We start from the raw sequence: 57,671 nt of genomic DNA, 5'->3' as shown, positions 1-57,671 counted from the left end.
ATGAGGAGTGATTGCATCCAGGAAATTGGTTTCAAAAATTGTGTTGTATGGTTTATTGATTATTGGTGTCCTGCTATCGATTGGTCCGTTCTATTGGATGATTGTTGGTTCGACCTTGCCTTCAGGAGAGTTGTTTCATCTTCCGCCAAAACTGCTCCCTGGTGATCATCTGGCGGAAAACTTCCAGAGTTTAAACGAATCTCTAAACATTGGCAGAATTTTTTGGAATTCTTTGTTCGTTGCCCTTGTGTATACAGGGTTCGGTACACTCATCAGTGCAATGGCGGGATATGCCTTTGCGAAATTTAAGTTTAAAGGGAAGCAGTTGTTTTTCTTCATTATCTTATGTACATTAATGATTCCTTCCCAGGTAACATTAATTCCGTTATTTGAAATGATGGTTTCCTTTAACTGGCTTAATACGTATCAGGCGATTATACTGCCAACGTTGGCATCACCTTTTGCGATTTATTTGATGAGGCAAAATATGAAGGCTGTCCCAGACTCGATTATTGAGGCATCACGGGTGGATGGTGCAGGTGAGTTTAAGATTTTCTTTTCTGTTATTTTTCCTGTAACGAGACCGGCACTCGCGGCAGTTGCCATTTTCCTGTTTATGTCCCAATGGAATAGTTTGCTCTGGCCGCTAATAACGATGAATTCCAGCGAAATGTTCACGTTGCCGGTCGCTTTATCTAGTTTAATTGGTATGGCGCGGATTGATTATGGGCAGCTAATGCTTGGTACGACATTATCCACGATACCGATTATGATCTTCTTCTTATTGTTGCAAAAACATTTTATTTCCGGGATTTTAGGTGGGGCGGTAAAAGAATAATTTTAAAGTTTGGAAGTTGTAAACATTAATAAATGGAGTATTTTTTACGCTTAAAAAGGATATTGCCATCTACGTGGGGCTCGGTCACTTGTAAAATCGTGGCTGAGTTCTTTTGTGTGAATGAGTTTTTATTAACCATGGGGGTTGTTTTGGTTAAAGGCAAGGGTGTCCGGTGTGACATGGAAGCTTGTAAAAATCGCAGGCATACCGAACGTTACATACGGTGAATGAGAGGACGAGAATTATTTTTCACTTTCTTGAGTTTCCTACTAAATAAAAAACCCTACTCAAGTTGCGAGTAGGGAGATGGTTCCGGTAAAGGAAATGGTTTTTGCTAAAAGGCTCATTCAGTATACCACACTGAGTTTGAAAATGTGTAGCTTTAAGTGAGCTTTGTTTAAATGTCCTTTTTAACTAACTCATCTTCGAAGTAAAAAGTAGAAGGATTTTCTTTGATGGTATAAGAATACTTCTTCATGTTTTTTACAAACATAAGTTTACTGATTGTTACTGTTTCATCAGTTGCTTTTATTGTTACTTTATCTCCAATTTGATACTTGTTTTTTCCAGACAATAGTTAACACCTCTTTTGCAGTTGGTAACGCGTTTCTCCTTGTTACAAGTCGTGATCGGCCTTATCCAGGATTTTTATTCCGATTAATAATTGGGTCGTGTGGTGGGGAAGAAAATGAATTTCACTTAACTTGGGGTCTACATAAGAAATCTCCACGGTGCTCTCCGGATTAAGTCTTTGGTGGTTTTCCGTGATTTGCTCGATCTTTCGATCCAATTCCTTTTGGTTATTCGCAAAAGTGAGTGTAGTCATTGTAGTCATCATCATTCTCCTTTTCGCCATAGTAGACAAAAGTGACTTCCTTCCTCCAATTCACTTTCAGAATTTTGTCCAAGGTATTAATCCTTACCTTCTATCTTACCATTATTCCCGAAAAGTTGTTTCATTAGTGCTCTTTAATTCTAATACATCAGGTGTTTCTCTGTTCATTTTGGTTAAAAGGACCCATACATGATTGCCTTATATATGTGGATAGGGAAGAATATCTCACCAGATTGACTTATTCAGGGCAGCCAAATTGTATGCGATGGCTTTCTTTCCCCAACCCAAAATCGGAGTCACTTTCAACTTATTGTGGATTATTAATTCAAAGTTCAATTGCTTGCATAAATGAGAACGAATGATACGATAATAATATAGTCAGCAATAATTTAATCCGCAAATTAAGAGAATTCCGAAACGAAAACAATGGGCGGTTCTATGCTGAGTTAAAGCAAAGAACCGCCCGTTTTATTGGGAAAAATATTTGCGTTATTAAAAAATATTGCTTATTTATCATTATTCTTGACAAACAATAATTATTTTATAATAATGAGTTTGTGAACAGTAATACAATCACCATAGATTTTAAGGAGGAACTATACATGTCTCTTATTGGAAAACAAGTACAGCCATTTTTTGCAAAAGCTTACCAAAAAGGTGAGTTCATCGATGTAACTGATCAAAACTTCACAGGTAAATGGAGTGTTGTTTGCTTCTACCCAGCTGACTTCACATTCGTTTGCCCAACTGAACTAGAAGACCTTCAAAACCAATATGCAACACTAAAAGACCTTGGAGTTGAAGTTTACTCCGTTTCTACTGATACACATTTCACTCACAAAGCATGGCATGACAATTCTGATACAATCGGCAAAATTGAGTACATCATGATCGGCGATCCTTCCCAAAAGATCTCCCGTGGCTTTGATGTTCTTGATGAAGAAGAAGGACTTGCACAACGCGGTACATTCATCATCGATCCAGATGGCATTGTCCAGGCTGTTGAAATCAATGCAGACGGTATCGGCCGTGACGCTAGCTCACTTGTAAACAAAATCAAAGCGGCACAATACGTACGCAACAATCCAGGCGAAGTTTGCCCGGCTAAATGGCAGGAAGGCGGAGAAACACTTAAGCCAAGCCTTGACCTTGTAGGCAAAATTTAAGGAGCACGATAAACATGTTGTTAGATGCAGATATTAAAGCACAATTGGAACAATACCTCCAGATGATGGAGGGGGATGTACTGTTAAAAGTAAGTGCAGGGTCTGATGATGTATCTCGCGATATGCTGGCTCTCGTTGATGAACTTGCAACAATGTCACCGAGAATTAAAGTAGAGAAAGCAGAATTGGAGAGGACTCCAAGCTTTAGTGTCAACCGTATTGGTGAAGACACTGGAATCGTTTTTGCCGGGATTCCGCTTGGACACGAATTCACTTCCCTTGTTCTCGCTCTCCTGCAGGTTAGCGGAAGGGCTCCGAAAGTGGACCAGAAGCTGCTTGACCAGGCGAAAAGTATTAAGGGTGAATATCATTTTGAATCCTATATCAGCCTGACTTGCCATAACTGTCCTGACGTTGTCCAGGCATTGAATGTAATGAGCCTTGTTAACCCTGGGATTACTCATACGATGATCGATGGCGGAGCATTTAAGGAAGAAGTGGAAAGCAAAGGCATTATGGCAGTCCCGACTGTATTCCTTAATGGCGAATCGTTCGGGGGCGGCCGCATGTCCTTGGAAGAAATTCTTTCCAAGATTGGCAGTGCTCCGGATGCATCCGAATTTGCTGATAAAGAGCCATTTGATGTGCTTGTTGTCGGTGGCGGTCCAGCTGGTGCAAGTGCAGCTGTTTATGCGGCGCGTAAAGGCATTCGCACCGGTATTGTCGCTGAGCGTTTTGGCGGCCAGGTAATGGATACACTCGGCATTGAGAACTTCATTGGCACGAAATATACAGAAGGCCCTAAGCTTGCTGCCACCCTTGAAGAGCATGTGAAAGAGTACAATGTCGATATCATGAACCTTCAGCGTGCTGTTGGCCTTGAAAAGAAAGACCTTATCGAACTCGAGCTCGAAAATGGCGCAGTGCTGAAGAGCAAGACCATTATTCTTTCAACTGGTGCACGCTGGCGAAATGTCGGCGTTCCAGGCGAAGCTGAGTTCAAAAACAAAGGTGTGGCCTACTGTGCGCATTGCGACGGCCCATTATTTGAAGGAAAGCACGTTGCTGTAATCGGCGGCGGCAACTCAGGAATTGAAGCGGCAATTGACCTGGCAGGCATTGTAAAGCACGTAACAGTGCTTGAATACATGTCAGAGCTAAAAGCCGATACAGTTCTTCAGGACCGCTTATATAGCCTTCCGAACGTGACTGTCATCAAGAACGCTCAAACAAAAGAAATTACCGGAACAGACAAAGTCAACGGAATTTCCTATATTGACCGTGAAACAGAGGAAGAGCATCATGTTGAGCTCGAAGGCGTGTTCGTACAGATCGGCCTTGTTCCAAACACTGACTGGCTTGGAGACTCACTTGAGCGCACACGATTCGGTGAAATCGTAGTAGACAAGCACGGTGCTACCAGCATCCCAGGCGTGTTTGCTGCAGGAGATTGTACCGACAGTGCGTACAAGCAAATCATCATTTCGATGGGATCAGGTGCTACCGCAGCGTTGGGTGCATTCGATTATCTCATCAGGAATTAAATAATAAGAGGACACAATTGAGGTGACCTCTATGCAGAAAGCCGCTTGCTTACCCGCAAGCGGCTTTTTGTAATGTTTTTTATGTTTGATATGGAGTAGAGAAAAAGTAAAAAATTACATTTGTATTTATAGAGGACGGATAGTAAAATTTTTCTGTTAACCATCATGGATATACAGAAAAAGGGGAAGTCAAATGAGAAAGATTATAGTTAGGGCTGTACTGGTAGTTGTTATCTTGCTGGCTGGTTTTATTGGCGTTTTTACATACCAGCACAATAAAGAAAGAGAAGATTTTTATGCATTTAGAGAGTACTTGGACGAGGAATATTTCCCTGTCCTTCATAAGTTTAACGACCATGTTAATAGTGCGGTGGAAAACACAACTTATCTCGAATATTCGAGCTGGCAGGTTGAAAAAGGGTTTGAAGAAAATCTCGACATACAGAGTGAGCTAAAAGCGGCAAGAGAAAAAATCGTAAATCGGGATGTCAAGGAAGAGGACACCCAGGATTTAAAGAAAAGCGTTTTGAATACAATTACCGACCTGGAAGAAACCCTTGATTATATGTACAATGGATTAAATTATTCACAGGACTTTGAGTCGTTTGATTACATGTTCAGCGAAGAGATGAAAGACGTAAATGACCGTATTGACGAGATGAACGAAATACTAGGGATATATTACGAATAAAAAACAGAGACAGTTTTAGCAAGCCAAAGCAGTAGGCGAGCGAGGACGGGTTTCTATTATCTTATTAGTGACGGATAAAGAAAGAAGCTGAGCGATTTACTCGTTCAGCTTTTTTCTTTTAATACTAAAGCTTCAAGAACAAGGATTACAAATTATGCAGCTTATCCAAGTTATTTTTCGAATTTTTTATTATCCAACTTGTGTTCATGATTTAATTCAGGAGATCTTTGAATTATTTCTTTTTGTTTTTCATCTACTCTCGTTTCCCAAATACTATATTTCACGCTGTTTTGATTGTTGTTTTTACTAGGCATTTCAGTCACCTCCGCTTTTTTATCTTTGCTATTTGAATCAAAACTATACAATGGAAAGGGACCGAGGTTATATTTCTCTCATCGATATTTCCGGGAATGTAGTTAGCGAGTTTTACGTTAAATGAACAACCCTTCTTCATGTGCAAATAAAGATAACCACTGTGTGTTCCAATAAAAGCCTAAACACAGTACAAAAGAACGAGACGAGCCTTATATCCTCATAGGACTATATTCCTTTATTAATTACGGGCTATTTTTCGACATATAAGTCTAGGTGCAGGTTTGTTATTTTTAGAATATTAGGAAAAGATGGGAGGTGAACCTGGTACATAATCTTTCTGAAAAAATTAAATAAAAAGGAGCGAAACAAAATGAAGGCGTTTTCAAAACAGTTCGCAATTCTTTTAACTACATTTGTGTTAATTGTTTCTTCTTTCTTTATGGGTAATCCCGCCCATGCAGAGTCAGGAAAGAGATATTCAGAACCAAGGAATCTAGGTTCACTTATTCAAAGTGTAGCAGTCTATGACTCTACATATGGGGTTGAAGATGGACGGGATATCATGTACACAACTTCAAGCGGCAGCCCGGCTATCTTTCAGGTTGTAGACCTTAAAAGCCAGGAAGTTTTAAGAACTTATCCTTTAGAAGGAACGGGGGCCGTTTGGACACATATCACGGTACCAAATGGCAATGTCTACATTGGAGGCAATGGATATCTTTATGAATATTCTCCTGTAACGAAGGAAGTAAAGAACCTAGGGGGAATCGGTGAGAGTGTTGTATACGGCTTGTCCTATGATGAAGAAGGACGTGTCTATTTTGGCTCATTTCCAAATGCAAAAGCTGGCCGCTATGACCCAAAAACAGGTGAAATGAAGGATTATGGCAGTATTGCCCCCGGCCAAAGCTATTCCAGATCCACAGCCTACCATAATGGGTACTTGTATTTAGGCATTGGCGTTGAGAATGCAATCGTGAAATTGGATGTAGAAACGGGCGAATATGAAAAAATTAAGGTTCCTGACCATGTTGTTCCTGGCAGCAGTGTTTGGCAAATGGATGCGGCAGGCAAATATATCGTCGCAGGAGTTGGCGGCGGAAGTAACACCCTCCTGTTTTATGATACAGAAACTGGCCAATGGAGTGACAAGTACTACACAAACAGTAAAGGAATCCGATTAATACATGGCTTGCCTGGAAGTAACAAAGTATACTTCCTGCAAGGCAGTAAATTAATGGAAGTGGATTTTAATACGCTAAGCGCGACCGATACTAAAGTCGTGTTCGGAACTTTCTTGCGGAACACAGCTTGGGTTGAAGTAGAGAACGATCCAGACTTGCCGGGCAAATCTTTGGTTACTGTCCAATTTGGCGGCCAAGTCACGTATATGAACTTGCAAACTAAAAAAGTAAAAACAACTCAATTACCGATTGTAGGAAATCCAATTCCAATTCAAACGTTGGAAAAAGGGCCTGAAGGCAATTTATATTTAAGTGGCTACCCTGGTGGTAAAGGTGCCGTTTATAATCCGGAAACAAATGTAAACCGCAATTTCACGTTAGGGCAGGCAGAAGGTATGGTAGCTCTTGGTGATAAGATGTATTTTGGTGTTTATACTGGTGCTACCATTTTTGAAATGGATGCTACGAATCCAGCTTCAACGCCTAAACAGATTTACGATATCCCTCATCAGGACCGCCCATTTATTATGACTGCCGCTCAAAATAAATTATTCATTGGTACAATTCCCGACTACGGGTATCTTGGCGGCTCTTTAACTGTCCTGGATCCTGCCAATGTAAAAGACACAGCTGTATATCCAAATGTTGTCCATAATCAAGCCATCGCCGGGCTGGCAGAAGTGAATGGCAAGCTATATGGCTCTACAACCGTTGCCGGCGGATTGGGAATTGACCCAACTGAGCCTGCTGCAAAGATATTCGTTTGGGATATAGAAAAGGGTGAAAAAATTACTGAGTTTGTACCGGAGATACCAGGTGTCACAGTCCAGCCAAAAATGATTAGCGGGATGAGCCTTGGTCCTGACGGTTTGCTTTGGTCAGCAGCAGCAGGAGCAATTTTTGCAATGGATCCGGATACACTGGAAATTGTGAAAAGCAAAAACATCTTTCCTGAAGTAAAAGATTACGGAAGATGGAGACCAATCCATATTCGCTGGAGTGAGGATGGTCTTATGTACACAAATCTTGCTGGCAACTTAACGGAAATTGACCCTGTTACGTTGGAACATGAGGTGTTAACCAACACTGTGACTGAGCTAATGACAATCGGCAACGATGGAAATATCTATTACGTTAATAAAGTGGATTTAATGAAAATTGAAGTATCCGACACGCTAGAGTCAGCTTTGAAGTTTGTGGAACGGGAAACGGTTTATGGCAATATCACAAATTCAGTCAGTCAGCAGCTAATTAATTCACTGAAAACAGCCATCCATCATCGTGATATGGGAAGGCAGGAGGAAGCAAGCAAACATTTACAGGATGCTTTGAAACATTTGGATAATGCCAAAGAAACGGATATAGAACTAGACATGCGTGAACAATTACGGCATATTCTCACCTCTATTTAATAATTTATCGAAGAGGCCAGGCTAGACTTTAGTCTGGTCTTTTCCTGATAGTTTGCGAACAATATATCTGAGATAAAAATTCCTTTCCGAGTTCAAGTTGCTTACAGACCTTAGTTTGCAAAGGTTCCAAGTAAGCGTACTTTACTTGTTTTAAATATTTATGACCTTTTGGGCATGGTTAAGGGAAATGAGTAAACATTCCTATTTGCTGTTACAGTAGAAATATAATAGAGCAAATCAATCTTGCATTAGAATTTACGTTAGTTTTAAACATTTGTATAATATAATTTGCCGACTATTTAAAATATTCAGCAACTATCTACACTAAAAAGTTGAAAGGAGATGCTTCATTGCGAAATGAAACGATAAATCTGCTCCAAAGTCATCGATCCATCCGAAGATATAAACCTGATCCGATTCCTGAAGATGTTCTTACGGAAATTCTTGCTTGTGCCCAATGGGCTCCGTCATCCCATAATGTACAGGCATACAGTATTATTGTTGTAGATGATCAGGATAAAAAGGAAAAACTGTCCGAAATAGCGGGGAACCAAAAGTACGTAGCGGCCTGTCCTGTTTTTTTAGTGTTTTGCGCGGACTTTTATCGTCTCAGCCTAACGTGTGAAATGTGGGATACAAAATTTGAAATAAATGAGGTTGAAAACGTATTGGTCGCAGCGGTTGACACTGCGCTTGCTGCCGAAAATGCCTTTATTGCTGCAAAGGCTTACGGTCTGGGTGGTGTGATGATAGGGGGAATCCGCAATAATCCTGATAAGGTAAAAGATCTGTTAGGACTTCCGCCATATACTATTCCCATGATGGGGATGTGTCTTGGTTACCCTGACCAGGAACCGTGGCAAAAACCAAGGACTCCCATAGGAGCGGTTGTTCATTATAACCACTATAAACCGAAGGAGGCTATTCTTGAAGGGTTGGCAAATTATGAGGAAATTTCGTCTGATTACTACACAAGAAGAACAAATGGTGTACGCACTGAAGGGTGGACGAAACAAATGGCTGAATACTTAAGTAAACCACGTCGTGTACATTTAAAGGATTTTATTAAAAAACAGGGCTTTAATTTTGATTAATTGTAAATTGAACTTGCCTAAAATAATTTGAAAATTTATAATAATCATAATACTAAAGGGAATATGATTAAAAAGGAGGGATGAGCAACCAAAATTACACGGTAAAAGATTTTGCAACACACCCTGCACCAATGCGAACATTACCCAAGTATTGCTGTAAAATGGAATGCTGTTCCGTTCAACGGAACAAACAAAATTTCACTTTCCTATCTGGAAGGGATGAATCAAGGGGGTAAATCATGGAGACAGCTGTTCAAAAGAATATTGAAACAGAACCTGGTAAGATTACTGGCTATCAGTGGAAAACGCTCTGGGCTTCGACGATTGGTTATGCAATGGATGGTCTGGATATGATGATACTTGCATTCACGATGCCGCTTATTATTGCTTATTTTGGAATCAATGCTGCACAGGCGGGCAGTGTTTCTACGATCACACTGCTTGGTTCTGTGCTTGGCGGAATTGTCTTTGGTATCTTAGCAGATAAATATGGACGCGTTCGCGTGTTTACCTGGACTATTTTAATTTTTTCAGTGTTCACCGGCTTATGTGCTCTGTCCCCAAATCTTGAAACATTGGCTGTTTTCAGGTTCCTTGCCGGACTTGGACTCGGCGGTGAGTTCGGGATCGGAATGACGCTTGTCAGTGAAGCGTGGCACAAGAAGTATCGAGCCAGGGCTACGGCAGTTGTTGCAACCGGGTTCCAGTTTGGTATCGTCCTTGCAACATTGGCTGTCCTTTTCATTTCCCCTAAATTCGGCTGGCAGGGAGTATTTGTGGCAGGAGTGCTCCCTGCAATCCTGGCATTCTGGTCCCGCCGGAACCTCGAAGAACCGGAAGTTTGGACAAAAATGAAAAATGAAAACAAAAATAATGTCTCCGTCGGACATTTGTTTTCATCAGCCAAAACAACAAAAATTACTCTCGGCTTAATCGTTGCTACCAGTGTCCAAAACTTCGGTTTTTATGGAATTATGACCTGGATGCCTACCATGCTCGCAACTGAAATGGGTGTAACGTTCAACAAAACCACATGGTGGACGGTTATTACGATTACCGGAATGATCATTGGAATAATGGTATTCGGCTACTTGGCTGACAGAATTGGCCGCAGGCCTTCGTATCTGATATTCCTGGTGGCTTCGGCAATCATTGTCTGGATTTATTTCCAGCAATCGTCAATGGCTGTCCTCTTGGCACTTGGCGGAATCCTTGGATTTTTCGTAAATGGAATGATGGGCGGTTTTGGTGCCTTGCTTGCTGAACATTACCCGACCGAAGCCAGATCGTCAGCTGAGAATATCATCTTCAATATCGGCAGAGCTGTGGCGGGCTTTGCACCATTCATTATCGGATATATCTCTTTGAATCATTCATTAAGCTATGCCCTTAGTCTAATTTCAGGAATCTATGTTTTATCTGCACTCGCATTTCTATTTTTGATTCCGGAAACAAAAGGAAAGGAACTTACTTAATAACGGCCTTCCCTGTCTGAAATCTGGACAGGGAAAATTATTCTTTTAAAAATGGAACGTTGTCCCGTACAACAGAACGATACTACAGAACAAAGGAAGACGAATAATGGAGTGGTTAAACCGTTTTACAGAGGTCATGGATTGCATAAGTGAACACCCAATTGATGGAATAGGCATCAGCGATCTGTCAAGGGAAACCAATCTAAGCAAAAGTACAATCCACCGTATGCTTTCCAGCATGGTCCATCACCAACTCGTGACGCAAAATTTTCAAACGAAAAACTATATGATGGGTCCTAAGGCGATGTTTTGGGGTAGCCGTTTCCTGCGTTCACAGGACCCTATTGGTTTGATGGGGCAGTATTGCGAGGAAGTTTCAAGAGCAACTGGCCTATATTCGTACTTAAGCAGATTCCAGGGTGATCAGGTCTATTGTATCCATACCCACCAGCCTTCCGATTTGCGGAATAAGTTCTTCGTGCATGTTGGCCAGCGGATGCCCTTTTATTGCACTGCAGCTTCAAAAGCGATTTTGGCCTATAAAGAACAACACATCATTGATTCCTGCCTTGGGAAGGAATCGATTAGGCCAATCACGCCTCATACATTGACAGATATCGCAGCATTGAAACATGAGCTAAGCAGGGTCCTTCATCAAGGGGTGGCTTTCTGTCTGCAGGAGTTGGAAGTTGGCGTTTCAGCGATTTCTGTCCCTATTTTCCATGAAGACAGGGAAACATCGTTGAGCATTAGCGTTGTGGGAGAGAACACCTACATAGAACAGGAAGAGGATGCCATCATCCGGGAATTAAAAGCTGTATCGCAAAAAGCAAGTGAGCATTTAAAATCCATGCATTTGCTTACCTCCATCAAACTGTAAAAAGGAGTAAGAAAATGAGTGAACCAATAAAAGTAGCTGTAACGGGAGATTCTTTCATTACCCAGAGGCTGCCGAGAGACGAAGTAAATTTAAACAAGATAAAGGAATTTCTTTTGGACTGTGACGTCAGGTTTACGAATTTTGAAGTCGTCCTGCACAATTTTGACCAGGCGCCATCAGCAACAAGCGGAGGTACGTGGGCAGCAGCCAGGCCGAACGTTTTAAAAGACCTCAAATGGTTGGGGTTCAATTTGCTGGCCTGTGCTAACAATCATAGCCTTGATTGGCTGCACGGTGGGTTGCTTTCAACAATTCATGCGCTTGAAAAAGATGATTGGGTATTCGCAGGAATTGGAAGGAATTTGGCTGAAGCAGGGCAGCCAAAATACCTCGAAACCAAAAACGGAAGGGTTGCCCTGATTTCAGTAACATCTTCTTTTGACCAATGGCACAAGGCAGGGGAGCAGAGGCCAGATGTACCTGGAAGGCCGGGTGTGAATTCGCTCGGACATAAACAAGTACACAGAATCAGCAGCGAAACCATGCAGAATCTAAAACAAATCGATGCAAGCACTGATGTAAATGCTGCAAGGAATTTGAATGTTAGTGAAGGATTCTGGAAAGACCACAGCGGATCCTATCAATTTGGGAATCTTCTTTTTGAAGAAGGTGAGCCGGGGACCGAAACCTATATGGACCAGGAAGACGCGAAAAGGATTGCTAAGGCAATCAAGGAGGCAGCCAGGCAAGCGGATACCGTGTTTGTCAGTCTTCATGCCCATGAAATGAAAGGGACCAATAAGGATAAACCGGCTGGTTTTTTAAAGGAATTCAGCAGGTTTTGCATAGACGAAGGAGCGCACGCCGTCATCGGGCACGGCCCTCATATTCTACGTGGAATACAGATTTATAGGAACAGGCCGATTTTTTACAGCTTGGGAGATTTAATTTTTCAAAATGATACCGTAGAAAAGCAGCCTGCTGAATTTTATCAGCTGTACGATCTTGATTCCCGCCATACGACGGCTGACGGGATGGATGCCCGCAGCAAGAAAGGAACGAGGGGCCTTGCTGCCAATCGAAAGGTGTTTGAATCAGTTATTGCTTCTTTTTCAATAGAAGAGGATTTAATTACAGGGATAGAACTCTTGCCCATCACTCTTGGTTTTGAAAAAAGCAGAGCTGGAAAAGGGAGGCCGTCATTTGCAAACGAAGTGGATGGCGAACGGATTCTGAATGAACTTGCTGAGCTTTCTTCGGAGTTTGGTACAACGATACAGATTGAAAGTGGCAAAGGATATATTGCGATAGCCTCTGGCTAATAAGGGAGGGCACTCCTATGGATAAACGGAAACGATATGAAACACTGCTCGCGAAAATTAACCAGTATAATTCAGGGCAAAAGGGTATCACCAGGATTGCCTATTCAAATGAAGAACAGGCTTGTACACATGCTTTGATGAGAATGTGCAAGGACGCGGGGATGTCTGTCAAATTGGACAATGCCGGCAATCTGATTGCGCGTAGGGATGGGAAAAATAATACACTGCCGCCTGTCGTTATTGGTTCCCATATCGACTCGGTTTACGAAGGAGGCAAGTATGATGGTGTTGTAGGAGTCGCGGCGGGACTAGAGATCATCAACCGGCTAAATGACCGGGGAATCACAACTGAACATCCGATTGAATTAATTTCGTTCGCCTGTGAGGAGTCAGCGAGATTTGGTGTTGCGACTCTCGGAAGCAAAGCAATGGCTGGCCGCATAGACAAAGGCAAGCACCGGACTCTTAAAGACCGTGACGGGATTACAATTGAAAAAGCATTTTCCCTTTGCGCCCTTGACTTTGACAGCATTAATGAAGCACACAGGGAAAAGGAGACTTTTAAAGCATTCTTTGAAATGCATATAGAACAGGGGCCTGTCCTTGAAACCGAACAAAAGAAAATTGGGATTGTAACAGGTATTGCTGCTCCAGCCAGATTTATTGTGACTATTTCGGGAAAAGCTTCTCACTCGGGCACGACTCCAATGGATATGAGGCAAGATGCACTTCTAGGTGCTGCTGAAATTGCACTTGAGCTGGAAAAGGCCGCAAAAAAGGAAGCAGACTTTGGGACTGTTGCAACAGTCGGGGTGTTGGCTGTCCATCCAGGAGCGATGAATGTTATCCCGGGAGAAGTCGAAATGAAAATTGATATCCGATCTTCCTCTTTAGAATCCAGGCATCGGGTGCTGGATTGTTTACACGAAACCCTGGCCACGGTACAAAAGGAAAGGCAGCTTGGTATAGATTGCAAAGAAATTAGTCTTGAGGAACCTGTCCTTTTGTCTGAAGAAATATGCGGGGAACTTGCAAAGATATGTGAAGAAAAACAGCTTCCTTATCGGTTGATGCAAAGCGGAGCGGGGCATGATGCCATGAACATGACTGGTTTCGGGCCGGTTGGCCTTGTTTTTATTCCATCAGTTGATGGTCTTAGCCACCATCCGAATGAGCATACAGACTTTGATGACATCATGCTTGGGGTCGATGTTCTTGAGGAAGCGGTGCTCTGTTACGCAAAAGTATCATCCTCTTCACTTGAAGTTGGAGGCCAGCTATGAAGCTTACTAAGGCAGAAATACTATCGAATGATTATATTAGCCGCCGTTATTGCCATATGAAAATCAGAATTCCTGACTGGACAGTAGCTGATGTTAAACCAGGACAATTTTTTCATATAAGGACAACGGATGATTATTCTCCGCTGCTGAGGAGGCCATTTAGCATCTACCGAATTAATAACAGGGATAACATATTGGAATTTCTTTATTTGGTTAAAGGTGCGGGGACGAAAAAATTGGCTGAGAGGAAACCTGGCGAGCTCCTGGACATTCTTGGGCCGCTCGGAAATACGTTTACACTCGGAGATGGGGGCAAAGGCCTGCTGCTGATTGCAAGAGGTGTCGGGATAGCGACTCTTTCAGCACTTGCCTATAAGGCAGGTGAAACGGGGATTCCATGCTATTCAATTCTAAGTGCCCGATCCCGGGAAGATATTTTAGTAGAGAAAGAGCTTAATAAAGCTGGGGTTATTACGTTTGTTGTTCATGACGGGAACGGTTCCAGCGATCCGGCAGCCGTGAGGACGCTTGCCAAAGAAATCATTCGTACCCGGCAAATCGATGCTGTTTATACTTGTGGTTCCCAAAGGCTGGCCCTGTTAACGAGGGAGCTTGCTGAGCGATATATGTTATTTTCGGAAATTGCTCTTGAAGAAAATATGGGCTGTGCGATGGGTGCTTGCTTTGCCTGTGTTTGTGATATTAAAGAAGGCGATGAAATTCGGACGATCCGCCTTTGCCAGGATGGTCCGGTACTGCCACTGGAAAAGGTGGTGTTCTTATGAGGAATATGGAAGTCTCAATTGGCAGCCTTACGCTGAAAAATCCAATCATGCCGGCATCAGGAACTTTTGGTGAAGAGATGGCAGGGGTGCTTGATTTCAATCAGCTTGGCGCCCTGCTGCCGAAAAGCATAACCAAAACGCCGAGGAAAGGCAATCCGACACCACGGATTTGTGAAACAACCGGGGGAATGATTAATTCGATAGGCATTCAAAGCAAAGGGCTGGATTATTATCAAAAGGTGGCGGTCCCATTTTATGGGCAATTTAAAAGTCCGCTGATTTCGAGCATCTCGGCCGACAGCATTGAAGAATTTGCGGAAATGAGTGAAAAGCTGGCAGCCATGGAGGAAGTAGCCGCACTTGAACTCAATATCTCCTGCCCTAATTTAAAAAATAACGGGGTTGCCTTCGGGATGGATGAAACGATAACCCGCCAGCTCGTCAAAGCGGTCCGTCAGGTGACCGACAAACCTGTCATTGCCAAGCTGTCCCCGAACGTGACCGATATTGGACGCATCGCCAGGGCTGCTGAAGAAGGCGGGGCGGATGCCCTTACCGTTGCAAATACGTTTGTTGCCATGGCAATTGACGTCCATACAAGGAAGCCGAAAATCGGCAATATGATTGGCGGCATATCAGGCCCGGCAATCAAGCCGCTTGTTGTCCGGTTGATACATCAGGTTTACAAGGTTTGCAGGCTGCCTATCATTGGCTGTGGCGGTGTTATGAACGGGGAGGATGCAATTGAGATGATGCTGGCCGGTGCAACAGCAATACAGGTGGGCACCGCCAATTTTATCAATCCGACTGTGATGCTGACGATCTTGCAGGAAATAAATGAGTATATGGAGATGTATGACATTAATAGTTTAAAAGAAATCATCGGCCAAGTGGAAGGGAGCGGAAAGCATGGCGTGGGATCATATCATTAAAAATGGCTTCATTTATTCAGGAACGGAATTTGTCAAAGGGAATTTGTATATTAGGGACGGGAAGATTGCTGCTGTTTCTGAAACAGAACTAGCGGGGGGAGCGGCCAAAACGACAGATGCCGAAGGAAAGTATGTACTTCCAGGCTTCATTGACACACATGTCCACTCAAGGGACCCTGGTGCTGAGTACAAGGAAGATTTTTATCACAGTACGAGAGCGGCTGCCGCGGGCGGAGTCACGATGGTTTTCGAAATGCCAAATACGAATCCGCCAATCAACAATGTTGATAACCTTCTCAAACAGAAGGAAAATCTATCTGCAAAAGCCCATGTGGATTTTGGAATTTGGGCGATTTGCCTTGGCGATTTGAACAGAAAGGACATTGTCCCCCTGCATGAAGCGGGCGTCATCGGCTTTAAGTTCTTCTGGGGTTATGCGATCAACAGTGAGACATATCAGTTGATGTACAACTACAAAGAAGGAGAAAAAGGTGTGATCCCGCCGCTTCCCGATGGAGAGGTATATGATATCTTCAAGGAAGTTGAGAAAACTGGCCAGATTCTTGCCATCCATGCTGAAAACAATGAACTTATCCAAAGGCTGACACAGCAGGTGGAGATATCAGGAAGGCGCGATTATGAAGCATTGCTTGAAGGCAGGCCGAACCTTGCCGAAGTATTGACAGTTCAAACAGGGATTTCGATGGCAAAAGAGCTCGGGACACGCCTGCATATCCTACACGTAAGCGCGGGAGAATCTTTACGCCTCGTTCGTGATGCACAAAAGGAAGGCTATCCGATTACATCGGAAACATGTCCTCATTTCCTGTTTTTGAGCAATGAGGATTATGAAAAAGTCGGACCACAAATGAAGGTGTATCCGCCCGTAAAATATAAGGAGGATCAGGATGAACTGTGGAGCGGTATCCAGGATGGTACGGTCAGCATTGTATGTTCCGACCATGCCCCACATACTGAGGAAGAAAAAGACGGTGACTTATGGTCAATTCCTGCTGGCATGTGTGGTGTTGAAACCCTAGCTCCGCTCATGCTGAATGCTGTCAGCAAAGGAAAAGTTACTTTAAAACAGGTTTGCGAGGTATTATCCGGAAACCCTGCCAGGCAGTTTGGTATTTATCCGCAAAAAGGCTCGCTGGCCGTGGGAACGGATGCAGATATCACCATCGTAGACATGGAGAAAGAAATGGTCATTAAAAGAGAAAACCTCCATAGTAAAAGCAAGGTTACCGCATTTGACCAGTTCCCTATAAAGGGGGTTCCCGTCCAGACCATTGTCAGGGGAGTTACTGTCATGGAAGATGGGAACATCGTATCAGGTCCAATCGGAAAGATGGTCGTGCCAGAGGCTAACAGTGAAAAGGTTTTCAGTGGAAATAAATAAGGGGGACGGAACATTTGGATAAAGTTGAAAAAGTCAAAGTAGCTGCTGAATTATTTGAGCTTGTTCAGTTTTATTACGTAAACCGCGACCGCCCTGTGACTTCTGACATGGATTTCTATGCAGAAGTTAAACGGTGCTGCGAAATACTCGACCTTGATTATAATGAATTCATCAATGAATTCAAATTAAAATTTTAAAGTCTGCAAATCGGGTCGGCCCTGGGATGCCGAATGATAGATTGGTAAATGACAGCTTTCAATTTTTAGAAGGCTGTCATTTTACTTAGAATAAACCCGGGAAAAGGTGACCTTTTCTTACTTTAGAAATAATAATCAAAAAAAGGTTCTCTGCATCGCAGAAAACCTTTTTTCGTATTCTAGTTTAATTTGTATATCCAGCTTCAATTGAATCAAGATTACCGTGTAATGTATCTTTCATCGATTGCTCAATACTGCTGTTATCCAAATGCTGACGGAAATCATCGAGATGCTTTAATGCTTGTTTTGTTCTTCCTTTTTCATAATGGTGCTCAGCCTGTGCTAATCGATTGGTCAATTGTCTGGCCAAAGAATGGGGAATGGTTCCCGCTTCTTCAAGCTTTAAAATTTGTTGTGAGAGTGTATCTGTTGTTACTTCGATTGTTACCTTGATTGTATTGGTAGTGAGTTCTTCTCCGTTATAGGAAACCTTCGCATATATTTCTGTCGTCCCAGCATTTTTAGCTGTGATTTTACCATCATTCAAGTCGGCGGCAGCCGGGTTGGAATTAAACCATTCAATGTCGGTTCCCTTTAAATTGATGGTGTTTCCATTTACGAGCGTTACAGTCAAATCAATGTATTGATCGGTGCCTTGCAGCATCGATTCATTTTTGATAGATAAGATGCCCTTTTCTAATGGAACTGGTAACTGATATAAATTTTCATCGGCTGTGTAGTAGATATTACCTTCATCATCGAGGTCCATTAATTGGACCGTACCCGGAACCAGAACCTTGCTTTTCATTGTTTCTGGGTCGATGACCGTCAATTTCCTGGCTGCTGTTGTATACAGGTAGCCCTGTTTATCCCAGCGAAGAAAGAACGGCCTCCACTGGCTTCCTCTATTTACACCTTTATGAATCTGGGTACTTTTCACGATTTCTCTGCTGTCGGGATTCATTGCAAAGACCACTGTGTTATAGGCACCAGCCTTATCTAAGCCCCACGCTACACCCCAAAGGTTTCCATCGGGTCCGACTGAAAGCTCTCCAATCATTTCGGGCTTTTCTAATCCTTCAACACGAAGGTAAAATACTTCATGTGTACCAGTTTCAGCATTATATTCAAACATTTTAGCTTTTGGCTCGGTAGGGGTGATGCCAAGGCCGCCAGCTGTGGTTGATCCGCCAAACACTGTTCCATTATGGTAAGCTAACCCAATGATGCTTTGGTTTTCTATGATATTGCGAATCGTGTTCCATTTGCCTGTTTCAGAGTCATATACTGTTAACGCTCCGCCTAACCGTCCATAATCGGAAATGGTTCCTACAAAGAGCTTGTTATCACCTGATGTAAAAGTGAAAGGCCTGCTCTGGTCATCCCCGATATCATATACCATCTCGGGATTATCACCTTTTACACCACCTGAGTAATGAAACGGCAGTTCTGGGTCATATTTAAAAATTCTCGCACCGCCATAGGTGCCTAGGTAAACATCACCATTTAGGAATCCAATCCCTTCGATCTGGTGCGGATCGCGTTCGTGAAGGATATACTCGTCACTAGCCGTATCAAAAACACCAAATGACCCCTGGTAACCGCCCATATAAATCTTTTGGTCTTCACCAATTTCAAGGCTTTGCATTAATAGTCCCTGCATGGCTACTTCAGGATAGCTGACCTTGACAGTATTTGTTGTCGGGTCGTAAAGTGAATATTCAATCTGGTGATGTAAAATCGCCAGTACATCTTTGCCGCTTTCATCCTTAATCCAGCGGATCGCTTTCGCCGGTGTAGGCGGCAATTGGACAGTCGGTTCTACCTTTGCCTGCTCATGTGTCCTCATATCATATGTCCACAGCTGCTGAGTATTTTTATTAATGTAATAGATGATATTTTCGTCATAAGGAGAAGGAGGGGAGATAAGCCCGTCAAACGTATGTTCATCCTGCCAATTCATTGTATTTTTCTCTTCCCCAGTTGTTTTATCAATGGTAACAAGGGAAGTTCCGTAGGCGACAAAAATATTGCTGCCATATTCCCAAATATTTGATATTTGCGTAGATACTCCTGTTATAGGCGTCTTAATCTCTGTTCTTTCACCGGATTGTAAATCCATCTTCATTAAATAAGCAGTAGTGCCAGTTCCCACATATAGGCTTTCATCGGTAATCCCAAGCCCGCGGGCATACTGCTGGCCTTCGTAAAAAGTGCCTAAGTCTTTGAATTGGGAGGAGTTGATATCATACTCAAACACCTTTGCATTTGGATATGTAGCTCCGTAAATCTTTCCGTCTTTTGAGGCCTCCAGCTGCCAAACCCAATTATCGGAAGGGTTTTTCCCCAGCTGTTCAAGTCGTTTTTCTTTTACAACATAACGGTATAAAATTCCGTTATAAGTACCTGCGAAATAAACATTGCCGTCCGTACCGATGACCATTGCCCAGACTACATCACTTCCAGGCAGGTCCTGTGAAAAGATTTTTTTACCGGTTACAGCATCAGCGGCATAAAAGGTGGCAGGTGAACCGTTTGTTGCGTAGTAAAGCTCGCCATCACCAATTGCTACTCCTTGGGATTTAGCCGCTAAAGCAGCAGGGCCATGATTGATTGGCTCTCCAAATTCGAAAGGGAAATCGAGGACGCTTGATTCCTTCTCAAAAAGCTTTACTTCATCATAGTAACCTTTCATCTTGGATGTGGTGGGCTGATAAATGAAGACCTTTAGCCCGGTTGCACCTGTTGGGGCAGTTACTTCGATTTCAACCGTTTGCCATTCATTTAATGCTGGGACATCAAAGTATCTTGGAGTGTCTGTGAAATTCTTTCCCTGGTCATTGTACCAGCGCAGCCAGATCCCTGGTTTGCCTGTTAACTCCTTAACATGAAGCTTTGCTGTTAATTTATATTGGCCTCCTTCGGTGACATCAATTTCCTGACTAAATAATCCTATGGATCCGGTATTATTCACGGCCAAGCTCTGATTACCTGCATAGACGACTTCATTGGAGATGCTCATTCCAGATTTAAGGCCGCCGGACCAATAGACCCAGGAAGGCAGATTTGTTCCGGATGATGGTTTTGCCTCAAAACCTCCATTTTGAACACTTAGCTCTTTCCAACGATCGGCTTCAGCTGCTGAAGTTGATTGCCGGGAAAAGGGGAGGGTAGATGAGATTAGCAGTGCTACGAGCAGTGTTACCATAAGTTTCTTAACTAGTTTCTTCAATAGTAGCCATCTCCTATAAAAATAGTAGTTTGTAAGCGGATACACTTTAGTGCGAACGTGTACTCTTTTTGCACCTCCAATCATCATGCCGCACTGAGCGAAACGTCCCAATTATCTGAAAATTATTTCAGTTAAAGAGTATATAACTTCTAACGTCTTTTAAATGACGATAATCATTTTAGTGCTATAGTAGGGTGTTAAATCGAACAAGTTTATAAAGAAAAAGGACTATATCCCTATAAAGGATAAAGCCCCTTTTGCTTATTTATTTTTTCCCGAAAGTTGATTTCATGCGTAAGACAGGATTATCTTCTATAGAATCATCCCACTCGAGTACTTGCCCATAATCTAGTAAGACGTTTCGTAATTTGTCATATGGAACGTCTTGTACAGTGGTTTTATTTTGATGCGCCAAAGCAGCAGCCACACCTGCCGATTGGCCTAGAATCATAAATACCGGCTCCATTCGGATCGAGCCATAGGCAATATGTGAACTGGACAAACAAACTGGGACTAGTAAATTAGTACACTCATTCCTTTTTGGACGAATTGAACGATACGAAATGGGATAAGGTGAAATCGGTATTTCAACATCTCCTTCATTATAAACCCTGCCGTCTATAACGACTCTTCTGCAATGATGGGAATCCATTTGATAGGAAGCGAGGCCAATTGAATCTTCGGCTGAAAGGTCGCCAAGACAATTCCGGTCGGTCATCACATAGTCCGAAACCATTCTTCTTGCTTCCCGAATATAAAGCTGGTGCGGCCAATGTCCGGTCTCTTGAAATTCATCCCCAGCCAGTCCCCACTGGGATACTTCATCGCGAATCGCCTGGGGCACTCGCTCATCATTAGCTAAGAAATAGAGGATTCCAAGATTGTATGTAAAATGGTCCTGGAAAATCCTTTCACGAGTTTGATAGGTTCCATCCGGCCATTCATAATTCATCCCAATATGGTCGGTTGAGAAACCGCCATAATTATTTAAGTCCGTTTTTCCATTAGGCAGCATGGTATGTAGGTTCATCGCGTCCCAAACACCAGAATGGATATAACGCAGTAACAGCATATAGCGTTCCGGATCATAAGAAGGAGGTTCTGGAAATGGAATCCTGTTTTCCTGTTTCTTCGTTAAGCAAATCCGGAAGTTATAAGCCTGGATTCGATGATCTCCCTGGCCTTGATAGCCAAGCGTGTCATGGCTTGATTCCGTAATGCCAGGTAAAACTCCGCTCGAAGGAACGTCTTCGTGAACATAGGGGGAAATCCATTTTTCAAATTGATGGTGTGGGTGTCCAAACTGTATTCCATTATAAGTCTCTTTATAGGTCGCATTCGATTCCCTGCCTACAAAATAAGAAACACCAGCTTTAGCCATCAAATCCCCTTCATAGCTGCAATCAATGAAAAAGTCTGCCTGATAGGTAGTCCCATCTTCCATACTTATTTCTTTAACTCTGAAATTCTCTGATTTTACATCTTCTAAATGCTGATTATAAAATACATCAATTTCGTATTCCTTTAACCATTTTTTAAAAACATAGAGGGCTGCTTTCGGTTCAAACGTCCATTGCTCTTCTGTATTGTAGTACTTTCCCAACTCTCTGAAGAATTCCCTGGACAAACCGCCAATGGCCTCTTTCGCTCCAGCATCGGAAGCCCCAAGCCCGCTCGCTGTGATGCCGCCAATATGTTGGCCAAACTCAGCAATGGCTACAGTCATTCCCATTCGTTTCGCTTGAATCGCTGCTGTGATTCCGGCAGGAGTTGCGCCATAAACTATTAAGTCTCTTTCAATTATTAATGGTTCACTTGCCTTCGGGGTAGGTTCATAATAATGCAACTGGCTGAAATCCATATAAATACCTCCTTGATCGGATACTCGGCTTTCCTTAAAGTGTATGGCAATGATTTGATTAATCAAGACTTTAAATGGACTTTAAATACTAAGCTAGAAAAGGCAGGATAGTTTCAATAGCATCTGAAATAGACTAATAACAAGGAATATGGGGAACTGACCTTGAAGGATATTGTACATGTGCTATTGTCCATTTGAATGATCTTCAAACAGAAGTCAGCGATTCGATTGATTTACCTTGTTCCCGAGATTGAAGGGGAGTTTCATTTTTCAGTGTCCCGGACAGGGTGACTTGTCTTTAAAAAGGTAACAGAGGAGCCGTCTCAGTTCCCGACCAGAGTGACCTGGGGGTTAAAAGGTAAGAAGACATCAAATAAGCAGGATCGGTTCAGAAACTGACTGGATGAATACAAAAAGAGTGCCCCGAGATAATCGGACACCCTTCAACACATTAAATATTTAGATTCATCGGTTTCCTGCGGCTGTTAATTCTGTGAAGTGCCCGGTTGCTGCAATACGTAATCACTACTGCCATCACGCTTCCAGTAAACACAGGGATGATCCCCGGCACGAACCTAATGATAATCGTCAACAGCATAAAAGATGTAATAATAAGAATGGTTTCTAGCAGGGAACCTGCGCCTAATAAAAAAGATTGCTTAATATACTGAAAAAATTTCATTTCAAATTGAGTGTAAACAGGAAAGAAATACAATAAAGTCAGGAAATAGGAAATGGCAACAAATCCAATGACAGGATATAACAATTGAAGTTTCTCACCGTTCATTTGTATAAACAAGAAATCATAAACAATGATGTAGCCAATTGCGATGAAAAACAAACCAAATTTATTGAGCGAGATGAAATCTTTTTTATAAATTTTCCAAAAGGCAGGAAAGATTCTTCCTACTGGTTCTTTTCGAAGCCATTTTTGAACGATGGAAAACATTGCTCCTGTAGAAGGGAAGAGACCAAAAAGTACCAATCCGCAAAGTGTGAAGAAAATCCAAAGAATATTTAAATAAGCTATCTTTACCATCCACGTCGCAAAGCTATTAAATTTCTCCCAGTTACCCAATTTAACACCTCATTATCATAAAAAGTATTCAGGCCCTAGCTTTACTACTAATGAGACTATTTAAAGACGTTTAATAGACTTGTCACTTAATTTATTTAAAAATAAGATAGAGATATAAAGTTTAGTTGTATTATAGCATAATCCGGATGGGTTACTATACCATTAATGGGAATAACGGGGGATGGTGGGAAATGGCGGAATACCGATTGTTGCAGGAGGAAGATGATTTTAAGCAGGCCAGTGATTTGGCAGATAAGGTTTTTCGAAAGGCTGGACATGTCTCGATGGGAGTAGCCTTTCCGCAGGTGTTTTCACCGGCGCTGAACCAATCATATGGTGCTTTTATTGATGGGAAATTAGTTAGTTTTATCGGATTAGTACCATCGCTCCTTCACATTGATAGAGCTGAAGTTCAGGCTTATTCAATCGGTGCTGTCTGTACCGATCCGGCTTACCGGAGACAGGGGTTGGCCAATACCCTTTTGCAAATGATTTTTGAACATGTCAACAAGTCAGGGGCATCTGTTTTATTTATTTCCGGTGATTTACCGATTTACCTGAAACAAGGATGTACCTTCTATGGGAAGATGAATCAATATACCATTCGCCCGGGTGACTTGGAAGCAGAGGATACCTATTCAATCCGGGAACTCGGTCCTTACGACTGGTTTCAAATGAGGAAATTAAGCCATAACCGTACCATCAGGTATGAACAAAGTATCTATGAATTAGCTCTTCTAAATGAAGCAGCTGGGTTTGCAAGTATTTTTAAAATGAATCATAAGGTTCTAGTAGCTGAAAAGGACCGGGAACTAAAAGCCTTTTTAGCATTTGGAATGCCATATCAAAAGCAGGAAGTTATTGATTCCCGGGTTGTTGAATGGGGAGGAGACCCTCTTGCCGTCCGTAGCTTGCTTGGAGCGGCGTTTACTTATGAGCTCAATTCTTTGGTAGTGAATGTTCCAACTTTTGAAAGGGAACTAAACAATCAACTCGAATTTCTGCCGAAAACTGAACTTCAATATCCAGGAACCATCAAAGTAATGAATCTTGATTTATTACTTTCCCAGCTCGGCCCTTACTTTGAAAATAAGTTGACCATTTCAGATGTTGATCAAAACCATAAAGAACTTAAAGTAAACGGGAATTCCATTATCCTTGGCAATCAGGACCTGGAAGAACTGATTTTAAAAGGAACAAAAGATGTCAGCATACCTTTACCGGATGTTTTTCCAATCCCGTTTCCTTTCCCACAAGGCCTTAATTATGTGTAATTGAAATAAAGTGTGAACAAAATAGAAGGTCTTTTAATTAAAGACACTTTATAGACTTGTCACAAAAATTCAAAAAATTTAAAATACATGTAGTTGAAGTTTTTTTAGGACCATTTGTTAACGCTTTCAAACCTGTGATTACAAGGCGGGATTTTTAAGGAGGGGATTGAAAAAGAACTTAAGTCATAGTCTTGTAGATTCTGTTTCTAAAACTAAAATAGGGGGATTACATTACATGAAAAAGAAAAGTTTATGGTTTATGGTGCTTATGCTGGCGTTCAGTTTAGTGCTTGCGGGCTGCAGCGATGAGGCTGGAACAAAATCAAAAGATGGAAAAGTCGAAGGTGAAATAACCGTTTGGGTACATCCTTATACTGGTGATGCGAAAAAAGAAGAGGATATGTGGAAAGAGATTACTGCGAATTATAATAAGCAATTTCCTGATGTTAAGGTAAATATTGAGACGATTCCTTGGTCCAACCGCGATCAGAAAGTCCTGACTGCATTGGCGGCAAACAATGGCCCAGATGTATTTTATGCGATTCCTGACCAAATGCCGCAATATGCCGATGTAGGCATGCTTTTGGAACTCGATCCTTATTTGGAAAAGAAAGATCTTGAAGGCTTTGTTGAGTCCTCATTGGTATCAACTGAGTGGAAAGGCAAGCGCTATGGATTGCCAATCCTGCAAGAAGCGTATACATTTTTCTACAATCTCGATGTTGTAAAAGCGATTGGCGAAGACCCGGCAAAACTTCCAACTACTTGGGAAGAGTTTGAAGCTTGGGCAGCTAAAGCAAAAGCAAAAGATTTCTATGCATTGTCTTATGCTGGCGGCGGTTCCATGAACGGAACGATTTACCCATGGATTTGGCAAGCTGGCGGAGGTGTTGTTACAGCTGATAATGAAGTGCTCATCAATAATGCTGACAGTGTGAAAGCATTCGAAATGGTTAACAACTTGTATAAAAACAAGTATATTCCGGAAGATTCCGTAACAGCGAGCAACCATAACGAACTTTGGATGGGCGGAAAAATCCTAGCCATTCTTGGCTCCGGAATTGATGTCACAAATCTTCAAAAAGAAGGTAAATTTGAGTTTGCATTTGCACCGCCATTAAAAAATAAAGAACAGTTAACATATGGTACAACTGGTATGTTTGTTGTTCCGTCCAACAGTGACAATCCAGATGCAGCAGCCGAATTTGTAAAATCCATTACAACCGCTGAAAACCAGCGGATCTTTAACACAGTAACTCAATATATCCCGACTCAAGAAGAAGCGAAGGATATCTTTGATTCAAACAAGAATATGAGCCAATTGGCATCTTATACACAATACGCTTTACCAGGTGTCATCCATCCAAAAGGCCGTGCAATCATGCCATTTATCCAGGCTGAGGTTCAAGCGATGATGGCTGGAGAAAAAACTCCTCAAGAAGCAGCGGATGCAGCTGCAGAAGCTATTAAAGCCGAGTTGGCAAAGCCATAGACCATTAGCTTCCTTATTATAAGAGAGTTTTATTCCAACGTGAATAAAACTCTCTGTTACTTTGAAAAGTACAGGTGGCAGGCAGGGCATATGCTCATTTGCTGCCTAATTATAAACGAAATAAGGTGATTGCTTGGAAAAGGTCATAACAGTAAATAATAACAAATTGCCTTTGGAAAATGGCCCCCAGTTTAAGCGGCCTTTAACAAAAAGAATCAAGGATGAATGGAAAAAGAACTCGATTGTCTATATTATCCTTACTCCGATCTTAATTCATTTTCTTATCTTTCAAATTATTCCCTTTGTGTATAGCTTTGTCTTAACATTCCTTCAATATCGAATTATCGGTACGTCTGAATTTGTAGGCTTACGGAACTGGGAGCAATTATTCAACGATAAAATTGCCTGGAAATCGATTTGGAACACTGTTCTGTTTTCCATTTATTATATCGTCCCTACCATGGCACTTGGCTTAATCCTGGCACTCATTTTAAAAACGGGAATGCGGATGACAAAGTTTTTTAAAGGGGTATTCTTCCTGCCAGTGGTTACCTCGTTTGTTGTAATAGCCGGTATTTGGGAATGGTTATTTTCCGGGACGAAATCAGGTTTTGTTAACTACTTATTAAGCTTTATCGGTATTGATACTCAATTGTTCCTGTCAGACTCCTCCCAGGCACTGATAGTACTGGCCGGCTTAAGTGTATTTAAAGTCGCGGGAAGTACTATGATCTATTACTTTGCTGGACTGCAGTCAATTCCAAAAGAAATGTATGAAGCAGCAAAAATCGATGGTGCATCATCTTTTAAAGCCTTTTGGAAAATTACCTTCCCATTATTGAAACCCATTCATTTCTATGTGTTGATTATCACGACGATTGGGTCTTTCCAAATCTTTGATTCAGCGTTCCTGTTGACAGGTGGAGGGCCAAACTTCTCAACAAGCACTATTGTTTACTATTTATACACAATCGGATTTACAAATTTGAACTTTAGCTATGCAGCCGTTTTATCCTATGTCCTCTTTGTGATCATCTTGATTATCTCGCTTATTCAGAGGAAGTTGGTAGGAAAGGATCAAGGTATTTATTGATGAAGCTGCTTAGTAGGGGAGATGAACTATCTTGTTGAAAAAAGTAGGAAAATATGCGGTCATGTTCTTCCTGGGATTTTGCTTTCTCCTTCCATTTATGATCATGGTATTTGGTTCATTAAAGGAAACGACGTTTGCATCGTTGAGCCCGCTATTTTGGCTTCCAACTGATCCATCCCTGAATAACTTTATATATCTGTTTAGGAATGACAACTTTTTGCGCTGGATTTTCAACTCGGTTGTCATTACAGTTATCCCTGTATTTACACAAATGTTCTTTGCGGGGATATTGGGCTATATTTTTGCCAGAAAGCAATTTTATGGCAGGGAGTTCATTTTCTGGACATTCATGGCGGTCATCATGATTCCGTCCCAGTTATTGATCATTCCTAAATTTATCATGTTTTCAAAATTTGGCTGGATTAACGAATATGAGGCGCTAATCGTTCCTGAACTCTGGGGAATCATGGGTGTATTTTTAGTTCGCCAATTTATGCAGGGTATCCCGATGGAGTTGGATGAAGCTGCCCGTATGGATGGTGCTGGCGATTTTCAGGTTTTCCGTAAGATTTATATGCCACTGGCGTTTCCATCGATTGCAACTGTCGGAACGTTTTCGTTCGTTGGGAACTGGAATGATTTATTTCAGCCGTTAATTTTTATGACCAATGAAAAAATGTTCCCAATTACAGTTGGTTTGGCTTCGACGTTAAATAAGGAAGGAAACTTTGGAATTGAAATGGCGGGGGCTACGCTTTCGTTCATCCCGACCTTTTTAATCTTTTTGTTCTTCCAAAAATACTTTACAGAAGGCATTCAGCTATCAGGATTGAAATAACGAAGCGAGTCTGTCTGCTAGATTAATCGCAGTCCGGAAAGGAAGGATTAATCCGAGAGAGGCTGTCTCATAGATTAATCGCAGTATGGAAAGAGGGGATTAATCCGAGAGGGGTTGTCTCATAGATTAATCACAGTCCGGAAAGGAAGGATTAATCCGAGAGAGGCTGTCTCATAGATTAATCGCAGTCTGGAAAGAAGGGATTAATCCGAGAGAGGCTGTCTCATAGATTAATCACAGTCCGGAAAGGAAGGATTAATCCGAGAGAGACTGTCTCCTAGATTAATCACAGTCCGGAAAGAGGGGATTAATCCGAGAGAGGCGGTCTCATAGATTAATCGCGTTCTGGAAAGAGGGGATTAATCCGAGAGAGACTGTCTCATAGATTAATCGCAGTCTGGAAAGAGGGGATTAATCCGAGAGAGGCGGTCTCATAGATTAATCGCAATCCGGAAAGGAAGGATTATCCGAGAGAGTCTGTCTCATAGATTAATCGTAATCTGGAAAGAGGGGATTAATGCGAGAGAGGCGGTCTCATAGATTAATCGCAGTCTGGAAAGAGTGGATTAATCCAAGAGAGGCTGTCTCATAGATTAATCACAGTCCGGAAAGGAAGGATTAATCCGAGAGAGGCTGTCTAGTATATTATGGATAAGGAGAGAGGGTAAAAGGGTGAGTTTAAAAATCGGGATGATTGGCCTCGACACATCACACGCAGCTGCTTTTACAAAATTATTAAACGACCCGGCCCATCCGTTCCATGTAAAAGGTGGAAAGGTTGTCATGGCATGTCCTGCTGGTTCGGATGATTTAGAGCTTAGCTATTCACGGATTGACGGGATTGTAAAAGAAGTCGAGCAGTATGGCGTGCAAATGGTGGATACATTCGAAGAGGTAGCAGAGCACTGTGATGCCATTTTACTTGAGTCTGTAGATGGCAGGGTACATCTCGAACAGGTAAGAAAACTAGTGAAATTCAAGAAACCAATTTTCGTAGATAAACCATTGTGCTTAACAACTGCCGATGCATTAAAAATGGTCGAATTGTCAAAGCACTATGGTGTCCCTATAATGAGTTCATCTGCACTCAGGTTTGCTGAACCCATCAGGCAGATAGCGTCCATTAAGGATAAGGGGAAAATCATTGGTGCAGATTGTTTCGGTCCTATGGAAATGATAGACACGCAGCCAGGTTATTTTTGGTATGGGATACATACGATTGAAATGCTTTATGCAATAGTGGGGAGAGGGCCCAGAGACGTTAAGGTCGTATCCAATCAGCATTCCGATCTCATCGTTGCACAATGGGAGGATGGAATAATCGGTACGGCCAGGGGAAATAGAAAAGGCAATTATACCTTTGGAGCAGTTATTCATTTTGAAAAAGGAAATGAGTATGTACTGATTGATTCTTCATCAAAGCCGTTTTATGCCAGTTTATTGGAACAAGTTCTGCTTTTCTTTCAAACTGGCATACCGGCAGTCCCGCTGGATGAAACGGTGGAAGTTATCCGATTTATCGAAGCGGCAAATGAAAGCAGGAAAACGGGAAAAACAATGTATGTATGAGGGGGAGAGGAAAAAGAAACAGCGGGAAGCACCTTTTCCCGCCGTTTCGACCATTCTAGTTTAAAGGATAGGCAGCTTCATCCGGAACGTTTTCACCGAGGATAAAACTTAGCCTGTATATCCGTCTTGGCCTTCCTTTATAGGTAATTTTTTCTTCCCCCACAATATCCACCAAATTTGCATCCATCCATTTTAAAAGGATCCGATGGGCGCTTCTCGTTGTTATATCCAATGTTGAAGCGAGTTCCTGGGCTGTATAATCATACTTTTTATGGCGGGCGACTCTCGCCATCAATTTCGTCATATAAGCAGCAGACATTCCAGCCTTTTCGGCCTTTTCCAGTAGGTCAGCATCTGTAATTGATAAATCATACTTTTCATATTGAGTATCCGTAATGATGTCAACCGGACCAACCACACTTTGGTCTTCACGGACAATGTAACAAACATTTCCTCCTAACTCTTTTGATTGGCGAAGTGCCAGCCTTGCGTGGCTGCCTGCCTCAGCTGCTGAGCGGCCAAAGCCAACACCGATGCTAATTGTTACACCGTGCTCGCTTTTAGCGGAATTAAGTAAAGGAATAAATTTATAACCGCGTGTTTCTCTTTCAAAAATACCGCGTGTTGTTATAAATGAAAATTCTTCTCCGCCGGAATTAATTAGATGCCCATCAAGCAGTTTAGTATAGTTCAGCATCATCTGCTGGAACTTTAATTTGAACATTTGTACTTCATGTTCTGTCGTGTATTTTTCAGTTGCTTTCTTAAATTTATCGATGTCGATAATCCCGAAAACAATTTGCGACTCTTTATTTTTCCTAGCTTCAGTCGCAAGTAATGCACGTTCTAGAGAAACGATTAAATCCTGATACGTTGGCGTAACCCATTCATTTGGAATCTCCATTTCCGATAATTTCATTGAGACCTCCTGAATTCCGGTAATCGCGATTGTGCCGAGTGCTTGATAATTGTTCTGGTGAAAGTCAACAATTGATTGAATGGAACTGGAGTGATCGTATTGGGGAAAGGATGTAAATTTATTATTGTTTTCACCTAAGTCATAAAGAACCTGGTGAATGTATTTTTCTTCAACCGTGTCGATAGAGAAATAGGAAAAGTCATACTGGTTTTTGATTATAAATAATGATCGGAAAAGCCCGGTCCCCATTAGAGGAACATAATGCACCGGTATTTGGAAATCGAAAAGATGTTTGGCCTTTAAGTAGGTTTGAAATTCAATAAACAAAATTACTTCCAGTTGATGAAACAATTCAGACGAAATTATCGAATGAATGGTAGAGGGCGTTGCATTAATAAATACAGGCCGCAAGTTCGGAAATGATTCAAGCGCTTTCATTATTTCGTTTTCAAGCGCTTTAGGGCTGATTATGCCAATCGTAATCTCAATGGGATGGCCTGACAATTGATTCATTTTCATATGTTCATCTCCTAAAAAGACACATTAAAGAAATGTCTTTAATTAATCTTACTTTTAGATTAAGGAGAGTTGTCTGAATTGTCAAAGGGAAATTTGGTGTTATATAGAGGATCGGTATTAAAGACCTTTAAGTGACTTGTCTTTTAAAAATGCCAATACTAAAATAAAGTTGAAAATTAAAAATTTTTAATACGAAACAATGTAAAGTGAATAACTCTAAGGAGGGTATAAATGAAAACGATTGCAGAATTAGAAGAGTTTATGTCATCACCCAGCGAGGATTTAGTTCAGGATATACAGCAGTTGGATGGAGATATCATGATAGTGGGCGTCAGTGGGAAAATGGGTCCTACATTGGCGAAAATGACAAAAAGAGCGGTGGATCTGGCTGGTGTCCGAAAACGTGTGATAGGAGTAGCAAGATTTTCCGAACACGGTTTGAAAGAGGAGTTAGAGGCATCCGGGATTGAAACAATTCAGGCGGATCTTTTGAATGAAGAAGACCTCGATGGCCTTCCGGACGTAAAAAATATTATTTATATGGCAGGAAATAAGTTCGGAACCGTTGGCAACGAGCATTATACATGGGCAATGAATGCCTATATTCCAGGCCGCTTAGCAGAAAAGTTCAAAGACTCACGGATTGTTGCTTTTTCAACAGGTAATGTCTACCCTTTAACTTCTGTTTTAAGTAATAGCTGTACGGAGGATGTTATTCCAAACCCTGTCGGTGAATATGCCCAATCATGCCTTGGTAGGGAGCGCGTATTGACTTATTTTTCTCATAAACACCAAACACCAATGGTGCTTTTTAGGCTGAATTATGCAATTGACTTGCGTTATGGAGTTTTGCTGGAGATTGCAAAACAAGTACAGGAAGGAAAAGAGATTGATTTGACGATGGGGAATGCCAATGTCATTTGGCAGGGTGACGCCAATGAATATGCGATCCGTTCCTTATTGCATGCGAGTTATCCTCCTAAACTATTAAATGTAACAGGGCCTGAAACATTATCAATAAGATGGGTTGCTAAAGAATTTGGAAAGAGGATGAAGAAGGAACCGAGGTTTGTGAATACGGAGAGTCCTACTGCATTGTTAAATAATGCTTCCCATGCGCATAAATTATTTGGTTATCCAAGAGTAACAGTTGAGCAAATGATCGATTTGATTGCTGACTGGGTGGTTAGCGATGGCCATACAATTAATAAGCCTACGCACTTCCAGGAAAGAGAAGGTGTCTTTTAATGCTGAAGGAGGCTGTTAAGGAAAGGCTTTACGCGGGTACCGTGATTCCGGCACATCCACTTGCATTAACGGAAGAGAGGCAGCTTGATGAATCTGGCCAGCGGGCACTAACCCGTTATTATATTGATGCCGGAGTAGGTGGAATTGCTGTAGGAGTCCATACCACTCAATTTGAAATCAGGGATCCCGAATTTAATCTTTATGAAAAGGTACTTTCATTGGCAATTGAAGAAACAAAGCGCGCCGGCGTCCCCGATGATTTTATTAAAGTGGCAGGGATTTGCGGACCAACAGAACAAGCAATCAAGGAAGCAACATTCAGCAAAGGCATTGGGTATGATTTAGGCTTACTAAGTATGGGCGGTTTACATCATCTGTCTGAGGATGAGCTTATCGAACGGGCCGAAAAGGTAGCGGAAATCATTCCGGTCTTTGGTTTTTACTTGCAGCCGGCAGTAGGCGGGAGAATTTTCTCTTACGATTTTTGGCTGCGGTTCGCCTCGATTCCAAATGTATATGCCATCAAAATTGCCCCTTTTGACAGGTACTGTTCGATTGATGTTGTCCGTGCTGTTTGCCATTCCCCTAGAAATGAGGAAATTGCTTTATACACAGGCAATGATGATAACATCATCAACGATTTAATATCAACCTTTGAAATTACAGTTGGTGATAAAAAAGTCGAGAAGCGGATTGTTGGCGGACTTCTGGGACATTGGTCAGTTTGGACAAAAACAGTCGTTGACACCTTTGAAGAAATAAAAATACTGCGAAAACAAAAGGCGATTCCTAGCGAGCTCCTGACTCTTGGCCAGCAGATTACGGATGCAAATGCGGCTATCTTTGATTCCCGCAACTCTTTTAAAGGGAGCATTGCAGGAATCAATGAGATTTTAACAAGACAAGGATTGCTCAAGGGCAATTGGTGCCTGCTTGACCGTGAAAGATTAAGCCCGGGGCAGGCAGATGAGTTGGACCGTGTATATGCCAGCTACCCACACTTACATGATGATGAATTTGTAAAAGCCAATTTAGCCAAATGGTTTGCTAATTAATAGAAAGAAGGATTATCGATGAGAAGAATTGTGGCACATAACAAGAAGGTCGAAATCATTAACGATGAAATTCCATCTTTAGATGGAAAACCATCCTATGTATTAGTCAAAACAAAGTATTCAGTTATTTCACCAGGAACCGAGCTGACTATCCTTGCTAACAGTGAAAATAAGCAAGTTCATTTGGGATATAGTGCGATGGGGGAAGTAGTAGGATGCGGAAGTGAAATCACTGATGTGAAAATAGGTGATTTGGTAGCTTGTTATGGTGCCCCATATGTCCATCACGACGAATATTTGCTTGTTCCAAAAACGTTGTATGCCAAGATTCCCGAATCAGTCGATCCAAAGGAAGCGGCTCTTGGAGGGCTTGGTGCGATAGCCATTCATGCGCTCCGCATCGCAAACCTGCAATTTGGGGAAACAGTGGTAATCGTAGGATTAGGCGTGTTAGGACAATTAATTGCGAAAATCGCAAATGCTGCCGCTTATAATGTTATCGCCTATGATCTGAGTAAAAGCAGAGTTGACATGTTGAAGGAGGAAAACTTCAAGTCTTTTTCATCAGTTGAAGAAATGGAGGAAGCTATTCGCAACGAAACGAACTCCCATGGGGCTGATGCTGTTCTTTTATGCACAGGCGGGAAACGCTCCCCACTTACTCAACAGTGTTTGAAGTGGATCCGCACGAAAGGAAAGGCGGTAATTGTTGGGGATATTGAACCGGATTTCCCAAGAGATTTAATGTTTGCTAAGGAAGCAGAATTGCGTATCTCGCGGGCAGGCGGGCCAGGACGATATGACAGTGTTTATGAAAAAGAAGCGATTGATTATCCCTATGAATATGTCCGCTGGACCGAAGGCAGGAATGTCGCGGAATATATCCGGCTGATTGCAGAAAAAAGAATTGATGTTAGTCCCTTTATAACAGAAACCGTGGAATTTGAAGATGCGCCACAAGAATTTGAAAAATTGTTTGAGAAGGAATCTACAACTCTTACAAAACTGATTCACTATAAATAATCTTATCAGCAATAAACTTGGAAGGGTTTTGAAGTCGCTATGAGCCGAGACCATTTTTACCTAAATGGAAATGTAGTTACCGACAAAAAAATTGTTGAAAACATGCTCATAGAAATTAAAGATGGAAGAATCATTTATGCAGGGAAATTTGAAAATGTAAGGGATGATTTGCCCTGTTATAAGGTGGAAGGGTGGATATGTCCGGGTTTTATTGATACACATATCCACGGCCTTAACGGCTGCGATTTTATGGATGGCACAAAGGAAAGTTTTTATCGGATTCAGGATGGGCTTCCATTCTTTGGGGTGACAAGTTTTTTGTCAACATCAAGAGCAGCCTCTTTTGATGATATAAAAACCTTCCTTTTATTGAGTAAACAGGTTGCTGAAGAAAAACGGGACGGGGCTCAGCTTTTAGGAGTTCATTTGGAAGGTCCCTGGATTAACCAGAAATTCAAAGGCGCCCAAAAGGCGGAACATATTAAGGCTCCGGTTATCAAGGATGTAGAATCAATACTCGGTTACGCTGGAGAGTTGATGCGAGTCATAACTTTGGCACCTGAGCTTCCAAACAGTAATGAAGTTATTCAGATGATGCATGAACAAAAAGTGTCAGTTTCAGCAGGGCATACGGATGCTTCTTATGAAGAGATACAAGAGTCAATCGAGTATGGCCTATCGAGGGTGACCCATTGTTTTAATGCCATGGCCGGGTTATCTCACAGGGATTTAAGAGCAGCCTTCGCAGCCCTTTATTTAGATGATTTGCATTGTGAGCTCATTGCCGATGGGTTTCATGTTCATCAAAGAATGATTGAATTACTGTACAAATTGAAGGGTGCCGATAAAATCACCCTCGTATCCGACTGTACCGGGACTAATCTTCTCCCCGACGGCTGCCATCATATTGGCGGGAAAACGGTATATAAAAAAGACGGAAAAGTAGAGTTGGAGAATGGAAGTATTGCCGGCAGTTCACTGACTTTAAATAAGGCAGTTCAATTTACAGTCCAAAAATGCGGTGTATCACTGGAAAATGCAGTTTATATGGCGACCTTCAATCCAGCTGAAGTTTGTGGTGTCAGTAATAAAAAAGGCCGCATTGCTGATGGATATGATGCAGATCTTGTACTTTTATCCAAAGATTTAGAAGTGGAAAACACCATTTTGTCAGGAGAATTTGTAACCCCATTCATTCAAGGCGCTTTTTAAAAAACGGAAATGCGGGTAGCTGGGACGGAAATTTAAAAGTATAAATATGCAGATTTTACATGGTCCTATATAAATCTCTTAGAAATGCTGTTTCTATTACAAATGAAACGAGGTATCCAGTATGCAAATCAATATCACCGGAGATACAAATTCAATTTTAGCAGGATTAGAGCTGCTATCGGATCAATTGAACCTCCATTTACATTCTGATGGTTACCCAATTACTGTCACACAAAGGGTCGGCCCTATTCAGGTAATCAATAAAAACGGAAAGGGAGAAATCTATTTCCAGGAAAAAATTCACTTTTACCGGGCTATTGGGTTATGGCTGGAACACTATAACAAGACCGGAGAATTTGAACTTACTGAACAACCTCAATTTCAAACTAGCGGTGTTATGCTCGATGCCTCGAGGAATGCAGTTTTAAAGGTAGATGAAATTAAAGTACTTCTCAATAAGATGGCGGTTATGGGATTAAATGTGGTGATGCTTTATACAGAAGATACTTATGAGGTTCCTGACTATCCATACTTTGGTTATATGCGTGGAAGGTATACAGAAAGTGAACTGAAAATTTGTGATGACTATGCGGATACGTTAGGAATTGAAATGATTCCATGCATCCAAACACTTGGTCATTTAGCAATGGCTTTAAAATGGGGCTATGCCGCGGAAATAAGAGACACAGCCGATATTTTATTGGTTGGTGAACAGAAGACCTATGAATTAATTGAAAGCTTGATTAGGGCCGCTTCAAAACCATTTAGAACAAGCCGGATACATATAGGCATGGATGAAGCATTTCAACTAGGGCTGGGCCGATATTTGGATTTGAATGGATACGAAAACCGATTCGAAATTATGAATAAACATCTAAATCAAGTGGTTCAGATCACTGAGCGCCATGGGCTAAAACCAATGATCTGGAGTGATATGTATTTTCGCTTAGGCTCCAAATTTGGTGAATACTACGATGAAGATGTCCATATTCCAAAGGAAGCAATTGAGTCTATTCCCGAAAATGTTCAGCTTGTTTATTGGGACTATTACCATGAGAATGAAGATTTTTATCGCGGATATATCCAGAAGCATAAAGAGTTAGGAACAGATACTGTTTTTGCAGGCGGAGCATGGACGTGGAATGGTATATCACCGAATTATGGAAGAGCCTTTACAACAACAGAAGCCGCACTTGCAGCTTGTAAAAAAGAGGGGCTTCAAGAAGTCTTTACAACATTATGGGGTGACAACGGAGCAGAAACCCCACTTATAACCGCCGAACCAGTGATGCAGCTATTTGCAGAGCATACCTATCACAAAACAGTTACTAAAGACGATTTGGCAGAGCGTTTCCGTTTTTGTACTAACAACCACTTAGATGATTTTCTTGTGCTAAACCTATTGGATGAAACGCCTGGTGTTATGGAAAATAATTTAAAGTCATCGAATGCCTCAAAGTTTTTGTTGTGGCAGGATGTCCTAATCGGACTATTTGATGAAAATATCCGGGGTCTTGGGATGAACGAGCATTATCGGAGCATTGTCCCTAAGTTACAGGCTGCCAAGGAAAGAAACCCTCATGCATCACTTTTATTTGAGTTCTATGGGCAATTGGCAAAGGTGTTAAGTGTAAAGGCGGAAATCGGCATTCAATTAAAGGCTGCCTATGACCAGAAGGACAAAGAAACCATGGAGTCACTTTTAGCAGAGGTTAAAGAGCTGACTTCACAGATGAAAATTCTTCACCATAAGCATCGGGATGTTTGGTTTTCTTTATATAAGCCATTTGGCTGGGAAATCCTTGAACTTCGCTACGGCGGACTGATAGCTCGTATGGAAACGGCGCAATACCGAATCCAACTATGGCTTGAAGATAAAATTGACAGGATAGAAGAGTTGGACGAAAAGAGACTTATTCATGATGGTCCACTTGGTATTCCTGAAGGATCCTTAGGCAATCATTTCTATCACCGAATTGCCACAGCGGGAAATATCATTTAAATCGGTGAGTTCTGATTAGGGGATTCATCCAAGCTTTAGGAGGAGTAGACTATGCCAACAATTACGTTCCCAAAGGATTTTAAGTGGGGAACTGCAACTGCTGCATATCAGATTGAAGGGGCGGCATTTGAGGATGGGAGAGGCTTATCGATATGGGATACCTTTTCCCATACTCCGGGAAAGGTGAAGAATGGCGATAATGGTGATATAGCGTGTGACAGTTATCATCGGTATGAAGAGGATATCGAATTGTTAGCCGATTTGGGTGCGAAGGTGTACCGATTTTCTGTTTCCTGGCCGAGGATTTATCCAAATGGAAAGGGAGAACTCAATCCTAAAGGACTGAACTACTACCATAACCTTATCAACAAATTGTTGGATAAAGGAATTGAACCGATGCTGACCCTTTATCACTGGGACCTTCCACAGTCCTTGCAGGATCTTGGCGGTTGGGCAAATCGGGATACTGTCGAGGCGTTCAGTCAATATGCAGAAACAGTTTTTAAGGAGTTTAATGGGAAAGTAAAGTTTTGGCAACCGATTAATGAACCTTTCTGTGCCGCCTTTTTATCCAATTATCATGGGGTCCATGCTCCAGGGTTTCAAGACTTGCAATTAGCAGTGGATGTTTCCCACCATCTAGTTTTGGCACATGGCAGGGCAGTCCAGATATTTAGAGAAATGGGGATCGAAGGGAAAATTGGAACTGCAACCAATACAACCTGGAGAGAACCATATAGTACTAGACCGGAAGATAGGGAAGCGTGCAGGCGGGAAATTGGGATTAATATCGACTGGTTTCTCGATCCTATTCTGAAGGGGCATTATCCCGGATATATGGTTGAATGGTTTAAGAAAAAAGGTGCAGAACTTCATATTGCCGATGGAGACATGGAAGTTATTCATCAGCCGATTGATTTTATAGGCGTAAACTATTATTCAGGCAATATCGCGCGCTACAAAGAGAATACCGGTTTATTGGATATAGAAAATATTGAGGTCGATTATCAACATACCCATATTGGCTGGCCAATTTATGCAGACGGCCTAAATAAAGTGTTTCATTATCTTGTGGATCGATATGGCACTATTCCACTTTTCATCACGGAAAATGGAGCGTGCTGCATTGATGAACTGGTTAATGAAGAAGTGGAAGATCAGGATCGAATTCATTATTATCAACAGCACTTAACTGCTGTGAGTAGAGCGATTGAATCGGGTATCCCAATTATCGGATATCTGGCCTGGTCATTAATGGACAATTTTGAATGGGCCGAGGGCTATGGAAAACGATTTGGCCTTGTCTACGTGGACTTCAATACACGCGAACGAATACGGAAGAATAGCTTCTCCTGGTATAAAAACGTCATTGCCAATGGGTGGATGGAAATTTAATCGGAAGCTATTATCCGGAAATCCAAAAGAGGGATTGATGATATGCAAAGGGTTTTGTTAATTGGCGCAGGAACGATGGGGATGGAGCATGCCGTTTCTTATTACGCGATGGATCATGTTGAGGTAGCAGGGATTGTTGAATTGCGAAAAGAGCAGGCTGCCCGGCTTGTTGGCGACCATGATACGAAGATTTTCGAAACATTAGATGAAGCTGTGAAAAATTTGCACCATATTGATGTGATTGATATTTGTGTTCCTACTTTCTTGCATAAGGAATATGTGATGAAGGCAGCGGATTATGGTATTGATGTCATCTGTGAAAAACCTCTGGCCTATACGCTCGAGGACGCAAGAGAAATGATTGATTATTGTGAAGAGAAACATGTTAAATTATTTGTTGGCCATGTTGTCCGTTTCTTCCCTCAATATGCAAAAGTACGTGAACTCGTAGCGAATGGGGCAATTGGGGAGGTTGGTGTCGCCCGTACAAGAAGAGGAGGGAATTTCCCTGCTGGCTGGAGCGATTGGTATGCTGACCAAACGAAAAGCGGTGGCGTAATCCTTGATTTGATTATCCATGATTTTGATTTTCTGCGCTGGACCTTTGGCGAGGTTGAAAGGGTATTTGCAAAAGGGCTTGCCAAACGGAATATTGAACACCTTGATTACGCTTTGGTCACACTTGCCTTTAAATCTGGAGTCATTGCCCATGTGGAAGGATCATGGGCACATCAAACATTCTCTTCACAATTTGAATTTGCCGGTAAAACTGGAATTCTCGAATACGATAGTTTAAAAGAAGAGCCAGTCTTGCTTTCTATCAGGCAAACACATGAGGAGCAGGCCGGGGTAGCGGTACCTCAAAGCCCATTGAAAAAATCACCTTATCATGTAGAACTTGAACATTTCCTAATATGTTTGAAGACAAATGAAACACCACTTGTAACCGCTGAAGATGCTTATAAAGCAATGGAAATATCTGCAGCTGCTCTTCAATCCTTAAAAACAGGATTGCCTGTAACCCTTGATTCGAAAGGGGGAGCACTGTAATGAAAATTGGAATTATCAGTTTCGCGCATATGCATGCCCATAGTTATGCTTCCGTACTAAATGGCATGGAGAATGTGACGTTTGCAGGCATCGCCGATGAAAATGAAGAAAGAGGCCGGAAATATGCCGATATGTTTAATACGGCCTATTTTAAAAACTATCAAGAATTACTGGAGACTGACATTGATGCCGTAATCGTGACATCCGAAAATAGTCTTCATCACCAGCATGTGCTTGCGGCAGCCAGGGCTGGAAAGCATGTACTATGTGAAAAACCCCTAGCTACCAATGTAAAAGATAGTGAGGAAATGATTCGTGTTTGTGAAGCGAACCAAGTTTTATTAGGTACTGCTTTTCCAGTACGGTTTAATACACCAATCCGTGAAGCTAAAAAGATGATTGAACAGGGAGTACTCGGAGAAATTCTGGCGATTAAAGGAACGAATCGCGGAACCAATCCCGGCGGCTGGTTCATCGATAAAGAAAAATCAGGTGGCGGAGCCGTTCTTGACCATACAGTTCACGTTGTCGATATTATGAGATGGTTCACAGGTGCGGAAGTTGAAGAAGTTTATGCGGAAATAGGCAATGTGTATATTGATCATCCAATTGATGATTGCGGGATAATTACGATGGAATTCTCAAATGGAATGTTCGCTACCCTGGATTGCAGCTGGTCACGGAATAGTAGCTACCCTATATGGGGCGATGTGACCTTGGAAATAATCGGATCAAAGGGAAACGCAAAAGTTGATGCGTTTTCCCAAAAGCTCGATTTGTATTCCAATACTGAGGGAGTTCAATGGCTCGGCTGGGGCGATGATATGGATGAGGGACTAATTGAGAATTTTGTTAGGAGTGTTAAAGAAGGAAAGCCGCCGCTTGCGACAGGGAATTCAGGTTTGAAGGCTGTAGAAGTTGCAATGGCTGCCTACGATTCTTTTGACAAAAACAAACCTGTAAAACTGCGCTGAAAACTGAGGAATCAAGGAATACTTGATTCCTTAAATAATTTAATAGGGCAGTGGGCAGCGTTAATGGTCAAGAAACAATGCAACAGTCCGTTCAACTATATGATGGGCAATCGTTTCCCAATTATAGAAAAATGACGCTGTCCGAATCGAAGTTTAATCTAAAAAGTCATTTTATTAGATTAATTGCCAGGTAGAAACCAAGGATTAAACTAAAAAGCCATTTTATTAGATTAATGGTAATGCAAAACGAAGAGCTTATCTAAAATATCAATTTCACTGAATGAGGTGTATAGAATTGACAGTCTCTCAGGAATTACAGGCAGATCTTGTTATTGTTGGCGGCGGGCTTGGCGGATGTTCAGCCGCACTATCCGCGCTCCAATCAGGCAAAACGGTCATTTTAACCGAGGAAACGAAATGGATTGGCGGACAAATTACAAGCCAGGGTGTTCCACCGGATGAGCATCCATGGATTGAAAGCTTCGGTGCAACAAGAAACTACCGGACCTTCAGAAGAAAGGTTAGAGACTACTATTTAAATCATTTTCCTGTGAAGAATAGCTACCGGTTCAGTGATCAATTCAATCCTGGCAATGCCATTGTCAGTACGATAAGCCATGAACCTCGAGTAGCATTACGTGTGTTATATGATATGCTGGCGCCTTTTCTGCATAGCAAGAAGCTTACTTTGTTATCGGAGTATAAAATTATTCACGCTGATACAGAAAATGACCAGGTGCTCACGGTTACCGTCCGCCACTCAGTTATGGGCCACTCCGCCCTTTTAAAGGGAAGCTACTTTTTGGATGCAACTGAAATGGGTGATGTTTTACCGCTCGCAAATGTTGAGTATGTAATTGGGTCGGAGTCTCAGGCGGAAACCGGCGAGGAGCATGCGCCAAAAGGTGAGCCGGAGCCCTCCAATATGCAGGCGTTTACATATTGCTTTGCTATTGATTATATCGAAGGTGAAGACCATACAATTGAAAAGCCTGTACAATATGAGTTTTGGAAAGGGTATCAGGCTGACTTTTGGCCAGCGAAGCAATTAAGCTGGTGGGGTGTAGTGCCTTATACATTGGAACCAATAGAATATTCTTTTTTTTATGAGCCGGAACGCTTTTCGCTTTGGAATTACCGCAGAGTAATCGATAAAACAAATTTTGAACCAGGGACCTTTGAAAGTGATATAACGATAGTCAACTGGCCGCAGAATGATTATTGGCTGGGGCCTGTAATCGATGTATCTGAAGATGAGAAGGAAAAGCATTTATATAATGCAAAACAGTTAAGCTTATCGCTGCTGTATTGGCTGCAAACTGAAGCACCAAGGCCTGACGGAGGCTGCGGGTATCCGGGAATCCGTTTAAGAAAAGATGTATTAGGTACTGAAGATGGATTGGCCATGTATCCATACATCCGCGAATCACGCAGGATAAAGGCTGAATTCACCGTGAAAGAACAGCATATAAGCGGGGAAATCGAGGGGAAGGACAGTGCCACGTTTTTTGAGGACAGTGTTGGCATTGGCTGTTATCGCTTAGACCTTCATCCAAGTACAGGTATGAATACGTATATTGATATTTCATCCCATCCATTCCAAATTCCACTCGGGAGTTTGATACCAATACGCGTTCAAAACTTGCTGCCTGCCTGTAAAAACATTGGAACGACTCATTTATCGAATGGCTCTTACCGTCTTCATCCGGTTGAATGGAATATTGGTGAGGCGGCAGGCCACCTGGCTGCTTACTGCATTGATCACGGTATCAGCCCGCGTGAAGTGAGGAATAACGGGCATCGATTAAAGGATTTTCAGGACCGATTAGTAAAAGCCGGGATTGAACTTGAGTGGCCAAAAATTCATAAAGTATGAATGGAGTGAATAATAGTGATAGCTCTTGTTGACAAAAGCAAGCAAATGAACGGTTTTGTTGATTTTACCAACTTCTTCTCGGATATTAGCCAGCTGATGGATGAGGATTTACTAAACTATAAGTTTATCTTTATAAATGGCAACGACAACGGTGTACCCTTGAAATTGCCTTATGAATTAGTTGAGAAGCTATGGGATTTTGTCGACAATGGCGGCATCCTATATGGGGAAATGATCAATTGTGATGATTTTCCGACTTCGCGGCTTTTTGGGTTCAAGCAGGATTTTAACGTGACCAATCGCCGTCTTGAAAAATTAGTCATATCAAAGGATAGCGATTTTTGTAAAAAAGGCCAGTTGCTCGAATGGCACGGTCCTTTTATAACCGGTTTTGCATTTGATTTTACTTTCGATATCGAAAGACTGATGGATATTGGCCATTTTAGAGAAACTCATAGCACGGAAGCGACAGGGGATTATCCAGCCATCATTGCCAAAAAACATGGGGAAGGGAAAGCTATCTATTCAGCCATTTCCTTTTTAGGTAATGAACAGCCCTGGACATTACGTCCAAATTGGTTATGGAATGATGTTATAAACTGGTTGAAATCTGATTATCAATTGCCAATTAAGACCATACAGCCGATTATCGAGCTATTAAAGCATACTGATATTGCAAAAACCCTTGAAAAGGGTGTGAACTGGTTTTTAACATCGGGTATCTTGCCGAAGGATGATGGAAGTCTCGGAGTTTATGAAAATGTTCATTCGATCCGGAGTGAGATTAGTAAAGATTTAAGGCCGGATTGCCACGCCCATACTGCATTGTTGTTTTACTTATATGGAGAATATAGGAAGGAAAAGAAATGGACAGAGCTATCAGCGAATTTGCTGGCCTTTTTGTTCGAAGAAGGCTATCAGGATACCAACCCTGATTCAGTCACCTACGGTTTTTGGAAATGGTTTCAAAGTCCAAAAAAGAAACCGGATCAAATTTTTTCAGATGATAATGGCTGGGTGGCACTTGTTCTATTATATCTTTACCGTAAAACAGGAAATGAAGAATACAAGGAGAGAGGCCTATTAACGGCATATGCTCTTTTAAACACGCAAAATATGAATGGGCTTCGTCCAGAATGTATCCGAGAAAAGGAACTGCTTGAGAACGGAGCTACCTTTTTCAAAAATTCCATTGCGGCAAGTATGAACCCGCATTTTGAATCAATTGTCCATGCAGCCTTTATACAGGCCTATATTGTATCCCAGGATGAACAGTTTAAACAGGCGGCCTATCAAGGTAGTTTGGAATTGCTGAAGAATAAAGAGAATTTAAAGTATATGTATAGCAAAACAGCGGGATACAGCAGGTTCCTCCTGTCACTATCGCAAATGTATGCCATTAGTAAAGATGAAACGATTTGCCAGGGATTATATGAAGTGGTTGAGTACTTATTAGCAAATCAGCATGAGCAGGGCGGAATTGAGGAAAGTGATAATCCAGACCCGGAGCGATATGGTTTTGAAGATACGGGTGTTTTTCAATTTAATAATGAAGGTATTGCCGATCAATTATATACGAATAATTTCCTGGTTATGAACGCGTGGGAGGCTAGTAAAGCGACTGGCGATCCGGCAATTAAAGATTTGCATGAGAAGTTACTCAGCTTTATATCTGCCATTCAAATCACTTCAGCCAAAAAAGAATTCGATGGCGGCTGGATGCGTTCCTTCCATTTGGACCGAGGCGAGTATTTTGGCAATAATGGTGATACGGGCTGGGGAGCATATGTTATTGAAAGTGGCTGGACGAATGCCATTATCTTATCAGGTCTTCTTTTAAGCGAAATGAATCAATCGCTACTTGATTAAGATAAAAAAGGATTCTGAGGAGGTACCTGTTTTGCCGGACATTCAATGTACTATTTTAAATGAAGATCCTGTGGTAAAGTTTGCAAAAGAAGAGCTGCTGGACTACGCGGGACAGGTTGGTCAGTCTATCCCTTATTCATTTGTATTAGGGGTATATCGGGATTTTCATGAAAGAAATCTTATCGATTCAAATTTAGATACTGAAGGGTCTACTGATGCCTTTCAGGTGCTGGAAAAAGACAGCGAAATTTATATTATCGGATCTAACACGCGTTCGGTACTGTTTGGTGTATATCATACTTGTAAAAAACTGTTCGGGTATAAGTGGACTAGTTTTCTATCAAAAGACACACTTAATTTCATTGGAAATAATGCTGATACCTATGGGATGCTCAGTGGGAAAATGAAAAGAAGGGGCTTGGTCCTTGAAAACTATGAGGATACAGATTTTCTTCTGCAGTTAATTGACTGGTCAGCAAAACAGTATATCAATGAACTATTCTTTACTTTTATGTTATGGGACAAGGTAAAGCATGCAGTTGCAAAAGAGATTGAAAAGCGCGGGCTGATGGTAACACTGGGCGGGCATAGCATGCATTATCTATTAAGTGAAGGTTCAGGAGTTGAGAAAAATCAAATCGACTTTTCGGATGATGGCTGGAAGGAACTTGTCATAAACAAAATCGAAGGCTATTGTAATGAATCAAGCTCAATAAAACGGGTATCGTTATGGCCTGCGGATGTTGGGATAGAGGATAATCAGCACTTTTTAACTCATTATATTGGGTTTACGGAACAATTAAAAAAACAGCTGCCTGATATTAGTGTCGAACATATCGCTTATAATGCAGGGCTATCATGGGAAATGTTAGAGCTGCCAGATGGGGCGGAAAGCTCTAAATCTGTTGATACTTTATTTGCTTTTTGGGGCAGGAACTACCGGCAATCCTTCGTGAAGGAAGAAAGAGCATACGAGGCATTACAAAAATGGTGCAGCTCAACTGCAGCGAAATCTAAAGAGTTAACGATTTTCGAGTATTACAGCGATCATTTCATGTTAGGGGACCTTTTTCCGCCTTTATTCCAAAGAATTAGGGATGACATCGAATTTTATTCGCAAATGGGAATCGAGCAAATCGTTAAATTGATTGTTCCGTTCATCCCAAAATCCAATGCGACAAATGAAGACATGGTGTATCCGTGGAAATCGATTCAGTTGATGAATAGTTATTTTTTTGCCCGCTTAAGCTGGGGAGACTCTTTTGAAGATATTGAAAACGATTTTTACACACAGTTCGGAAACCATGATAGTGAGGTAAAACAAATACTTGGAACTATGGAAACGGCTCTCTCGAATGTTTCAAAATGGAATGTTCATCTATTTCCAAACCGGTTGATTGATCCTGAAAAGGTGAAGGCCTTTGATGGGATGGATAAGATTATTAATGAGATAAAAAGCTGGATAAGCGATTTTGAACAACTCAATGGGAAACCAGTAGACAATTTTAGCGAACCTAACAGCCTGATTTCTTTTTATGTTCATTTTACCGGGGAAAAATTAGACGCATACCTTTCTGAATGGGAAGCGAAGGCCGGTAAATGACTACGTTTGGAGGATGAGCATGAAACAACGAATTGTATTTATCGGAGACAGTATCACTTGGTGGGGAAAAAGTGAAGGTGATGACATAGGTACTGGCTATGTTCGTTTAGTTCACGATTATTTAAAGATTACATATCCGGAACGAGATATGGACATGTTCAATAAAGGAATTAGCGGTAACCGGGTGGATGACCTGGCCGAACGGTGGGAGCGGGATGTCGTTTCCCTGCAACCGAATTTTGTATCGATTTCAATTGGAATTAATGATGTTTGGCGGCAATTCGATAGTCCTGATATGGTTCAAATTTATCCAGACCGTTTTGAAGAAATTTATGAATCACTGCTTAGAAGCCTCAAAGAAAAAACGAATTCAACGATCATATTAATGGAACCCACGGTTATAAATGAAGAAATCCAAGGCGAAGGAAATTTGAAGCTGATCCCGTACGTTGAGATTGTTGATAAATTGGCACGTCGATATAATGGAACCGTCGTACCGACCCATCACGCATTTATGAACTATCTAAAGCATGGAAATGGCCAACCACTAACAATTGATGGTGTCCACATGAACAGCATGGGTAATATGTTAATGGCAAAGACTTGGATAAAGGCAACCGAGCATTTGTTCAACCAGAATAGGAAAGGCCAATCGGTGGAGTAAAACACTGCTGCCTTTCTAGGAAACCGCTTCATTGTTTGGTCCTTCTGCTGTATAGTTAAGATATGTCTATAAAAGTCGAACTATATTAGCTGTGGGATGGAAGGGGAAATACGATGAGGCGGATTGTGCTATCTACGGAGAGTGGCGCGGATTTACCAAAGGATTTAACGGATAAATATGCTATTGAGGTTGTACCGATGCATGTGATTATGGATGATAAAGATTATCCGGATGGTTCATTACCGGTTGAGCATATTTATGATTATTATGAGCGGACGAAAAAAATACCCTCTACAACAGCTACGAATGTACATGAGTACCAGGAGTTTTTTTCGAGGATAAAAGCTGATCATCCAGGCTGCACGATTATTCATGTTGGCTATACATCAAAGGCATCGTCTTCCTTTCAAAATGCAGTAATTGCAGCCGAGGAATTCGAGAATCTATTTCTCATTGACGCTTTGAACGTGACTGGCGGATTATTGGCAGTTGTAATGTATGCTGCTACCTTGTTGGAGAGTGAACCTGAGATTGAACCGGCGCGCTTAATAGAAAAAATAGAAGCAGTGATTCCCAAGTCGAAGCTTGCCTTCACTCCGGGTAGCCTTGATTTTTTAAGAGCCGGTGGCCGTGTAAGCAATATTGCTTATCTTGTCGGGGCTTTGCTAAAAATAAAGCCGTGTATCGAGTTGATTGATGGAAAGCTTGTTTCTACTAAAAAATTCCGCGGGAAGATGAACGTCGTTGCTGAGAAACTCTTACGCGAATATTTAACAGAGTACAATATTGATAGAAGCCAGCTTTACCTCATTTACTCGCTCGGACTCGAAGAAAGCATTAAGCAGAGGGCGGAGGAAATTGCCAGGGAATCTGGTTTTGAAAATATTAGATGGATTCAAGCTGGTGCGATGATATCCACGCATGCCGGGCCCGGCGGATTTGGGGTTGCGGGGTTAGAATTGTAGGGCGAGTGTAAAAATCGACTAGAAGGTAATATAAACGACCGTACGGAGAAAAAGTTAAGGTTCGGTCGATTAGACGGCAGTATAAACGACCGTACGAAGAAGAAGTTGAGGCTGCGCGAGCCCAACGGCAAAAATCAATGTTAAGAAGAGAGAATTTTAGGGGGTGGCTAAATAGTCGCCCTTTTTTGGAGTCCGGGCAGCTAAGGAATTTATATTTTCGAATGGGTTTTTCTGGATATTTATGTTAAAATTATTTTGAGGGTATTGTTCAACTGCTTGTTTTAATAAGGGGATAATGGGGGTGTACGAATGGCTAAAGATTTTGTGTATTATTTTTTAGCATTCGTATTTTTCGTTATTTATACAATTATTATAAGCCGGATTTTTGTTTATATAGGCAATCTTGAAATGCTTGCCCCGTATGGTATGCTTATATTTCTCTTTCAGCTATTTTTTACAGTCGTAATTGCCATACCGGCCTCGGTACTGACCACCAAAAAAGTAGTTAATATAATTCGAAGTTAAAAGTAGATATATGTACTTGTGATAGTGAAAATGCGGAAATTGTGTCTTTCGTTTTTAGAAGCCTCTTTTCTAAGTAGTTCTTTAGCTAAATTAACAAAAAACGCTTGGTATTCTCCAAGCGTTTTTATTTACTGCTTTCATATAAATTTAAGCTTCAATTTGTTTGTAGCGTTGTTCTGCTGCGGCTTTTCGCCCGTGGAGCTGGTAATAGAGGAATACCAAACTTAGGACAATGGCCGCAAGGATGAGGTACATGCCGCGGAAACCGACGAGTGGGACGATGAGCCCGATAATGTAAGGACCGATCCCCATACCGCCGTCAAGGCAGATGTAGAATGTTGAAATCGCAAGGGCAATCCTATTATGCGGCGCTACTTTTACCGCAACTGTCTGCAAACTCGACATCAGGGTTCCAAATCCGAACGCAAGAAGGGCACCTGCAAGAAGCAGCGTTAGGCCATTCTGTGCGATGCCGACCAATAACAGGCTAATTGCGAACATGATAAGCGACGGATAGATAACCGTGTTTTCACCTCGACTGTCAAAGAGTTTGCCGGCAATCGGCCTGGATATGAACAGGAAGATGGCGTAAACCACAAAGAAAAAAGCAGCGGCATTGGTCAAATCGATTTCAATTGCATAAGAGTTGATAAAGGAGACAACGCTCGAATAACCAATACCGGCAATAACCATGATCAGTGATACAGGTACGGCTGACATTTCAAAAAAGTCACCGGGCTTGAATCCACTTTTTAAAAGGGCACGGTCCTGGACAGTTAGCGTAGGTTCCTTTACGTGTCCAAGCATCGCTGAGCCCAGCGCCAGGATACTGAAGATTACTCCCCCCAAGAAGATGGCATTATATCCAAAGTTCGTGGAAAGAAATAATGCGAGAAAAGGTCCAACCGCAGTAGCCAACGCGGAACTGAGTGAAAAGTAGCCATTGCCTTCACCACGGCGTGCAATTGGTAAGGAATCCATGGCAGCAGTTGCCAGAACAGTAGATACAACACCAAATGCCAGGCCATGAACAAAACGGATGACAAACAACAGCGCTAAACTTTCCACAGGAAAATAAAGAAGTGAGCTAATCAAAAAGAGGGCAAGCCCTCCATACAGTGTTTTTTTGCGGCCGATGACATCGACGTATTTTCCAGCGATAAGTCTTGAGAAAACTGCGCCAATGATGAAAATACTGGCTGCCAGTCCCGCGCTGCTTTGTGAAGATTGAAATGTTTTAACCGCATATAAAGCCATTGAAGTCATGAGCAAATAAAATGTTAATGAGATAAAGAAATTCGATGTTATAAGGACGATGAAATCCTTCGTCCAGATTTTTTCTTGTTGCATTGCATTAGTCCTTTCTATCTGCATATACCCGGTGAAGTATATCTTGTATTTGGTAAATTGTGCGGATCATGGTTTCAACGTCGGCCGTTTCAAGATTATCAAGTTCTTTCAGGACTTGATTGCGGTATGGCAGGACACGATCGTTGAAATACTGTTCGCCTTGAGAGGTCATTCTAATTTGAACTACCCGTTTATCGATTGGAGGCCGGTATTTTTCGACGAGCTGCTGACCTTCCATTTCTTTAAGAAGCTTTGTCATATTAGGCAGAAGGATATCCAGTCCGGAACTGAGGTCAGATACCCGAGCGGCACCATGTTCTTCCTGGAGGCGGTGAATCATATAGAGAACCCGGTGGTAAATCGGCTTCATTCCTTGTTTTAAGGGAGGGAGTGCGTCATATGAATTTTTTGCCGCAACCAGGCTATCCATTACCCGATCAAACAGCCTTACATCATTCTTCATCCTTAACCACCTTTAACACGTTATAAAACATAATTATAAATTATAACTAAATTACATGAAAGAAGCAAGGGATGTTTCCTTTTTAGGGGTCAGACCCTTACCCTTAGGGGTAGGGGTCTGACCCCTTTAGCTTTAAACCCTGAGACAGCCAAAAGCGGACTAAAACACTAAGGTGAAAATATCGATGGTTCACTAAGAAATAGGAGCGGTTCTCTGCCTTCTTCTATTAAACTTTTGATATCATTGGGTTAATAACAGTGAAACTAAAAATTTATATAAGGTGGAGAGACATGAAGGATCGGATTGCGATTTCATGGAGCGGTGGCAAGGATAGCTGTTTTGCCCTCTATAGGATTTTGCAAAGTGGCAACTATATTGTGGATAGTTTATTTACAACAATCGTAGAAGAGGATAACCGGATCAGCAGTCATGGCGTGAAGGAGAGCCTGCTGGAGAAACAAGCGGATAGCCTTGGTTTACCGCTAAGAAAAATGTACATTCCAAGGGAATGCCCTAACAATGTTTATCAAGAAAGAATGGCCAGCATGCTCGAATCGTTGAAAAAAGATGGTGTGACCTCCGTGGTGTTCGGGGATATCTTTTTGAAAGATGTTAAGGAATACCGGGAAAGGACTATTAACAATCATGGCTTGAAAGGTGTATTCCCGCTATGGAATGAAGATACAGAGGGAATTATAAAAGAATTCATTTCCCTCGGGTTTCATACGATTACCACTTGCATAGATAGTGAAAAATTAGGCAGCGAATTCCTAGGAAGTCTTCTCGATTGGGATTTCCTCAAAGCCTTGCCTCCAACCGCAGACCCATGCGGGGAAAACGGAGAATTTCACACGTTTTGTTTTGCCGGGCCCATTTTTAAAACAAACGTTGAGTTCACTATTGGCAGTAAACTGGAAAATGAAAGGTTTCACTATTGCGATTTGATATAGGGGTCTGACCCTTACCCCTCGGGGTAAAGGTCGCCCCCTTCTATTTGGGATTTATTTGTTCCAATCCTTTGGTGAAAAAGTTATACTTAGATAGGATGAAGCGTGTTTAATAAGTTAAAAGGGGTGTTTATGTGGATATCGGACTTGTTTTGGTTATTATTGTGATTATAGTTGCTCTGATTTCTACACTGCTTTTAGCCGGTAAGGCGGATGAGAATTATAGTAAGTCTACCAAGAGAAATACGACAAACTTATTAATTATTTATGGTGTTGTGATCTTTTTATCGTTAGTTGCTGTTGGTGTGTATATTTATTGGATTGTGTAGTGTTATTTTAAAATATTAATGAAATAATAGGGAGCGGATGATTATGACCTGGGGTGTAATCCTGTCAATTGTTCTTTTTAGTCTTTTTAAAATTGTCGTCACCTGCCTGCCCACAGATGTGATTAACTGGATGACTGGTAAATTTGAAACACATTCACAGTTGGATAGCAAAAATGCAACGGTTTTGTATAAAGGACAAGTGTTGGAAGAAGAGAAGAAAGCAACGCTTATTAGTGCTTTTAATGAATCTGTCTTTAAAGAAAAACACTATGTATGGCCTGGTACAGAGGATACGTATTTGAACCCCGAGAGCGGTGTTCAGCCAATTATAGTTGATGCGAAAACCGGAAAACATTCTACTGAACTTTATGTGTTCCCGTACGCGGACCGAATTGATGTTGTCAAAAAATCAAAAAAGAAGCTTATCGCATACAGCCTCTTCTCAGATAAATTTCCACTTAACCCGCTTTAAGGAAGCAAGGGAAAGTTCCCTGCTTCCTCTTTTAATTTTTGGTTGCCTTGCTTTTTACGTTCATTTCGTAATAAGGCTCTTCCTGATTTGTGTCATCGAACCATTTCATGCCCTTATACTCGAGGCCAATCGTTTCTAAGATTTTCAGGGAACCAGTATTGTCCGGGTCGGATGACGCAAAGATTGTTACTGTTCCAGGATGTTTTTTTGCAAGCTCAACACATGCTGCGGCAGCTTCAGTAGCGTAGCCTTTGCCCCAGGCTGATTTTGCGAAATGGTAAATCAGTTCAGATGTTTCTGGAGACTCACGTACATTAAACCCTGCTGCACCAATAACCTTTCCAGATTCTTTATCCACACCGCGTATACGGAAAGGCCTTTTGCCGCTTGGCAGGCGGCATAAGCCTCGATCGCTTTTGGCAGGTGCTGATGAGGGGCGGTGCCATTACAATGCTTCATTACTTACTCGTCTCCCCAAAACCCTATCGCAACTTCAACATCCTTTTCTTCAAAGACCCTCAATAGCAGACGTTCCGTTTCAGCAATTACACCCATACAAATTCTCCTTAACTCTATCTGCATAATCCAAACGTTCTTTCCATAAATGCGCTTCCTAAAAGAAGACGGATCAATTCAGAAAAGGTTACCCAATACAGACGAACTTAGCTTTGAAGAAATCTGCTTATGGTTTTCCATTTATACATAATTGTTTGATTAGAAATTGATTCGGAGGGTGTAAAATTAGAGGGTTAATCAATCCTTGTGAAGAAATAAATATCAATATGACAAGACCATTAACTATCTTTGGAGGTAGTGGGAATGTATAAAAAAATAGCATTGGCAACGGATGGGTCCCAACATGCAATAAGAGCAGCCGAAAATGCACTGCAAATTGCAAAATGTAGTCCAAATTCAAAGTTAGAGATTCTCTATGTAGTCGATCCTGACAAGGTCAAATCGGAAGTACTGGCTAATTGGAATTCAGCTGGTTTAGAAGACAGCCGGAAAGAACGGTTAAGGCAAGTAATAAAAATGGCTGAAAATGCAGGTGTTTCTTATGATATAACAATACTTCATGGTGACCCTGGCCCCGAAATAGTTGATTATGTAAATCGAAATAAGTTTGAGATAGTAATTATAGGCAGCAGAGGCTTAAATACATTGCAAGAGTTTGTATTAGGAAGCGTCAGCCATAAAGTAGCCAAGCGAGCACATTGTCCAGTATTAATAGTAAAGTAACGACAAAACAGGTTGCCACCAGGCTAACCTGTTTTCTCTGTTTTTGGCAGTCTTTTTAAAAAGAAATATGGTGTTACATAGCAAATGGGAGAAAAGCCTTGAATAACTGAGAAAACTTTAAGTTGAGGCGCTTACACCATGTTTCACATTTTAGCCACAATCCTTTATACTGTTTCCTGTTGCCTACGGACCCGACTTTCATGAGAGTTGAAAGTCAAAAATACTAATGATGAAAAGGAGAGATACAAGGTTTGAATTTAACTACAATTAAATCTGCATGGCTGGGAAACGGAAGTGTCAAAGGAGAGGTATTGGCAGGCATAGTTGTTGCCCTCGCTTTGATTCCAGAAGCAATTGCCTTTTCGCTTATTGCCGGGGTTGACCCTATGGTTGGGTTGTATGCCTCATTTTGTATAGCGTTTACGATTGCGTTTGTTGGTGGCCGGCCGGGGATGATTTCAGCGGCAACTGGTGCAACTGCTTTGTTAATGACCACATTGGTGAGAGACCATGGATTACAATACTTGCTAGCTGCTACCATTTTGACCGGTGTAATTCAGATTGTAATGGGAGCATTAAAACTAGGACGGCTGATGAAATTTGTTCCCCGATCTGTCATGATTGGATTCGTTAATGCACTCGCAATCATGATTTTTGCATCCCAACTGCCCCATTTTGTTGGAGAGTCATGGCAAATGTATGCGATGGTAGCTGGGGCACTAGCGATTATATACATTCTTCCGCGTTTTACAAAAGCCGTACCATCTCCATTGGTCGCTATTGTGACCATGACGGCTGTTGCGATTTTTACAGGCAGTGATGTCCGGACAGTTGGAGACATGGGCGAACTAACATCCACACTCCCGGTATTTTTGATTCCTGATATTCCATTCACACTGGAGACACTGCAAATCATTTTTCCCTATTCCTTATCGATTGCGATTGTTGGATTAGTTGAATCACTTCTTACTGCGTCTATCGTTGACGATATGACAGACACTGACAGTGATAAAAACAAAGAAGCGCGCGGACAGGGAATCGCCAATATCGTTTCCGGCTTTTTTGGGGGCATGGCGGGTTGTGCGATGATTGGCCAATCTGTTATTAATGTAAAATCGGGTGGACGAGGACGCCTGTCCACGTTGGTTGCTGGATCTTTCTTATTAATGCTAATCATTATGTTTAAGGATTTCCTTGTTCAAATTCCAATGGCTGCATTAGTCGGCGTTATGATCATGGTTTCGATTGGAACATTTGATTGGTCGCTATTTAAGACAGTAAAGAAGGTACCGATTACAGATACTATTGTTATGGTCGTAACAGTTATTACTGTCATGCAGACTCATGATTTATCTAAAGGTGTGTTGGTTGGAATCATTCTTAGCTCAATTTTCTTTGCAGCAAAGATATCCAAAGTGAAGGTTACCAGTATGTCCGCACCGGGATCACATAAAAAGGTATATCATGTATCAGGACAGCTATTCTTTGCTTCTGTTACGGACTTTGTGAACAGCTTTGACTTTAAGGAAGATGTAAAAGAAATCGACCTTGATTTATCAAACACACATTTATGGGATGACTCGGCAGTTGGCGCGATTGATAAAGTTGTTATCAAATACCATCAGAATGGGATAAAAGTAAATCTAAAAGGGTTAAACAAAGAAAGCAATAAATTAATCGAACGCATAGCAACTCACAATAAACCAGGCGGACTTGAAAAAGTCGCCAGCCATTAGGCAAACAGGGGACGGTTCTACTTTGCGAATCGTCCACTGCTTCTTGATTTATATAAGCGAATAGCTATATAATTATATCGTTTAGAGTACAAGAAAAGAGGTGGACGTGTGCAACAGGTAAAAGTGGAAGTGGAGCAAGCTTCGGTCATATTGAAACTCCTTGGTGATCGGACAAGGCTGACAATTATGGCCCTTTTGCAAATTAGGGAGCTGTGCGTGTGTGAATTGCTTGAAGTATTTGATATGAGCCAGCCTTCCATTAGCCAGCACCTCAGGAAACTTAAGGATGCTGGACTTGTAAAGGAAGAACGGAAGGGCCAGTGGATTTATTATTCCATTAATACGGATAGTGATGCTTTTCCTCTGGTTGAGAACATCCTTCAGTATGTCCCTGAACAGACGGAAAAAATGCAGCAAATCCTGAAAAGCAACCCGACGATGCGCTGCGGCTGTTGAAAAAATTTATGTGATTCACTGGAGGTTTGAACTTGGTTTCAACATTACTTGCTTCGTTTATATTTTTAGTAACACTCATCATGGTCATCTGGCAGCCAAAAAATTTATCGATTGGCTGGTCAGCGTGCGGAGGGGCGATTCTTGCTCTGCTCTTTGGTGTCGTTGACTTTGCCGATGTCATCGATGTGACCGGGATTGTCTGGAATGCTACATTTACATTCATTGCGATAATTCTTATTTCGTTAATACTTGATGAGATTGGATTTTTTGAATGGGCGGCTTTGCATATGGCAAGGACAGCTAAAGGAAATGGAATTAAATTATTCGTATTCATATGTATTCTTGGTGCCCTTGTCGCAGCACTGTTTGCGAATGACGGTGCGGCGCTCATCCTTACCCCAATCGTTCTGGCAATGGTTAGAAACCTTAAATTTGAAGAGAAAATGATTTTTCCTTTTATCATCGCCAGTGGATTTATTGCGGATACAACTTCACTGCCGCTTGTTGTCAGCAATTTGGTCAACATTGTTTCCGCCGACTTTTTTGGGATCGGCTTTAATGAATACGCGTCAAGAATGATTATCCCGAATCTCTTTTCACTAGTGGCCAGCATCCTTGTTCTTTATCTTTACTTTAGAAAAAATCTGCCAAAGAAGTATGAACTGGGTCAGTTAAAGAAGCCTTTGGAGGCCATTAAAGATGAGAAAATGTTCCGCCTTTCCTGGGCTGTTTTAGGCGTGCTGCTGGTGGGTTATTTCATTAGTGAATTCTTGAATGTCCCTGTCTCAATTATTGCGGGCATTGTTGCGATTTTCTTTTTGTTCATGGCAAGGAAAAGCCCTGCTGTTAACACAAGAACCGTTGTAAAAGGCGCGCCGTGGAATATTGTGTTTTTCTCAATTGGTATGTATGTTGTCGTCTACGGTTTAAGAAACGCCGGTTTAACAGATGTCCTCGCGGATGCAATCCAATGGACCGCTGACCATGGACTGTTTGCGGCAACCATTGGAATGGGTTTTATTGCCGCTATCCTGTCATCCGTCATGAATAACATGCCGACCGTTATGATTGATGCACTTGCGATTGCTGAAACAAATACAACCGGGATTGTAAGAGAAGCGTTAATTTATGCAAACGTAATTGGATCGGACCTCGGGCCGAAAATTACCCCGATTGGTTCACTTGCCACCTTGCTATGGCTGCATGTCTTGTCCTTAAAAGGAGTCAGGATATCGTGGGGTACTTACTTTAAAACAGGAATCATTCTCACGATTCCTACTCTGTTCATTACCCTGGTAGGACTCTATATTTGGCTATTGATACTTTCTTAAAAAAAGGAGATTTTTCTATGTCTAAAAAAACAATTTACTTCTTGTGTACTGGTAACTCCTGCCGCAGCCAAATGGCTGAAGGCTGGGCGAAAAATTATCTTAACAGCAATGAATGGGAAGTCAAAAGTGCAGGCCTCGAAGCACATGGACTGAACCCAAATGCGGTTAAAGCAATGAAGGAAGCGGGCGTTGACATTTCAACCCATACCTCAGATGTTATTGATCCGGACATTCTGAACAACGCGGATCTTGTGGTAACCCTTTGCGGCCATGCCGCAGACCATTGTCCGGTAACACCTCCGCATGTGAAAAAAGAACACTGGGGCTTCGATGACCCAGCGAAAGCGGAAGGAACCGACGACGAAAAGTGGGCATTCTTCCAGCGCGTCCGCGACGAGATTCGCGACCGCATTAAGACTTTTGCTGAAACTGGGAAGTAAAGATAATCGGCGCCAGAAGTATTTATTGGACACGTTTCAAACTCTTTTTAAACGTGAAATGGTGCCAATAGCACTTATTGGACACGTTTCAAGCTTTTTTTAAACCTGAAATGGTGCCTATAGCGCTCATTGGACATGTTTCAAGCTTTTTTTTAAACCTGAAATGACGCCAATAGCATTTCTGCCTGAAACGGAAAGATGGTTTATGAAAAGGACT

At 41.7% G+C, this 57,671-nt stretch carries 52 protein-coding genes (1 of these 52 running past the window's edge); 42 read left to right on the top strand and 10 right to left on the bottom strand.

The window, feature by feature from the left end; all coding sequences use genetic code 11:
* Together TY16_RS00375 and TY16_RS00370 are read left to right on the top strand one after the other, a co-directional pair.
* Nucleotides 1-11, top strand: the final stretch of a protein-coding gene (locus TY16_RS00375) for a carbohydrate ABC transporter permease (RefSeq protein WP_043934392.1). It extends 877 nt beyond the left edge of the window; the window shows 11 of its 888 coding nt (coding positions 878-888); its start codon lies off the left edge, out of view; the stop codon is at nucleotides 9-11.
* Nucleotides 8-838 carry a carbohydrate ABC transporter permease gene (locus tag TY16_RS00370; RefSeq protein WP_231505539.1) on the top strand — a complete coding sequence of 277 codons (831 nt, stop codon included), beginning with the start codon at nucleotides 8-10 and terminating at the stop codon, nucleotides 836-838. The genes TY16_RS00375 and TY16_RS00370 overlap by 4 nt, the downstream gene beginning before the upstream one ends.
* 397 nt (nucleotides 839-1,235) lie before the next feature.
* On the opposite strand, the gene TY16_RS26470 is transcribed toward TY16_RS00370, so the two are convergent.
* The gene (locus TY16_RS26470) at nucleotides 1,236-1,412 is read right to left on the bottom strand and encodes a hypothetical protein (protein ID WP_197028336.1); all 177 of its coding nucleotides are present in this window, start codon (nucleotides 1,410-1,412) and stop codon (nucleotides 1,236-1,238) included.
* A gap of 42 nt (nucleotides 1,413-1,454) precedes the next feature.
* Nucleotides 1,455-1,673 (bottom strand): hypothetical protein, encoded by a 219-nt coding sequence (locus tag TY16_RS00365; protein WP_043929684.1) that lies wholly within the window; start codon nucleotides 1,671-1,673, stop codon nucleotides 1,455-1,457.
* A gap of 602 nt (nucleotides 1,674-2,275) precedes the next feature.
* Between TY16_RS00365 and ahpC the strand changes: the two genes are divergently transcribed.
* From ahpC to TY16_RS00350, 3 genes are all read left to right on the top strand, one after another.
* The gene (gene ahpC / locus TY16_RS00360; RefSeq protein ID WP_043929683.1) at nucleotides 2,276-2,839 is read left to right on the top strand and encodes an alkyl hydroperoxide reductase subunit C; all 564 of its coding nucleotides are present in this window, start codon (nucleotides 2,276-2,278) and stop codon (nucleotides 2,837-2,839) included.
* Between the two features lie 14 nt (nucleotides 2,840-2,853).
* Entirely contained in the window at nucleotides 2,854-4,383 is a 1,530-nt protein-coding gene (ahpF, locus tag TY16_RS00355) for an alkyl hydroperoxide reductase subunit F (protein WP_043929681.1), read from the top strand.
* Nucleotides 4,384-4,576: 193 nt separating this feature from the next.
* The gene (locus TY16_RS00350) at nucleotides 4,577-5,074 is read left to right on the top strand and encodes a hypothetical protein (RefSeq protein WP_043929680.1); all 498 of its coding nucleotides are present in this window, start codon (nucleotides 4,577-4,579) and stop codon (nucleotides 5,072-5,074) included.
* A gap of 170 nt (nucleotides 5,075-5,244) precedes the next feature.
* Here the strand turns inward: TY16_RS00350 and TY16_RS25990 are convergent, their stop codons facing one another.
* A complete protein-coding gene (locus TY16_RS25990; RefSeq protein ID WP_155922097.1) occupies nucleotides 5,245-5,388 on the bottom strand; it encodes a hypothetical protein in 144 nt (47 codons plus the stop codon).
* Between the two features lie 371 nt (nucleotides 5,389-5,759).
* Between TY16_RS25990 and TY16_RS00345 the strand changes: the two genes are divergently transcribed.
* From TY16_RS00345 to TY16_RS00300, 10 genes are all read left to right on the top strand, one after another.
* Entirely contained in the window at nucleotides 5,760-7,985 is a 2,226-nt protein-coding gene (locus TY16_RS00345; protein WP_043929679.1) for an FIMAH domain-containing protein, read from the top strand.
* A 350-nt stretch (nucleotides 7,986-8,335) separates the two neighbouring features.
* Nucleotides 8,336-9,079 (top strand): oxygen-insensitive NADPH nitroreductase, encoded by a 744-nt coding sequence (nfsA, locus tag TY16_RS00340; protein WP_043929677.1) that lies wholly within the window; start codon nucleotides 8,336-8,338, stop codon nucleotides 9,077-9,079.
* 239 nt (nucleotides 9,080-9,318) lie between these two features.
* The gene (locus TY16_RS00335; protein WP_043929675.1) at nucleotides 9,319-10,554 is read left to right on the top strand and encodes an MFS transporter; all 1,236 of its coding nucleotides are present in this window, start codon (nucleotides 9,319-9,321) and stop codon (nucleotides 10,552-10,554) included.
* Between the two features lie 106 nt (nucleotides 10,555-10,660).
* On the top strand, nucleotides 10,661-11,434 hold the full coding sequence (locus TY16_RS00330; RefSeq protein WP_043929674.1) for an IclR family transcriptional regulator: 774 nt from the start codon (nucleotides 10,661-10,663) through the stop codon (nucleotides 11,432-11,434).
* A 14-nt stretch (nucleotides 11,435-11,448) separates the two neighbouring features.
* Nucleotides 11,449-12,756 (top strand): CapA family protein, encoded by a 1,308-nt coding sequence (locus tag TY16_RS00325; RefSeq protein WP_043929673.1) that lies wholly within the window; start codon nucleotides 11,449-11,451, stop codon nucleotides 12,754-12,756.
* Nucleotides 12,757-12,773: 17 nt separating this feature from the next.
* Entirely contained in the window at nucleotides 12,774-14,039 is a 1,266-nt protein-coding gene (locus TY16_RS00320; RefSeq protein ID WP_043929671.1) for a M20 family metallo-hydrolase, read from the top strand.
* Complete coding sequence (locus tag TY16_RS00315) at nucleotides 14,036-14,824, top strand: dihydroorotate dehydrogenase electron transfer subunit (RefSeq protein WP_043929670.1); 789 nt, start codon at nucleotides 14,036-14,038, stop codon at nucleotides 14,822-14,824. Before TY16_RS00320 ends, TY16_RS00315 begins: the two co-directional genes overlap by 4 nt.
* Nucleotides 14,821-15,756: a dihydroorotate dehydrogenase gene (locus TY16_RS00310; protein ID WP_043929669.1), complete on the top strand. Its 936-nt coding sequence runs from the start codon at nucleotides 14,821-14,823 to the stop codon at nucleotides 15,754-15,756. The genes TY16_RS00315 and TY16_RS00310 overlap by 4 nt, the downstream gene beginning before the upstream one ends.
* Nucleotides 15,734-17,158, top strand: coding sequence for a dihydroorotase (locus tag TY16_RS00305; protein ID WP_043929668.1), 1,425 nt, complete (start codon nucleotides 15,734-15,736; stop codon nucleotides 17,156-17,158). Before TY16_RS00310 ends, TY16_RS00305 begins: the two co-directional genes overlap by 23 nt.
* A gap of 14 nt (nucleotides 17,159-17,172) precedes the next feature.
* Nucleotides 17,173-17,355 (top strand): hypothetical protein, encoded by a 183-nt coding sequence (locus tag TY16_RS00300; protein ID WP_043929667.1) that lies wholly within the window; start codon nucleotides 17,173-17,175, stop codon nucleotides 17,353-17,355.
* Between the two features lie 184 nt (nucleotides 17,356-17,539).
* Here the strand turns inward: TY16_RS00300 and TY16_RS00295 are convergent, their stop codons facing one another.
* The 3 genes from TY16_RS00295 to TY16_RS00285 all read right to left on the bottom strand — a co-directional run bounded on the left by TY16_RS00295 (nucleotide 17,540) and on the right by TY16_RS00285 (nucleotide 23,526).
* Nucleotides 17,540-20,587 (bottom strand): FIMAH domain-containing protein, encoded by a 3,048-nt coding sequence (locus tag TY16_RS00295; protein ID WP_043929666.1) that lies wholly within the window; start codon nucleotides 20,585-20,587, stop codon nucleotides 17,540-17,542.
* Between the two features lie 265 nt (nucleotides 20,588-20,852).
* Entirely contained in the window at nucleotides 20,853-22,448 is a 1,596-nt protein-coding gene (locus tag TY16_RS00290; protein ID WP_043929665.1) for an FAD-dependent oxidoreductase, read from the bottom strand.
* A 451-nt stretch (nucleotides 22,449-22,899) separates the two neighbouring features.
* Nucleotides 22,900-23,526, bottom strand: coding sequence for a YesL family protein (locus tag TY16_RS00285; protein ID WP_043929664.1), 627 nt, complete (start codon nucleotides 23,524-23,526; stop codon nucleotides 22,900-22,902).
* Between the two features lie 191 nt (nucleotides 23,527-23,717).
* Between TY16_RS00285 and TY16_RS00280 the strand changes: the two genes are divergently transcribed.
* The 5 genes from TY16_RS00280 (at nucleotide 23,718) to TY16_RS00260 (ending at nucleotide 29,792) form a co-directional block, all read left to right on the top strand.
* Nucleotides 23,718-24,800, top strand: a complete 1,083-nt coding sequence (locus TY16_RS00280; RefSeq protein ID WP_043929663.1) for a GNAT family N-acetyltransferase — start codon at nucleotides 23,718-23,720, stop codon at nucleotides 24,798-24,800.
* Nucleotides 24,801-25,035: 235 nt separating this feature from the next.
* Nucleotides 25,036-26,292, top strand: coding sequence for a sugar ABC transporter substrate-binding protein (locus TY16_RS00275; RefSeq protein WP_043929662.1), 1,257 nt, complete (start codon nucleotides 25,036-25,038; stop codon nucleotides 26,290-26,292).
* A 133-nt stretch (nucleotides 26,293-26,425) separates the two neighbouring features.
* Nucleotides 26,426-27,385, top strand: a complete 960-nt coding sequence (locus TY16_RS00270) for a carbohydrate ABC transporter permease (protein ID WP_081772832.1) — start codon at nucleotides 26,426-26,428, stop codon at nucleotides 27,383-27,385.
* Between the two features lie 34 nt (nucleotides 27,386-27,419).
* The gene (locus TY16_RS00265) at nucleotides 27,420-28,223 is read left to right on the top strand and encodes a carbohydrate ABC transporter permease (RefSeq protein ID WP_043934389.1); all 804 of its coding nucleotides are present in this window, start codon (nucleotides 27,420-27,422) and stop codon (nucleotides 28,221-28,223) included.
* 672 nt (nucleotides 28,224-28,895) lie between these two features.
* Nucleotides 28,896-29,792: a Gfo/Idh/MocA family protein gene (locus tag TY16_RS00260; RefSeq protein WP_331281049.1), complete on the top strand. Its 897-nt coding sequence runs from the start codon at nucleotides 28,896-28,898 to the stop codon at nucleotides 29,790-29,792.
* 55 nt (nucleotides 29,793-29,847) lie between these two features.
* Here TY16_RS00260 and TY16_RS00255 read toward each other — a convergent pair whose 3' ends face one another.
* A complete protein-coding gene (locus tag TY16_RS00255; protein ID WP_043929660.1) occupies nucleotides 29,848-31,230 on the bottom strand; it encodes a hypothetical protein in 1,383 nt (460 codons plus the stop codon).
* A gap of 231 nt (nucleotides 31,231-31,461) precedes the next feature.
* Between TY16_RS00255 and TY16_RS00250 the strand changes: the two genes are divergently transcribed.
* The 14 genes from TY16_RS00250 (at nucleotide 31,462) to TY16_RS00185 (ending at nucleotide 48,691) form a co-directional block, all read left to right on the top strand.
* Nucleotides 31,462-32,478, top strand: a complete 1,017-nt coding sequence (locus tag TY16_RS00250; protein WP_043929658.1) for an NAD-dependent epimerase/dehydratase family protein — start codon at nucleotides 31,462-31,464, stop codon at nucleotides 32,476-32,478.
* Nucleotides 32,478-33,533, top strand: a complete 1,056-nt coding sequence (locus TY16_RS00245; protein WP_197028335.1) for a dihydrodipicolinate synthase family protein — start codon at nucleotides 32,478-32,480, stop codon at nucleotides 33,531-33,533. Before TY16_RS00250 ends, TY16_RS00245 begins: the two co-directional genes overlap by 1 nt.
* Before the next feature lie 18 nt (nucleotides 33,534-33,551).
* Complete coding sequence (locus TY16_RS00240) at nucleotides 33,552-34,556, top strand: zinc-dependent alcohol dehydrogenase (protein ID WP_043929657.1); 1,005 nt, start codon at nucleotides 33,552-33,554, stop codon at nucleotides 34,554-34,556.
* Nucleotides 34,557-34,595: 39 nt separating this feature from the next.
* A complete protein-coding gene (gene nagA / locus TY16_RS00235) occupies nucleotides 34,596-35,768 on the top strand; it encodes an N-acetylglucosamine-6-phosphate deacetylase (RefSeq protein WP_043929656.1) in 1,173 nt (390 codons plus the stop codon).
* 121 nt (nucleotides 35,769-35,889) lie between these two features.
* Complete coding sequence (locus tag TY16_RS00230) at nucleotides 35,890-37,770, top strand: beta-N-acetylhexosaminidase (protein ID WP_043929654.1); 1,881 nt, start codon at nucleotides 35,890-35,892, stop codon at nucleotides 37,768-37,770.
* A gap of 51 nt (nucleotides 37,771-37,821) precedes the next feature.
* Nucleotides 37,822-39,165, top strand: a complete 1,344-nt coding sequence (locus TY16_RS00225; RefSeq protein WP_043929653.1) for a GH1 family beta-glucosidase — start codon at nucleotides 37,822-37,824, stop codon at nucleotides 39,163-39,165.
* Nucleotides 39,166-39,207: 42 nt separating this feature from the next.
* Nucleotides 39,208-40,215: a Gfo/Idh/MocA family protein gene (locus TY16_RS00220; RefSeq protein WP_043929652.1), complete on the top strand. Its 1,008-nt coding sequence runs from the start codon at nucleotides 39,208-39,210 to the stop codon at nucleotides 40,213-40,215.
* Nucleotides 40,215-41,189, top strand: a complete 975-nt coding sequence (locus tag TY16_RS00215) for a Gfo/Idh/MocA family protein (RefSeq protein WP_043929650.1) — start codon at nucleotides 40,215-40,217, stop codon at nucleotides 41,187-41,189. The genes TY16_RS00220 and TY16_RS00215 overlap by 1 nt, the downstream gene beginning before the upstream one ends.
* Before the next feature lie 295 nt (nucleotides 41,190-41,484).
* Nucleotides 41,485-43,065 carry an FAD-dependent oxidoreductase gene (locus TY16_RS00210; protein ID WP_231505538.1) on the top strand — a complete coding sequence of 527 codons (1,581 nt, stop codon included), beginning with the start codon at nucleotides 41,485-41,487 and terminating at the stop codon, nucleotides 43,063-43,065.
* A gap of 15 nt (nucleotides 43,066-43,080) precedes the next feature.
* Nucleotides 43,081-44,934 carry a hypothetical protein gene (locus TY16_RS00205; protein WP_043929648.1) on the top strand — a complete coding sequence of 618 codons (1,854 nt, stop codon included), beginning with the start codon at nucleotides 43,081-43,083 and terminating at the stop codon, nucleotides 44,932-44,934.
* A gap of 31 nt (nucleotides 44,935-44,965) precedes the next feature.
* Nucleotides 44,966-46,537: a hypothetical protein gene (locus TY16_RS00200; RefSeq protein ID WP_043929647.1), complete on the top strand. Its 1,572-nt coding sequence runs from the start codon at nucleotides 44,966-44,968 to the stop codon at nucleotides 46,535-46,537.
* A gap of 13 nt (nucleotides 46,538-46,550) precedes the next feature.
* Nucleotides 46,551-47,201 (top strand): SGNH/GDSL hydrolase family protein, encoded by a 651-nt coding sequence (locus TY16_RS00195; protein WP_043929645.1) that lies wholly within the window; start codon nucleotides 46,551-46,553, stop codon nucleotides 47,199-47,201.
* Nucleotides 47,202-47,314: 113 nt separating this feature from the next.
* Nucleotides 47,315-48,166 carry a DegV family protein gene (locus TY16_RS00190; protein ID WP_043929644.1) on the top strand — a complete coding sequence of 284 codons (852 nt, stop codon included), beginning with the start codon at nucleotides 47,315-47,317 and terminating at the stop codon, nucleotides 48,164-48,166.
* 309 nt (nucleotides 48,167-48,475) lie between these two features.
* Complete coding sequence (locus TY16_RS00185; RefSeq protein ID WP_043929643.1) at nucleotides 48,476-48,691, top strand: hypothetical protein; 216 nt, start codon at nucleotides 48,476-48,478, stop codon at nucleotides 48,689-48,691.
* 147 nt (nucleotides 48,692-48,838) lie between these two features.
* Here TY16_RS00185 and TY16_RS00180 read toward each other — a convergent pair whose 3' ends face one another.
* Together TY16_RS00180 and TY16_RS00175 are read right to left on the bottom strand one after the other, a co-directional pair.
* The gene (locus TY16_RS00180; protein ID WP_043929642.1) at nucleotides 48,839-50,041 is read right to left on the bottom strand and encodes an MFS transporter; all 1,203 of its coding nucleotides are present in this window, start codon (nucleotides 50,039-50,041) and stop codon (nucleotides 48,839-48,841) included.
* 4 nt (nucleotides 50,042-50,045) lie between these two features.
* A complete protein-coding gene (locus TY16_RS00175; protein WP_043929641.1) occupies nucleotides 50,046-50,504 on the bottom strand; it encodes a MarR family winged helix-turn-helix transcriptional regulator in 459 nt (152 codons plus the stop codon).
* Between the two features lie 290 nt (nucleotides 50,505-50,794).
* On the opposite strand from TY16_RS00175, the gene TY16_RS00170 reads away from it, so the two are divergent.
* From TY16_RS00170 to TY16_RS00160, 3 genes are all read left to right on the top strand, one after another.
* Complete coding sequence (locus tag TY16_RS00170; protein WP_043929640.1) at nucleotides 50,795-51,454, top strand: diphthine--ammonia ligase; 660 nt, start codon at nucleotides 50,795-50,797, stop codon at nucleotides 51,452-51,454.
* 131 nt (nucleotides 51,455-51,585) lie between these two features.
* Complete coding sequence (locus TY16_RS00165; RefSeq protein WP_043929639.1) at nucleotides 51,586-51,780, top strand: hypothetical protein; 195 nt, start codon at nucleotides 51,586-51,588, stop codon at nucleotides 51,778-51,780.
* A gap of 43 nt (nucleotides 51,781-51,823) precedes the next feature.
* Entirely contained in the window at nucleotides 51,824-52,252 is a 429-nt protein-coding gene (locus tag TY16_RS00160) for a YfmQ family protein (RefSeq protein WP_043929637.1), read from the top strand.
* A 31-nt stretch (nucleotides 52,253-52,283) separates the two neighbouring features.
* Here TY16_RS00160 and TY16_RS00155 read toward each other — a convergent pair whose 3' ends face one another.
* On the bottom strand, nucleotides 52,284-52,610 hold the full coding sequence (locus TY16_RS00155) for a GNAT family N-acetyltransferase (protein ID WP_043929636.1): 327 nt from the start codon (nucleotides 52,608-52,610) through the stop codon (nucleotides 52,284-52,286).
* 461 nt (nucleotides 52,611-53,071) lie between these two features.
* On the opposite strand from TY16_RS00155, the gene TY16_RS00150 reads away from it, so the two are divergent.
* The 5 genes from TY16_RS00150 to arsC all read left to right on the top strand — a co-directional run bounded on the left by TY16_RS00150 (nucleotide 53,072) and on the right by arsC (nucleotide 57,454).
* The gene (locus TY16_RS00150; RefSeq protein WP_043929635.1) at nucleotides 53,072-53,491 is read left to right on the top strand and encodes a universal stress protein; all 420 of its coding nucleotides are present in this window, start codon (nucleotides 53,072-53,074) and stop codon (nucleotides 53,489-53,491) included.
* 251 nt (nucleotides 53,492-53,742) lie between these two features.
* On the top strand, nucleotides 53,743-55,227 hold the full coding sequence (locus TY16_RS00145) for a SulP family inorganic anion transporter (protein WP_043929634.1): 1,485 nt from the start codon (nucleotides 53,743-53,745) through the stop codon (nucleotides 55,225-55,227).
* Nucleotides 55,228-55,335: 108 nt separating this feature from the next.
* Nucleotides 55,336-55,683, top strand: a complete 348-nt coding sequence (locus TY16_RS00140; RefSeq protein ID WP_043929633.1) for an ArsR/SmtB family transcription factor — start codon at nucleotides 55,336-55,338, stop codon at nucleotides 55,681-55,683.
* A 32-nt stretch (nucleotides 55,684-55,715) separates the two neighbouring features.
* Nucleotides 55,716-57,014: an arsenical efflux pump membrane protein ArsB gene (locus TY16_RS00135; protein WP_043929631.1), complete on the top strand. Its 1,299-nt coding sequence runs from the start codon at nucleotides 55,716-55,718 to the stop codon at nucleotides 57,012-57,014.
* A gap of 17 nt (nucleotides 57,015-57,031) precedes the next feature.
* Complete coding sequence (gene arsC / locus TY16_RS00130; RefSeq protein WP_043929630.1) at nucleotides 57,032-57,454, top strand: arsenate reductase (thioredoxin); 423 nt, start codon at nucleotides 57,032-57,034, stop codon at nucleotides 57,452-57,454.
* Nucleotides 57,455-57,671 lie beyond the last annotated feature (217 nt).

It is taken from the genome of Bacillus sp. EB01, from assembly GCF_000613125.1.
GTDB lineage: Bacteria > Bacillota > Bacilli > Bacillales > Cytobacillaceae > Bacillus_D.
This window is presented reverse-complemented; position numbering and strand designations above follow the sequence as displayed.

Bases quoted from the DNA above. Each gene is read 5' to 3' on its own strand.
- TY16_RS00275 (WP_043929662.1), top strand. From the start codon at position 25,036: ATGAAAAAGAAAAGTTTATGGTTTATGGTGCTTATGCTGGCGTTCAGT.
- TY16_RS00310 (WP_043929669.1), top strand. From the start codon at position 14,821: ATGAGGAATATGGAAGTCTCAATTGGCAGCCTTACGCTGAAAAATCCA.
- TY16_RS00290 (WP_043929665.1), bottom strand. From the start codon at position 22,448: ATGGATTTCAGCCAGTTGCATTATTATGAACCTACCCCGAAGGCAAGT.
- TY16_RS00345 (WP_043929679.1), top strand. From the start codon at position 5,760: ATGAAGGCGTTTTCAAAACAGTTCGCAATTCTTTTAACTACATTTGTG.
- TY16_RS00330 (WP_043929674.1), top strand. From the start codon at position 10,661: ATGGAGTGGTTAAACCGTTTTACAGAGGTCATGGATTGCATAAGTGAA.
- TY16_RS00170 (WP_043929640.1), top strand. From the start codon at position 50,795: ATGAAGGATCGGATTGCGATTTCATGGAGCGGTGGCAAGGATAGCTGT.
- ahpC (WP_043929683.1), top strand. From the start codon at position 2,276: ATGTCTCTTATTGGAAAACAAGTACAGCCATTTTTTGCAAAAGCTTAC.
- nagA (WP_043929656.1), top strand. From the start codon at position 34,596: ATGAGCCGAGACCATTTTTACCTAAATGGAAATGTAGTTACCGACAAA.
- TY16_RS00350 (WP_043929680.1), top strand. From the start codon at position 4,577: ATGAGAAAGATTATAGTTAGGGCTGTACTGGTAGTTGTTATCTTGCTG.
- TY16_RS00240 (WP_043929657.1), top strand. From the start codon at position 33,552: ATGAGAAGAATTGTGGCACATAACAAGAAGGTCGAAATCATTAACGAT.
- TY16_RS00150 (WP_043929635.1), top strand. From the start codon at position 53,072: ATGTATAAAAAAATAGCATTGGCAACGGATGGGTCCCAACATGCAATA.
- TY16_RS25990 (WP_155922097.1), bottom strand. From the start codon at position 5,388: ATGCCTAGTAAAAACAACAATCAAAACAGCGTGAAATATAGTATTTGG.
- TY16_RS00215 (WP_043929650.1), top strand. From the start codon at position 40,215: ATGAAAATTGGAATTATCAGTTTCGCGCATATGCATGCCCATAGTTAT.
- ahpF (WP_043929681.1), top strand. From the start codon at position 2,854: ATGTTGTTAGATGCAGATATTAAAGCACAATTGGAACAATACCTCCAG.
- TY16_RS00230 (WP_043929654.1), top strand. From the start codon at position 35,890: ATGCAAATCAATATCACCGGAGATACAAATTCAATTTTAGCAGGATTA.
- TY16_RS00315 (WP_043929670.1), top strand. From the start codon at position 14,036: ATGAAGCTTACTAAGGCAGAAATACTATCGAATGATTATATTAGCCGC.
- TY16_RS00280 (WP_043929663.1), top strand. From the start codon at position 23,718: ATGGCGGAATACCGATTGTTGCAGGAGGAAGATGATTTTAAGCAGGCC.
- TY16_RS00320 (WP_043929671.1), top strand. From the start codon at position 12,774: ATGGATAAACGGAAACGATATGAAACACTGCTCGCGAAAATTAACCAG.
- TY16_RS00255 (WP_043929660.1), bottom strand. From the start codon at position 31,230: ATGAAAATGAATCAATTGTCAGGCCATCCCATTGAGATTACGATTGGC.
- TY16_RS00190 (WP_043929644.1), top strand. From the start codon at position 47,315: ATGAGGCGGATTGTGCTATCTACGGAGAGTGGCGCGGATTTACCAAAG.
- TY16_RS00220 (WP_043929652.1), top strand. From the start codon at position 39,208: ATGCAAAGGGTTTTGTTAATTGGCGCAGGAACGATGGGGATGGAGCAT.
- TY16_RS00250 (WP_043929658.1), top strand. From the start codon at position 31,462: ATGAAAACGATTGCAGAATTAGAAGAGTTTATGTCATCACCCAGCGAG.
- TY16_RS00225 (WP_043929653.1), top strand. From the start codon at position 37,822: ATGCCAACAATTACGTTCCCAAAGGATTTTAAGTGGGGAACTGCAACT.
- TY16_RS00160 (WP_043929637.1), top strand. From the start codon at position 51,824: ATGACCTGGGGTGTAATCCTGTCAATTGTTCTTTTTAGTCTTTTTAAA.
- TY16_RS00195 (WP_043929645.1), top strand. From the start codon at position 46,551: ATGAGCATGAAACAACGAATTGTATTTATCGGAGACAGTATCACTTGG.
- TY16_RS00175 (WP_043929641.1), bottom strand. From the start codon at position 50,504: ATGAAGAATGATGTAAGGCTGTTTGATCGGGTAATGGATAGCCTGGTT.
- TY16_RS00325 (WP_043929673.1), top strand. From the start codon at position 11,449: ATGAGTGAACCAATAAAAGTAGCTGTAACGGGAGATTCTTTCATTACC.
- TY16_RS00180 (WP_043929642.1), bottom strand. From the start codon at position 50,041: ATGCAACAAGAAAAAATCTGGACGAAGGATTTCATCGTCCTTATAACA.
- TY16_RS00245 (WP_197028335.1), top strand. From the start codon at position 32,478: ATGCTGAAGGAGGCTGTTAAGGAAAGGCTTTACGCGGGTACCGTGATT.
- TY16_RS00365 (WP_043929684.1), bottom strand. From the start codon at position 1,673: ATGACTACAATGACTACACTCACTTTTGCGAATAACCAAAAGGAATTG.
- arsC (WP_043929630.1), top strand. From the start codon at position 57,032: ATGTCTAAAAAAACAATTTACTTCTTGTGTACTGGTAACTCCTGCCGC.
- TY16_RS00185 (WP_043929643.1), top strand. From the start codon at position 48,476: ATGGCTAAAGATTTTGTGTATTATTTTTTAGCATTCGTATTTTTCGTT.
- TY16_RS00335 (WP_043929675.1), top strand. From the start codon at position 9,319: ATGGAGACAGCTGTTCAAAAGAATATTGAAACAGAACCTGGTAAGATT.
- TY16_RS00305 (WP_043929668.1), top strand. From the start codon at position 15,734: ATGGCGTGGGATCATATCATTAAAAATGGCTTCATTTATTCAGGAACG.